The sequence below is a fragment of the Mangrovactinospora gilvigrisea genome, from assembly GCF_001879105.1.
Classification (GTDB): domain Bacteria; phylum Actinomycetota; class Actinomycetes; order Streptomycetales; family Streptomycetaceae; genus Mangrovactinospora; species Mangrovactinospora gilvigrisea.
This window is the reverse complement of the sequence record NZ_MLCF01000056.1, coordinates 1-49,149: the sequence shown is the minus strand read 5'-3', so window position 1 is coordinate 49,149 and position 49,149 is coordinate 1. Positions and strand designations below refer to the sequence as shown.

The window sequence follows — 49,149 nt, the reverse complement described above, 5'->3', positions numbered from 1 at the left end:
GAGTTGGGCGGGGTGGGGCGCGTCGCTGCAAAGGGATGGTCGTGGCGAGTGTTTTGATGGTCGTATGGCCGGGATAGAGAACGTGGACGGCGCATGGGGGACCGGGAGGCTCGCGGAGGTGGTTCCGATCGACAACCCGCGCAGGTGGCCTGCGGCACCGAGTCCGGTGCGGCCGGGGCGCCGGTACGACCCCGGCCGCTACGACGAGGACGAGCGCGAGGACATCCCGACGACCGGTCACGTCGTCCTGCCCTCGCGCCGGTTCGCGCTCGTGCGGGTGCGGACGTTCGGCGACGCGCGCGCCGTCGCCGAACACCTGGACGACCGCACGCCCGTCCTGGTGGACCTCAGCGATGTGGACACCGCGATGGCCCGCCGCGTCGTCGACTTCTGCAGCGGGATCGTCTTCGGTATCCGCGGCCATATCGACCGGGTGGACGCCAACGTCTTCCTGATGGTCCCCGCCGGCGTCCAGACCGGCTGACGCGGGACGGGGGCTACCCCGCCAGGCGGTCCACCGCGGCGCGGACGCGCTCGTCCGTCGCGGTGAAGGCGATCCGCACGTGCCGGTCGCCCTTCGGCCCGTAGAACTCGCCGGGGGCGACGAGGATGCCCTGCTCGGCGAGCCGGTTGACGGTGTCCCAGCAGGACTCGCCGCGGCTGGCCCACAGGTAGAGGCTCGCCTCGCTGTGGTCGATGGTGAAGCCCGCCTTGAGGAAGGCCGTCCGCAGCGCGGCGCGGCGCTGCGCGTAGCGGGCCCGCTGCTCGTCGACGTGCACGGTGTCGCCGAGCGCCGCCGCCATCGCGTCCTGCACCGGCCGCGGCACGATCATGCCGCCGTGCTTGCGGACCTCCAGCAGTTCGCGGACCACCCGCTCGTCGCCGGCGGCGAACGCCGCCCGGTAGCCGGCCAGGTTGGACCGCTTGGAGAGCGAGTGCAGCGCCAGCAGCCCCTCGTGGGAGCCGCCGTTGACGGACGGGTGGAGCACGGAGAGCGGCTCCGCGTCCCAGCCGAGCTCGATGTAGCACTCGTCCGAGACGACGAGCACGCCGTGCTCGCGCGCCCACTCCACCGTCCGGGCCAGCTCGTCCTTGGTCAGGACGCGCCCGGTCGGGTTGGAGGGCGAGTTCAGCCAGAGGAGCTTGAGCCCGGCGGTGTCCGCCTCCCAGGGCTCGCGGTAGGTGCGCGGCTCGCAGCCGGCCAGCCGCGCGCCCACGTCGTAGGTGGGGTAGGCGAGTTCGGGGAGGGCGACCGCGTCGCCGCGGCCCAGCCCCAGCTGGGTGGGGAGCCAGGCGACCAGCTCCTTGGAGCCGACCAGCGGCAGCACTGCGGCGGTGCCGATCTCCGCGCCAACGCGGCGGCGCAGCCACTCGGCGAGCGCCTCGCGCAGCTGCGGGGTGCCGGCGGTCAGCGGGTAGCCCGGGGAGTCGGAGGCGGCGCGCAGGGCGCCCTGCACCAGCTCCGGGACGGGGTCGACGGGCGTGCCGACGGACAGGTCGACGATGCCGCCGGGGTGGGCGGCGGCCACGGCCTTGGCGGGCTCCAGGCGGTCCCAGGGGAACTGGGGCAGCGCGGCGGAGCGCGGGGTGGCGAGGTAGGGCGGGACGGGTGCGGATGCGGATGCGTCGGAAACGCGGCGCGCCGCCCCCGGCTGCTGCGGGGACGGCGCGGCCGCGGCACCGTTGTGCGATGGCGTCACTGCGGGATCAACTCCGAAGAGCGGTGCGGAGGGAGGTCACGGCTGGTTCTGCGGAGGAAGCACGGAGATCAGCGGGTGGTCCTTCTCGATGAGGCCCAGCTTGGACGCGCCGCCCGGGGAACCCAGGTCGTCGAAGAACTCGACATTCGCCTTGTAGTAGTCCTTCCACTCGTCCGGGGTGTCGTCCTCGTAGAAGATCGCCTCGACCGGGCAGACCGGCTCGCAGGCGCCGCAGTCGACGCACTCGTCCGGGTGGATGTACAAGGAGCGCTGACCCTCGTAGATGCAGTCGACGGGGCACTCCTCGATGCACGCCTTGTCCTTGACGTCGACACAGGGCTGTGCGATGACGTACGTCACGCTGTCGTTCCTCCTCGTTTGGGGCGCTCACGCGCAGGGAGCGCGCTGTCCGTCGATGCCCGACACCTAGTATCACCGTTGTGGAGGCTCGAATGCACAGGAGGGGTCCGCATGGCGCGTGAGGGGACCGTGGGCCCCGCCGGCGGCAGCGGCTCCGCGCAGGGCGGCAACGGCGGCACAGATATTCGTATCACTGGCTCCGACGTCGGCCGAAGGGTTTCGGTTCGCCGTGTTCTCGAGGTCGGCCCGGAGGGCCGGCCGGTCTTCGGGGATGTGGTGGGCGAGCTGCTGTCCTGGACGGATGGTCGGCTGGCGGTGCGGCGGCGGGACGGCGCGGTCGTCGAGGTCGACGAGCGGGCGCTGGTCGCCGGGAAAACGGTGCCGCCGCCGCCCGCGAGGCGCGGACGGCGGCGGGGCGCCGGCGGTGACGGCTGATCAGCCGCCGATCCACACCACCGCGATGCGCTGGCTGGTGTTCTTCAGCGCCTGGTCGAGGGCGGCGGCGCCGGCCGCGCCGGTGACGCCGCTGCCCTTGGCGATCGTCACCTTCTCGCCGTTCATGGTGAAGCCCTTGCCGGACGGCTTGGGGCCGAGCGGGTCGAAGGTGTGGCCCCACAGCTGCTCCAGCAGCTGGGTGTCCCAGACCGGCGCGAGGTTGCCCTGGCCGTCGGGCTTCATCTGCAGCAGGTGGTTCTTGCTGAGGGTGTCCGGGCTGAACATGATCGTGTAGTTCCCGGCCTTCAGCGTGACCAGCCCGGACATCGCCGGCTTGGCGAAGTCGTGCATGGCCTTGCTGACGGCCGCGGAGGTGACGGTCGGGTCCTCCTTCTTCAGCGAGAGGCCCACCGGGCTGTCCTTGCCGGTCTCCATCCGGGCGACCCAGGCGCGCTTGATGGCGCTGCCCGAGGTGCCCGGGTCGACGGCGGTGCCGGACCGGGGGGTTATCGCCACGGCCTTGCCCTGCTTGAACGCGATGCCGCCCTCGCGCAGCGTGCCGCCGACCTTGGCGCCGACCTTGGCGAGCTGGGCGTTGAGCTTGTCGTCGTCCTCGACGAGGACCGGGTCATCGGCGTGGCTCACCCCGAAGAGGGAGCCGATGACCGTCACCGGGTTGTAGTCCTTGTGCGCGACGGCCGCCACGGTCTTGGTGGTGTCCAGCTGCAACCCGGCGACGGACGGGTCGAGGCGGAAGGTGCGCCCGTTGGCCGTCAGTCGGAGCGGGGCGCCGGCGCGGGCCGAGAGCGTGCTGTCCAGCTTCTGCTGGGCGTCGGCGCGGTTCAGCCCGCCGATGTCCACGCCGAGCACCGTGGTGTGCAGCGGGACGTCGGCGTGGTTCATGGCCAGGCCGACGACGTACGCGGCGGCGGCGAGGCCGACGATGCCTCCAACGGCGAGGACGGGCTTGGAGCGGCCCTTCCGCTTGGCCGCGGGCGCGGAGGGCGCCGGGGGCGCCGCCGCGGGCGCCGGGGCGCCCTGCTGCGGCGGGACGCCCGAGTGGGCGGCGTCCGGCCGCGGTTGGGGCTGCGGCTGCGGTTGCTGCTGCGGCTGGGCCTGGCCCTGCGGGGGCAGCGGTTGCTGCGGTTGCTGCTGCGGGGCCGGGCGGCCGGCGCCGGGGGTGAGGCCGCCCGCGGGGGTCTGCCGGCCCGGGGGGACCGCGCCGAGCGGCGGCATGGGCTGGCCGCCGGGGCCGCTGACCGGGCCGGCGGGGATGCGGCCGAGGCGGGTGGTGTCCTCGGTGTTGCGCCCGGCGGCGGGGTCCGCGGAGGCGGACGGGGTGTTGGGGCTCGGCTTCCGCGGGTCGACCGGGCCGGTCGGCGCCGGGGCCTGGGCGTGCGCCTGGGCCTGCGGGGCCTGCGGCCGGTTCGGGTTCTGGCTGGGGTTCTGGTTGGGGTTCTGCTGCTTGGGCTTCTTCTGCTTGGCCTTGGGCTTCGGCTCGTCCTCGGAGACCGGCGGCACCACGAACTGGCCGGTGGCGTCCGGCTCGTTGGTGGGGTGCTGGGAGCGGAGGAAGCGGGCCGTGGCGGCGGCCTCCGGCGCGACGCCGGGGTTGCCGGGAGCGCCGGGGTTGCCCGGCGCGCCGGCGAGCGGCGGGACGGAGGGGAAGGACGCCGAGCCGTCCTGGCCCGGCGCGGGAGCGCCGCCGCCCGCGCCGTTCAGCGGCGGGACGCCGGGGAAGGAGGGCGAGCCCTCCTGGGGCGGCATCGGGGCGCCGGGGCCGCCGGGGATCGGCATGCCGCCCGCGGGAGTGTTGCCGGGACCGGCGGTGTAGCCGGGCGCGCCGGCGCCGTTCAGCGGCGGGACGCCCGGGAAGGACGGCGAGCCGTCCTGACGCGGCGTCGGCGCGCCGGCCCCGCCGAAGACGTCGCCGCCCGAGGCGACCCCGGGGCCGCCGAGCCCCGGACCGCCGGGGAAGCCCGCGTTCTGCCCGTCGGGGAAGCCCGGACCCGCGCCGGGGCCCGCCGCGGGGATGCCGCCGGCCGGCGTCCGGCCGGGCCCGTCGCCGAAGCCGGGAGCACCGGCACCGGGGACGGGAATGCCGCCCGCCGGGGTCTGCCCCGGACCGTCGGCATAGCCGGACATACCGGAACCGCCCTGACGGGGATCGAGCCCCCCGCCAACACCCGCACCCGCACCCGGAGTCAGGCCGGGGCCGTCGCCGAACGCGGGAGCGCCGGCGCCGGGGACGGGAATGCCGCCCGCCGGGGTCTGCCCCGGACCGTCGGCGTAGCCGGACAGGCCGGGGCCGTCGCCGAAGCCGGGAGCGCCGGCACCCGGGACGGGAATGCCACCGGCCGGGGTCTGGCCGGGACCGTCGGCATAGCCGGACATACCGGAACCACCCTGACGGGGATCGAGCCCCCCGCCAACACCCGCACCCGCACCCGGAGTCAGACCGGGACCCGCCTCCGCGCCCGGGTACGCCGGTTCGACGTAGGACGGCCCGTCGCCCCACGACGGGGCCGGCGCGCCGCCGCGGCGCGGCAGCGCGCCCTCCGCGCCAAAGGGGCTCGCCGCCGCCGAAGGGTCGGGCGCGGGCGGCAGCGGCTCGGACGGGGCCGTCGGGAACGGGTCCGCGGCCGGCGCCGCCGTCTGCGGCGCGTCGTCCCGGGAGGCCTGCGCCTGCGCCTGCCCCTCGCGCATCGCCATGAACCCGCCGGCCAGCAGCCCGCTGCCGCGCGACGTCCCGCCGTCCGGCGCCGGCTCGGGCGTCGGCACCGGCGCCGGGCCGGTGAGGTCGGGGCGGGGGTGCGAACCGGTGTCGGCGCCGGGCCTCTTGGGCCGGAACCAGTCACTGATGCCGGTCTCGTCCACCGAGGTCGCCGGCGCGGACGGCGCCGCGGACGCCGCGGGCGCCGAAGCGCCGCCGCCCGGCGCCGGACTGGCGTGCCAGTGCGGCGTCTTCGGGGTGCGGCGCGGCAGCGGACCGCCGCCGCTGGTGCCGTCCGCGGGCGGGTTGGGGGGTGCCTCGCCGTCGCCGACGGGCTCGCGAAGGACCATCGGCGGCATCGGGCGCGCGCCGGGGATGGCCACCCGGATGCGGGTGGTCAGCGTGGTCTCGGTGCGCGTCTCGCGCTGGTCGCCGTCGTCCCGCTCTCCCTCCGGGCCTCCCTGGCCGGGGTAGTTCGGGTCCTGGTCAGTGTTTCGACTCACAGCGCTTCACCTTGTTCGCTCGACCGCCGTGCGGGCGGCGCCGGGGGCACCGGGCGGGCTCCACCATACTGTCCGGTGGCCGGTGGGTTTCGGGCGTGCCGAAGGAACGGGCGAGATGCCCGTAGCGCACAGTACACAATGAGGGGTTGGCCTGTGGCGCACGGGTCCGGTGGGTCGCCGACCGGACGGAGCGTCAGCTCGCGGCCACCCTCGCGCGCGCCGGCAGCAGCGCGGCGAAGACGCCGGCCATCCCGCCGAGGAGCAGGAACGCGTAGGCTCCCCCGCCGTTGGCGAGGACGATGTCGCCCTCGGTGCGCCCCGCGGCCAGATAGAGGACGACGGCCAGCCAGCACGCCGCCGGGACGGCCCCGCCCCAGCGGCTGCCGGCGAGGCGCCGGCCGGCGGCGAAGAGCCCGGCAGCCGCGGCGAGCGCCAGCAGCAGCCCGCCGCCCGACCACAGCGCCTGGACGAACGCCCCGGCGAGCCCGGCCGCCAGGCCGAGCACGCCGAGCAGCACCAGCAGGGCACCCCGCACCGCGTTGCTCATCTCACTCCCCCCGTCCGGAGCCGGCGGCCTCATCGACGCCGGCGCCCTCGTCGACCCCCGCGAAGAGGTCCGTCTCGCGCGCGCCGTCGGCCGCGCCGGAGGTGCCGTGCACCAGGCGGTAGTACTCGTGGCCGATGAGCGGCTGGCCGAGGTCGTTGGAGAGCGCGAAGAAGGGGCCGTCCACCGCGATCTGGGTGGCGTGCGCGGCCATCGCCGCCGACTTGCGGGCGGCGTAGGACGATCCGTCGATCTCCGCGGTGACCTCGTCGTCCGGGACGACGCCGGGGACATCGTCGGCGCTGGCGACGGCGCCGAAGGGGCCCTCCTCGCCGGCCGCGCGCAGCCTGTCGAAGCCCTCCTGGAGGACGCTGTGCGGCATGCAGTTCCAGTAGATCTTCTCGACGGCGTGCGGCTCTCCCCCGCCGCCGGGGCGCTGCGCCAGCTCGGCGCCGCGCATCGCGACGCGGTGGGCCTGGATGTGGTCGGGGTGCCCGTAGCCGCCGTTGGTGTCGTACGTCACCAGCACCTGGGGGCGGACCTCGCGGACGACCGCGGCGAGGTGCTCGGCGGCCTCGTCGAGGTCGGCCTGCCAGAACGCCCCGGGGCGCTCGTTGGAGGGGACGCCCATCATCCCCGAGTCGCGGTAGCGGCCGGGGCCGCCGAGGAAGCGGTGGTCGGTGACGCCCAGCTGCTTCATGGCGTCGGCGAGTTCGCCGATCCGGTGCTGCCCGAGGGTGTCGTCCCGGTCGGCCGCGAGGTGCGCGAGACCGGGCGGGATCACCTCGCCCTCCTCGCCGAGGGTGCAGGTGACGAGGGTGACATGGGCCCCCTCGGCGGCGTACTTGGCCATGGTGGCGCCGTTGCCGATGGACTCGTCGTCGGGGTGGGCGTGGACCAGCAGCAGCCGGCGCGCGGCGGGCGGGGCATCCGTCATAGGGGTCAGCGTAAGCCGGTCCGGCGCTAGAACTTGAAGCTGCCCAGCATGTTGGCGAGGTTGCTGGTGAAGTCGCGGATCGTCGGGGCGAGGCCGGTGGAGGCGAGGTAGAAGCCGAACAGGGCGCAGATCAGGGCATGGACGGGCTTGAGCCCGGCCTTGCGCAGCATCACGACCACCAGCACCAGCAGAAGCAGCACCAGGGAGATCGAGAGGGTCACGAGGACGCTCCTCTGCTCAGCTTGTCGGACATCCGGGCGGGCCGGCCACCCCTCGCATACCCGCATCGTAGGCACTGGTTCACCTGGGGTGACGGCGTGAAGGGGGCGCGCGGTAGCGCCGAGGGCGCACGCCCTCGCCGCTCTGGCCTGCGGTGTCGTCACGAGGGCGCGCGGAATCACGGACTCCGGGACGTTACGCCGGGCGGGGTAGGAGTCGAACGCCCGGACGATCCCGCCCGCGGACGCCCGATCCCGGCCACCCGCGCCCCGCGGCGCGGCCGCCGGTCGGCGGAGCACCGCGCCCCTTCGCGGCGCGGAAGCCGCGTAACGTGCGGCTATGACGTTTCCTCAGGCTCATGCGCGGACGCAGCGGTTCACGCTGGGGGCGCCGCGCGCCTTCACTCCGGCCCACGACGGACGGCGGGTGGTGTTCCTGCGGTCGCGCTCGGGCACGGACCGCTCCCATGTGCTGTGGGTGCACGAGCTGGACTCCGGGAACGAGTGGGCCGCCGGCGACCCCGAGGCGCTGCTCGGCGCGGCCGGGGAGGACCTCTCCCCGGAGGAGCGGGCGCGCCGCGAGCGGGCCCGGGAGGGCTCGGCCGGCGTGGTCGGCTACGCCGCCGACGCCGAGCAGCGCACCGCGGCGTTCGCGCTCTCCGGACGGCTGTTCACCACGGATCTGCAGCGCCCCGGCGGGGCGCGGGAGTTGGCGGTGCCCGGCCCGGTGATCGACCCGCGCCCCTCCCCGGACGGCGCCCGGGTGGCGTACGCCGCGGGCGGCGCGCTGCGGGTGGTGGACGCGGACGGCGGCGGCGACCGGGCGCTCGCCGAACCGGACGGCCCGGAGGTCGTCTGGGGCCTGGCGGAGTTCGTGGCCGCCGAGGAGATGGACCGGCACCGCGGCCACTGGTGGTCGCCGGACGGCACCCGGCTGCTGGTCGCGCGGGTCGACGAGGCCCCGGTGAACCGCTGGTGGATCGCCGACCCGGCGAACCCGGGCAGCCGCCCGGCGGAGGTGGCGTACCCGGCGGCGGGCACCCCCAACGCCGACGTCACGCTGTGGGTGGTGGGCCTGGACGGCTCCCGGCGCGAGGTGGAGTGGGACCGGGCGGCCTTCCCCTACCTCGCCGTGGTGCGCTGGCAGGCGGCGGCGCCGGGCGGCCGCCCGCTGCTGCTGGTGCAGTCCCGCGACCAGCGGGAGCAGCGGTACCTGGCGGTCGATCCGGAGAGCGGCGCCACCGAGGTGCTGCACGAGGAGCGGGACCCGACGTGGTTCGACCTGGTCCCCGGGGTGCCGGCGTGGACCGGCGACGGCCGGATGGTGCGCGTCTCGGACGAGGGCGACCGCCGGCACGTCACGGTGGACGGCGTGGACGTCAGCGGCCCGGGGCTGCACGTCCGGGCGGTGCTGGACGTCGGCGACCGGGACGTGCTGTTCACCGCCTCGGCCGCGGAGGGCGCCGAGTCGAAGGAGGCCATCGGCGAGGTGCATGTGCACCGGGCCGCCCTGTCGGGCGGCGGGGGCGCGGCGCGGGTCTCGGAGGGCCGCGGGGTGCACACCGCGGTGCGCGGCGGCGGCAACCTGGTGCTGCTCTCCTCGGCGCCGGACCGGGCGGGCGCGGCGGCCCGGGTCTTCCGGGAGGCGGAGCCGGAGAAGCCGGTCGCGGAGATCGCCTCGCTGGCGGAGGCGCCGGGGATCGCCGCACGGCCGTCCTACGGCTTCGCGGGCGCCCGGCGGCTGCCGGCCGCGGTGCTGCTGCCGACGGGCTACGACGAGGCGCGGGACGGGCTGCTGCCGGTGCTGATGGACCCGTACGGGGGTCCGCACGGGCAGCGGGTGACGGCGGCTCAGAATCCCTTCCTGGTGTCGCAGTGGTTCGCGGACCAGGGCTTCGCGGTGGTGGTGGCGGACGGGCGGGGCACGCCGGGGCGCAGCCCGTCCTGGGAGAAGTCGATCGCCTTCGCGATGGCGGAGCGGTCGCTGCAGGACCAGGTGGACGCGGTGCAGGCGCTCTCCGAGCGGTATCCGCTGGACCTGGCGCGGGTGGGCATCCGGGGCTGGTCGTACGGGGGCTATCTGGCGGCGCTGGCCGTGCTGCGGCGTCCGGACGTCTTCCGGGCGGCGGTGGCCGGGGCGCCGGTGACGGACTTCCGGCTCTACGACACCCACTACACGGAGCGCTACCTGGGCCTGCCCGAGGAGCGGCCGGAGGTCTACCGGGACCACGATCTGGCCGAGGACGCGGGCGGGTTGGAGCGGCCGCTGATGCTCATCCACGGGATGGCGGACGACAACGTGGTGGTGGCCCACACGCTGCGGCTCTCCTCGGCGCTGCTGGCCGCCGGACGGCCGCACACCGTCCTGCCGCTGTCCGGTGTGACACACATGACACCGCAGGCGCAAGTGGCCGAGAACCTGCTGCTTCTTCAGGTCGATTTCCTCCGGCGGTCGTTGTCTTCTTGACCTTTCGTTGGAATTCTTGACCTACTGAATAGGAAAGCTCGCCGCCCCGCGCTACAGAAAGCGTGCGGGCGGCGACGTTTTGGAACATCACCTTCCGCTTTTCGGTCACTTTGTGCATCAGCACGTTGCCCCGTCGTTGCCGATCGGTTTCTGTCCAGCACAGATCGGCAACGTTCCCAACTCGCCCCCGCCGAAAGCAACATATGGGTATAGGCCGCGCCTCAACCCTTGACCTCGCGGTAAACCAGTTGCGAGAGTCCGCACATCCACTCGTGTTAGCGACGACTTACCTCTGCGCGGGGGCATCTCCATGATCAACAAACCTCCGGCCGACCCGAATTCGGACACAGGCACCTCGGTCGGGACGATGCCGGACGAAGAGGGGGAAGCCCAGGGCCCCGTGGCCCGGGAGAGCCTGTCGCCCGGCAAGCTGGCCTGGCGGAGATTCCGGCGCGACCGCACCGGAATGCTCTCCCTCTACATCGTGCTGGCCTTCTTCCTGGCGGCCCTGCTGGCTCCCGTCGTCTCCATGCTCTACGGGAAGAACCCGTACACCCAGTACGGAGTCAACGAGAACCTGCTCAACTCCTTCGGCTACCCGCTCAAGCCCAACGGCGGCATCAGCGGCCAGTTCTGGTTCGGCCTCGAACCCCCGTACGGCAAGGACGTCTTCACCGAGCTGTTCTACGGGATGCGCACCTCGATCGGCATCGGGGTCGCGCTCACCATCCTCATCATCATCACCTCGGTGGTGCTCGGCCTGCTCGCCGGCTATCTCGGCGGCTGGGTCGACTACGTGGTGATGCGCGTGGCGGACCTGCTGATGGCCTTTCCCCAGCAGCTCTTCTTCATCGCGTTCATCCCGGTGCTCTCGGCGCTGTTCTTCAGCCCGAGGGTGCAGACGCCGACCTGGTTCCGCGTCACCATCCTGATCGTCGTGATGTGGTTCCTGAGCTGGATGGCCGTTGCACGCATCCTGCGCAGCGCCGTGCTCTCCATGCGGGAACGCGAATTCGTCGAGGCCGCCAAGCTCAGCGGCGCGTCGACCTGGCGGATCATCAGGAAGGAGATCCTGCCCAACATGACGACGCCCATCGTCGTCCAGGGCACCCTGCTCCTGCCGACGATGGTCTCCGCCGAGGCCGGCCTGTCCTTCCTGGGCGTCGGCGTCCAGCAGCCCACCCCCGACTGGGGGCGGATGTTCCAGACGGGCGCCGCGGTCTACCAGAGCGACATCACCTACATGGTCTTTCCCACCGTGACGATGATCGTCTTCGTCATCGCCTTCAACCTGCTCGGCGATTCGGTGCGCGACGCGCTCGACCCGAAGTCCGCCCGGTAGGCCGCTCGTTCCTGCCTCGACCAGTACCTCTCAGTACGACGCGGTACCACCCGGTGCCTCGAACAGGAAGGTGCTCCACCGCATGACCAGGTCTCTCTCCGGCAGAGCGCTGCGCTACAGCGCCTGCGCGATAGTCGCCTCCTCGGCGCTGGCCCTCTCCGCCTGCAGCAGCGGCGGCGGCGGAGCCAACGCGGGCCCCAAGAACAACCAGGCCCAGGCGCAGCAGTCCGAGAAGAAGTACAGCACCACCAAGGTGGGCACCGCCGCCGACTCGAACGGGCCGGCCACGCCGGTGCCGGGCGCCAAGAACGGCGGAGTCCTGCAGACCTACGAAGAGTCCGACATCGGGCACTACGACCCGGGACAGATCTACACCGCCAACGCCCAGGACATCGTCTCGCTCTTCGAGCGCGGCCTCACCGGCTACAAGATGAGCAACGACGGCACGAAGTTCACCGTCGTGGGCGACCTGGCGACCGACCCGGGCACGGCGTCGAACGGCGACAAGACCTGGACGTTCCACCTGAAGTCCGGGCTGAAGTGGCAGGACGGCACGCCGATCACGGCCACCGACATCAAGTGGTCCTTCGAGCGGCTCTTCGACAGCGGAGAGACCAACGGCCCGACCTACATGCAGCAGTGGCTCTCCAACACCACGGGCGCGGGCTTCCGCAAGTTCTACCCGGGGCCGTACAAGGGCAAGTCGCTGCCGGACTCGGTGCTGTCCGCGCCGGACAACTCCACCATCGTCTTCAACTTCAAGACGCCGCACGCCGACCTGCCCTACACGCTGGCGATGCCCGGCTACGGCGCCGTCGAGAAGGCCAAGGACACCAAGGCCAAGTACGACCAGATGCCGGTCTCGGACGGGCCGTACCAGATCAAGTCCCACTCGCTGGACAAGGAGCTCGTCCTCGAGAAGAACCCCAACTGGGACCCGAAGCTGGACCCGATCCGCCACCAGTACCTCGACGGCTACGACATCCACTACGGCCACTCCACGCAGGACACCACCCAGCGGCTGGAGGACCAGACCGGCGCCAACGCCAAGGCGGTCAGCCTCGGCAACCCCGTCGACCCCAACTCGGCGGACAAGGTGCTCACCACGCCGAGCATCGCCAAGTACACGGTGCAGGGCTACGAGCCGTTCAACGGCACCATCACGTACAACATGACCCGGCTGAAGGACTACCAGGTCCGCAAGGCGCTCTCGATCGCCATGCCGATCAAGCAGATCCTCACCGCGGCCGGCGGCGCCTCGGCCGGCGACCTGGCCGGCAACTACTTCAGCCCGACGATGGCCGGCTGGAAGCAGACCGACCCCTACGGCAAGCTGAAGAAGCCGAACGGCGACCCGGCCACGGCCAAGGCCATGCTCACCAAGCTGCACAAGACCGGGATGAAGGTCACGCTGGCCTACGAGAACACCCCGGCCATGCAGAACGCGGCCGCGGCGATCCAGACCACCCTGAAGCAGGCCGGCGTCAACGTCCAGCTGAAGGACATCCCGCGCTCGACCTACTTCACCCAGATCGACGTGGTCCCCAACCAGTACGACATGTACATGGCCGACTGGGGCGCCGACTGGCCGAACGGCGACACCGTGATCCCGCCGCTCTTCGACGGGCGCCAGATCGCCACCGGTGCCAACAACACCGCGCACCTCAACGACCCGTACGTCAACAAGCAGATCGACAAGATCAACGCGATGACGGACGTCAACCAGTCGCAGACCGCGTGGCAGAACCTCGGCGAGTACATCCTCGAGAAGGACCTGCCGGGCATCCCGACCTACAACTGGACGCAGGTCCAGCTCTACGGGAAGGACGTCGGCGGCGTCGTCTACAACAACGTCCTCGCCATGCTCGACCCCACCCGCCTCTTCCTGAAGTAGAAGCCGCGGGCCCGGCGGCCGTGCGCGCCCCCACCAGGGGCGCGGCCGCCGGGCCCGCCGTCCAGCGCGCAGCCACGGAGAGCAGCGACCCGACATGCTACGTTTCCTGATCCGCCGAGCCCTCGGCGCCCTCGTCGTCCTGATCCTCATCAGCGCCATCACCTACGGGCTGTTCTGGGCCGTGCCCCGCGACCCCGCGATGCTCTCCTGCGGTCGCGACTGCACCGCTTCCGCTTTGAAGATCATTCACCACAACCTGGGCACGGACGAGCCCATCTATCTGCAGTACTGGCACTACATGGTCGGCATCTTCGCCGGCCGGCACTTCCCTGTCGGCAACTGCCCGGCGCCGTGCCTGGGCTACTCCTTCGACGAGTCGACCCCGGTGTGGCCGATCATCACCGGCCGACTGCCCGTCACCATCTCGCTGGCCATCGGCGGTTCGGTGGTCTTCCTGATCGTCGGCGTCGGCCTGGGCATGATCGCCGCCGCCCGCCGCGGCAAGCTCATCGACAAGGTCGCCACCACGCTGTCGATGTTCATGTACTCGATGCAGATCTACTTCCTCGGGCCGATCGCGCTGGCGATCCTCGTCTACGGGCTGCACCTCTTCAACAACCCGGCCTATGTGCCCTTCACCGAGAACCCCTGGGGCTGGTTCGTCGGGCTGCTCATCCCCTGGGCGGTGCTCGCCACCATCTTCGTCGGCGCCTACACCCGTATGACGCGCTCCCTGCTCATCGAGCAGTTCCAGGAGGAGCACGTCAAGATGGCCCGCGCCAAGGGGATGTCGACGCCCTTCGTCTTCTTCCGCTACGCCTGGCGCGGCGCGCTGTCGATGATCATCACCCAGTTCGGCATGGACTTCTCCTCGCTGCTGGGCGGCGCGATCATCACCGAGTACACCTTCTCGCTGCAGGGCCTCGGTGCCTTCAGCGTCGAGGCCACCGACAAGTCGGACCTGCCGTCGATCATGGGCATCATGCTCTTCGGCGCCGCCCTGATCGTCATCTTCAACGCGGCCATCGACGCCTGCTACGCCGTCATCGACCCGCGCGTGCGCCTCAACTAGGAGTCACCCCCTGTGTCCACCATGACCATGCCCGCCGGCAGCCCGGCCGCCACCGGGGGCGAAGCCTTCCTCTCCGTCCGCGACCTGTACGTCCGGTTCTCCACCGAGGACGGCATCGTCAAGGCCGTCGACGGGCTCTCCTTCGACGTGCAGCGCGGCCGCACGCTCGGCATCGTCGGCGAGTCCGGCTCCGGGAAGTCCGTCACCAACCTGACGATCCTCGGCATGCACAACCCCGCCACCACCACCATCGGCGGCGAGATCGTGCTGGACGGCCAGGAGTTGACCGGCGCCTCCGAGCGCCAGCTGCAGCAGCTCCGCGGCAACAAGATGGCGATGATCTTCCAGGACCCGATGACCTCGCTGTCGCCGTACTACACGGTCGGCCGGCAGATCGCCGAGCCGTTCCGCAAGCACACCGGCGCCACCAAGCGGGCCGCCCACGAGCGGGCGGTCGAGATGCTCGCCAAGGTCGGGATCCCGCAGCCCGCGCAGCGCGTCCACGACTACCCGCACCAGTTCTCCGGCGGCATGCGGCAGCGCGTGGTGATCGCCATGGCGCTGGTCTGCAACCCCGACCTGATCATCGCGGACGAGCCGACCACCGCGCTGGACGTCACCGTGCAGGCGCAGATCCTCGATCTGCTGCTGGAGATGCAGCGGGAGTTCGGCTCCGCGATCGTGCTCATCACCCACGACCTGGGCGTCGTCGCCAACACCGCCGACGACCTGCTGGTGATGTACGCCGGCCGGGCCGTGGAGCGCGGCACCGTCGAGGAGGTGCTGCGGGCGCCCCAGCACCCCTACACCTGGGGGCTGCTGGGCTCGATGCCGTCGCTCACCACCGACGTCTCGCTGCCGCTGACGCCGATCCCGGGCACACCGCCGTCGCTGCTGGACCCGCCGACCGGCTGCCCCTTCCACCCGCGCTGCCGGTTCACCGAGCACGTCAGCGGGGCGCGCTGCCGCACCGAGCGGCCCGAGCTGCCCGACGGGCGCGGCGCGGCCTGCCATCTGACGCCGTCCCAGAAGGCCGAGCTGTACGCCGAGGACGTGGCGCCGGCGCTGGGCGAGGAGGCGGTGGAGGCGGCCGCGGACGCCGAGCGGGCCGCGGACGCCGAGGCGGTTGAGGACCAGGTCCCGGGCAGCACGGACAGCGAGGAGAACGAGCAGTGAGCACCACCACCGATTCGCGGTCCGGCGGCGCGCGCATCCCCGCGCAGCGCGGCGAGGCGCTCCTGGAGGTCAACGGGCTGCGCAAGTACTTCCCGGTGATGGCCGGGTTCCCGATCCGCCGCCATGTCGCCGATGTGCAGGCGGTGGACGGCATCGACCTCGAGGTGCGGGCCGGCGAGAGCCTCGGCGTCGTCGGCGAGTCGGGCTGCGGCAAGTCCACCACCGGGCGGCTGATCACCCGCCTGCTGGAGCCCACCGGCGGGGAGATCCGCTACCGCGGGCAGGACATCACGCACGCCTCGCGGCGGCAGCTGGCGCCGATCCGGTCCCGGATCCAGATGATCTTCCAGGACCCGTACGCCTCGCTGAACCCCCGTCACACCGTCGGCACGATCATCTCCTCCCCCATGGAGGTGAACGGCATCAACCCGCCCGGCGGCCGGCGCAAGCGCGTCCAGGAGCTGCTGGAGACGGTGGGCCTCAACCCCGAGCACTACAACCGCTTCCCGCACGAGTTCTCCGGCGGCCAGCGGCAGCGCATCGGGGTGGCGCGGGCGCTGGCGCTGGAGCCCGAGCTGATCGTCGCGGACGAGCCGGTCTCGGCGCTGGACGTCTCCATCCAGGCGCAGGTGGTCAACCTGCTGCAGGGCCTGCAGCGGGACCTGGGGATCGCCTTCCTCTTCATCGCGCACGACCTGGCGATCGTCCGGCACTTCTCGGAGCGGGTCGCGGTGATGTACCTCGGCAAGATCGTCGAGGTCGGCGCGCGGGCGGACATCTACGAGCGGCCGCGCCACCCGTACACCCGGGCGCTGCTGTCGGCGGTGCCGGAGGCGCGGCCCACGGGGCAGTCCGCGCGGGAGCGGATCCGGCTGGCCGGCGACGTGCCGTCGCCGCTGAACCCGCCGTCGGGGTGCCGGTTCCGCACGCGGTGCTGGAAGGCGCAGGACATCTGCGCCAAGCAGGAGCCGCCGCTGGTGCAGATCTCCGGGAACCGGGCGGGGCACCTGAGCGCGTGCCACTTCCCCGAGGAGCCCGGGATCGCGGGCGCCGACCGCGAGATCATCCTCGACAAGGCGCTGACCCAGGACTGAACGCGAAACCCCGGCACCCCACCCGGGCCGCCTTGCGGCCCGTACCCCGCGCGGCGGGGCGGGTGGGGTGCCGGGGTTTCAGGGCGGCTACTCCGCCGTCCCCACGATGTCGCGCTCCTCGGGGAACAGGCACGCGCTGGGGTGCGCCGCCGGCTCACCGGGCTCGGACTGGTACCGCTCCGGCACCTCCAGCACCGGCTCGATCTCCGCGCACACGTCCTGCGCCTTCCAGCACCGCGTGCGGAACCGGCACCCCGAAGGGGGATTCGCCGGGGACGGCACATCGCCGGCGAGCAGGATCCGCTCGCGGCCCTCGCGCCCGTCCGGGTCGGGCACCGGCACCGCCGACAGCAGCGCCTGGGTGTAGGGGTGCGTCGGGTGCTCGTAGATCTGCTCGTCCGAGCCGATCTCCACCATCCGGCCGAGGTACATCACCCCGACGCGGTTGGAGATGTGCCGCACCACCGACAGGTCGTGCGCGATGAAGATGTAGGAGAGGTCGAACTCCCGCTGCAGCCCGGCCAGCAGGTTGACCACCTGCGCCTGGACGGACACGTCCAGCGCCGAGACCGGCTCGTCCGCGATGATGATCTCGGGACGGAGCGCCAGCCCTCGGGCGATGCCGATGCGCTGCCGCTGGCCGCCGGAGAACTGGTGCGGGTACCGGTTGATGTACTCCGGGTTGAGGCCGACGACGTCCAGCAGCTCCCTGACCCGCTTCCGGCGGTCGCCCTTGGGGGCCACCTCCGGGTGGATGTCGTAGGGCTCGCCGATGATGTCGCCGACCGTCATCCGCGGGTTGAGCGAGGTGTAGGGGTCCTGGAACACCATCTGGATGTTCCGGCGGACGGCCTGCAGCGCCCGGCCGGAGAGCTTGGTGATGTCCTCGCCCTTGTAGAACACCTCGCCGGCGGTGGCCTGCTCCAGGTTCATCAGCAGCTTGGCCACGGTCGACTTGCCGCAGCCGGACTCGCCGACGATCCCCAGCGTCTCGCCGCGGTAGAGGTCGAAGGTGACCCCGTCCACCGCCTTGACGGCGCCGATCTGCTTCTTGACGACCACGCCGCGGGTGAGGGGGAAGTGCTTCTTCAGGCCGCGGATCTGCAGGATCGGCTCGCCCTGGGCGTTGCCGACCGCAGTGGCGCCCTGCTCGCCTGTCTCAGCCATGGAGGGTCTCCTTCCAGAAGTGGCAGGCGCTCCCCCGGCCGGCGATCGGCCGCCCGGAGTCGTCGGTCACCTCGTGCAGCGGGGGCAGCTCGTGCCGGCACACCTCCTGCGCCATCGGGCAGCGCGGGTTGAAGGCGCAGCCCTCCGGGATGTTCAGCAGGTTGGGCGGCAGCCCCTTGATCGCGTACAGCTCCTGGCCCTTCTGGTCCAGCCGCGGGATCGACTGGAGCAGGCCCTTGGTGTAGGGGTGGGCCGGGTTCTTGTACAGCTCGTGGACGGGGGCCGTCTCGACGATCCGCCCCGCGTACATCACCGCGATCTTGTCGGCGACGTCGGCGACCACGCCCAGGTCGTGGGTGATGAGGATGAGCCCCATGTGGAACTCCTTCTGGAGGTCCGCCAGAAGGTCCATCACCTGCGCCTGGACGGTGACGTCCAGGGCCGTCGTCGGCTCGTCCGCGATGATCAGGTCGGGCTCCAGGGCCAGCGCCATCGCGATCATGATGCGCTGCCGCATGCCGCCGGAGAACTGGTGCGGGTAGTCGTTGACCCGCTCCTTGGCCGCCGGGATGCGCACCCGGTCCATCAGGTCGACGGCCCGGGCCTTGGCCTCCTTGCGGGACATCCCGCGGTGCACGCGGAACATCTCGGAGAGCTGGTAGCCGACCGTCAGCACCGGGTTCAGCGAGGAGAGCGCGTCCTGGAAGATCATCGCGATCTTCGCGCCGCGGACCTTGCGCCGCGCCTCGTTCGACATGGTCAGCAGGTTCTGCCCGCGGTAGCGGATCTCCCCGCTGGGGATCCTCGCCGGCGGCATGTCCAGGATGCCCATGACCGCCTGGGCGGTGACGGACTTGCCGGAGCCGGACTCGCCCAGGACGGCCAGCGTCTCGCCGGAGTCGACCGAGTAGGAGACCCCGTTGACGGCCCGGACGATGCCGTCGCGGGTCTTGAACTCCACGTGGAGGTCGTCCACCTCAAGGAGCGAGGTGCCGGACGGGGTGGTGTTGCCCTGCCCGACAGCCGTGGTGTCGGTGGTGCTCAAGGGATGTCACCTCAACTTCGGGTCGAGGGCGTCGCGGACGGCGTCGCCGAGCATGATGAAGGCCAGGACCGTCGCGCTGAGGAAGCCGGCGGGGAAGAGCAGCAGATGGATGGCGTTGCGGATCTGCTCGGACGCGTCCGAGATGTCGCTGCCCCAGGAGATGCCGCTCTGGATGCCGATGCCCAGGTAGGAGAGGGTCGCCTCGGCGGAGATGTACATGCCGAGGGAGATGGTGGCGACCACGATCACCGGGGCGATGGCGTTGGGCAGCACATGCTTGAACATCAGCCGCCCGTTGCCGGCGCCCAGCGCCCGCGCGGCCTGCACGTAGTCCGCCTGCTTCACCGTGATCACCGAGCCGCGCATCACGCGGGTGATCTGGGTCCATCCGAAGGTCACCAGGACGAGGGTGACCGTCCAGGCGGTGCGCTGGGTGAACGCCTGGAGCATCACCATCGCGCCGAGCAGCAGCGGGATGCTGAAGACGATGTCGGTCAGCCGGGAGATCACCGCGTCCAGCCAGCCGCCGAAGAAGCCGGCCAGCATGCCGAGCAGGATGCCGGCGACCGTCACACCGAGGGTCGTGAAGATGCCGACGATGATCGACGCCCGGGCGCCGTGCACCACGCGGGAGTAGACGCTCCGGCCGATCTGGTCGTAGCCGAACCAGTCCGCCTGGAAGAAGTGCGCCAGCTGGGGCGTGCCCAGGTAGTGCGACGGGTTGCCCGCGGTCGGGCTGGCGCTGGTCCACATGCCCGGGACGATCGCCATCAGCAGCACGATGAGGATGATGACGGCGGAGATCCAGAAGATCGGACGGAACTTCAGCTCCCGCCAGGCCGAGGCCCAGCTGCCGCCGGACCTCTCCTTGCCGCCGGGCTGGTTGTCCGCGTGGGGCCCTCCGGAGGCGAGCGCGCCGGCCGGCCCGCCCAGGCTCTCGGTCTCGACCGCGCCGCTGTTGTCGGGGGTTCCCGCAGGGGTGTCAGGCATAGCGAATCCTCGGGTCCAGGACGGCGTAGAGGAGGTCGACGATCAGGCTCGCCACCAGGTAGACGATCACCAGGAAGGTGACGGTGCCGACGACCAGCGGGCCGTCGGCCTGGTTGATCGCCTTGTAGAGGACGTTTCCGACACCCTGGATGTTGAAGATGCCCTCGGTGACGATCGCGCCGCCCATCAGCGCACCGAGGTCGGTGCCGAGGAAGGTGATGACCGGGATCAGCGAGTTGCGCATCAGGTGCACGCCGACGATCCGGCGCCGCGGCAGGCCCTTGGCCACCGCGGTGCGCATGTAGTCGGCGCGGACGTTCTCCACCACGCTGGTGCGGGTGAGCCGCGAGACGTAGGCGAGCGAGACCAGGCCGAGGACGATGCCCGGCAGGATCAGCTGCGTGATGTTGTACGAGTCGTTGACCGTCGGCGTCACCCAGCCCAGGTTGTTGCCGAAGACCACCTGGAAGACGTAGCCGATCACGAAGGTCGGGATGGCGATCACGATCAGCGTCACGAAGAGCAGCACGCTGTCGGCGAGCTTCCCGCGGCGCAGGCCGGAGATGACGCCGAAGAGGACGCCGAAGACCATCTCGATCACGAAGGCGACCAGCGCGAGGCGGATCGTCACGGGGATGGCCGCGCCGAGGATGCTCGCGACCGGCTGCTGGCTGTAGCTCGTCCCCAGGTCGCCCTTGAAGATGCCGCTGAGGTAGTTCCAGTACTGGTGCCACAGGGGCAGATCCAGCCCGTACTGGTGACGGAGCGCGGCGAGGGTGGCCGCATCGGGAGCCTTGTCCCCGAACAGCGCGCGCACGGGATCGCCGGGCAGCGCGTACACCATCAGAAAGATGATCAGGGTGGTGCCGATGAACACCGGGATCATCTGGAGCAGGCGTCGAAGGATATAACGCCCCATTGTGCCTCCCTTGGAACGGCGACGCGGCGGCGGCCGGCCCCGCAGCCCCCTCCGAGGAGGGGGCGCGGGGCCGGCCGCGGGGCCACGGCGCCAAGCTGGGCCTGCGCCCCAGTGCCGATTAGCTCTTCTTGACCTGCGTCCACACCGGGTTGCCCTGCCAGTCGTACTTGACGTTGCTGACCTTGGACGAGTAGCCGGTGGTGGAGCGGTAGTCCCAGAGCGGGATCGCGGGCATGTCCTTGGCGAGGACGCCCTCGGCCTGCTGGTAGAACTTCGCGCCGGCCTCGGGGGAGGAGGCCTGCTCGCCCTTCTTCAGCAGCGCGTCGAACTCCGGGCTGCTGTAGGCGCCGTAGTTGGCGTCGGCCCCGGTCGCCAGCGTCTGGGTGAGGAAGTTGGCGATGTACGGGAAGTCGGCCTGCCAGCCGTTCCGGAACAGCTCGTTGGCCGGGAGCTTCTTGTTGACCTCGAGGTTCAGGGCCGTCTTGAAGTCCGGCTTCGGGTCGCCGGCGCACGCGACGCCGGTGGCCTGGGTGATGGAGTTGCAGACCGCGTCGACCCACTGCTTGTGGCCGCCGTCGGCGTTGTAGAGCACCGTGATCTTGTTACCGGGGACGCCGCCGCCGGCCTTGATCAGCTCCTTGGCCTTGGTCGGGTTGTACGTGCAGAACTCGCCGCACGTCCCGGCCTTGTAGCCCTGGGTGTCCTCGGCGGTCCACGCGGACGAGGGGGTCCGGGAGCCCTGGAGGACGGTCTTGGTGATCTGCGGGCGGTTGATGGCCATGGACAGGCCCTGGCGGACCTTGGCCGTGTTCACGCCCTTCCACTCGCTGTTGTACATCGCGAAGGCGATGGTCTGGATGCCCGACATCGGCTGGTCGATCGCGCGGGAGCCGAGGTCCTTCTTGTAGTGGCCCAGGTCGGTCGGGTCCACCTGGTCGAGCAGGTCCAGGTTGTTCGACAGCAGGTCCTGGTAGGCGGCGTCGGCCTTCGAGTAGTTCTTGAAGACGATGCCGTCGTTCTGCGGCTTGTCCGAGCCCTGGTAACCGGACCACTTCTTGACCACGATCTGGTTGTTGTGGGTCCAGGAGTCGAACTTGTACGGGCCGTTGCCGACCGGCTTCTGGCCGTACGCCTTGGGGTCCTTGAAGAAGGCCTTCGGCAGCGGCGAGAAGCCCGTGTAGGCCAGCTCGTAGTTGAAGTAGGAGATCGGCGAGTTCAGCGTGATGTCGAACTTGGTGTCGCTGATCTTCTTCAGGCCCGACATGGTCGTCGCCTTGGGGGTGCCGGACGCCGGGTGGACGTCCGAGTAGCCCTGGATGACGGAGAACCAGTTGGCGTTGGCCTGGGCGTTCTTCGCCTGGGCCGCCCAGTTCCAGGCGTCGATGAAGGAGTCGGACGTGACCTTCTCACCGTTGGTGAAGGTCCAGTTCGGCTTCAGCGTCACCGTGTAGTGCTTGGAGTCCGAGGACTGGATGGACGACGCCACCGCGTTCTCGAGCTTGCCGTCCGGGGTGAACTGCGTGAGCCCCCGGAACAGGTTCATGAGGACACGTCCGCCGTTGACCTCGTTTGCGTTCGCGGGCTGGAGCGGGTTCTGCGGTTCGCCCGACTGGTAGCTGACCAGACCGGCCGTGCCGCTCCCGCCGCTGCTGCTGCCGCCGCCGCTGCCGCAGGCGGACGCGCCCAGGGCCACGACCGCCGCGGCTGCCACCCACTTGGCGCTGGTAGCAACGCGCATGGGTTGCCTCCTCATGACTTGCCTTCGGTACAGGAAGAGCGCCCGCCTGCGGCGGGCGCCCGAAGCTCGTGAGTCGGCGCGCCAAGCGCGTCGGACCCGTTGACCCGAGCACAACAGCCTCTACTATCCGTCACGAGGTGCCGCGCTCCTAGCACTTGTCGATCACTATTTGATCACGTCTACTCCGGAAATTCCCGGAGTGCGGACGAGATCTGTCCAGACAGGGCGGTTGCAATCGGACGGAACGACCGTTGCCCGGGACGCGCTCACCGCTGACCGGACACCTTGTCGAAGGCTACCCTCCGTCACCTCGCCGGGCACGACGACACGCCCCGGCCCCCCGTACGGCCCGTTGGGCCGGGTGGGGTGCCGGGGCGTGGGCGGTGGAACCGCGGGCCGCGCCGGGCGCTACCGCTTGGCGCGGGCGGTGTTCCGGGCGCGCTCCTTCTGGTCCAGGATCACCTTGCGGATCCGGACGGTGTCCGGGGTGACCTCGACGCACTCGTCCTCGCGGCAGAACTCCAGGGCCTGCTCCAGCGAGAGCTTCCGCGGCGGGTAGACCTTCTCGGTCTCGTCCGCCGTGGAGGAGCGCATGTTGGTCAGCTTCTTCTCCTTGGTGATGTTGACGTCCATGTCGTCGGAGCGGGAGTTCTCACCGACGATCATGCCCTCGTAGACCTCGGTCGTCGGGTCCGTGAAGAGCGTGCCGCGCTCCTGGAGGTTGAGCATGGCGAACGGGGTGACCGAGCCGGCCCGGTCGGCCACCAGCGAGCCGGAGGCGCGGGTGCGCAGCTCGCCGAACCAGGGCTCGTAGCCCTCGAAGACGTGGTGGGCGATGCCGGTGCCGCGGGTGACGGTGAGGAACTCGGTGCGGAACCCGATGAGGCCGCGGGAGGGCACCACCCAGTCCATCCGGACCCAGCCGGTGCCGTGGTTGACCATGTTCTCGTTGCGGCCCTTGCGGACGGCGAGCAACTGGGTGATGTTGCCCAGGTACTCCTCCGGCGCGTCGATGGTGAGGCGCTCGACGGGCTCGTGGCGCTTGCCGTCGATCTCCTTGGTGACCACCTGGGGCTTGCCGACGGTGAGCTCGTAGCCCTCCCGGCGCATCGTCTCGACCAGGATGGCCAGCGCCAGCTCGCCGCGGCCCTGCACCTCCCAGGCGTCGGGGCGCTCGGTGGGCAGCACGCGCAGCGAGACGTTGCCGACCAGCTCCTTGTCGAGGCGGTCCTTGACCAGGCGGGCCGTCACCTTGGTGCGCTTGGTCGGGCCGCGGCCCACCAGCGGGGAGGTGTTGGTGCCGATGGTCATGGAGATCGCCGGCTCGTCGACGGTGATCAGCGGGAGCGGCCTGGGGTCCTCGGCGTCCGCGATGGTGTCGCCGATCATGATGTCCGGGATGCCGGCGATGGCGATGATGTCGCCGGGCCCGGCCTCCTCGGCGGGCTTGCGCTCCAGGCCCTCCGTCATCAGCAGCTCGGTGATCTTCACCCGCTCGACGGTGCCGTCGTGGCGGCACCAGGCGGCCTGCTGGCCCTTGGTGATGGTGCCCTCGTGGACGCGGCAGAGCGCGATCCGGCCGAGGAAGTTGGAGGCGTCCAGGTTGGTGACGTGCGCCTGGAGCGGGGCGCCCTCGGTGAAGGTGGGGGCCGGGATGGTGTCCAGCAGGGTCTGGAAGAAGGGCTCCAGGTTCTCGCTGTCGAGCGCGCCGCCCTCGACGGGGCGGTTCAGCGAGGCCTGGCCGTCGCGGGCGCAGGCGTAGACGATCGGGAACTCGATCTGCTCCTCGTCGGCGTCCAGGTCCATGAAGAGCTCGTAGGTGTCGTCGACGACCTCGGAGATCCGGGAGTCGGGGCGGTCCACCTTGTTGATGCACAGGATCACGGGGAGCCGGGCGGCGAGCGCCTTGCGCAGCACGAAGCGGGTCTGCGGGAGCGGGCCCTCGGAGGCGTCCACCAGCAGCACGACGCCGTCCACCATCGACAGCCCGCGCTCGACCTCGCCGCCGAAGTCGGCGTGGCCGGGGGTGTCGATGATGTTGATGACGACCTGGTCGCCGCCGTCCTTGGGGTGGTAGTGGACGGCGGTGTTCTTGGCGAGAATGGTGATGCCCTTCTCGCGCTCCAGGTCGTTGGAGTCCATCACGCGCTCGTCGACGTGCTGGTGGGCGCCGAAGGCGCCGGCCTGCTTGAGCATCGCGTCGACGAGCGTGGTCTTGCCGTGGTCGACATGGGCGACGATGGCGACGTTGCGGATGTTGCTGCGCGTGGGCATGAGAGGGCGGGCTCCTCGGAGAAGGGATGGGGCCGGGTCGCTTACGCCCAGGCACACGGTCTCCGAGTCTACGTGCTGTGCGAGGTGCCGATAAAACCGCGCGGTCCGCGCGGTGCCGGGTCCGCCGCCCTCCGCCGCCCCGCCCCGCTACTTGCGGAAGCCCACCGCCGTGAAGTCGGGGGTGCCCACGCCGAACGCGCCGGCGTTCACCACGTTCGCCCGCGTCGCCACCACGTCCGGCACCTGGAAGAGCGGCAGCGACCCCGCCTCCCGCCACAGCCGGGCGTCCAGCGTGTTCCGCAGGTCGGACGCCTTCCCGGTGTCCAGCTCGGCGCCGGCCTTGCGGAACAGCAGGTCGATCTCGTCCGTCCCGGTGCGGGCCCAGTTCCGCCCGATGTTCATCGAGCCGTCCTCGGACGGCTGCGGCTTGGCGTAGATCGCCCGGTCGTCGACCACCGGGAAGGCGGTCGCCGGCCAGGAGTAGACCGCCAGGTCGAAGTCGCCGGTGGCGACGTGGTCGGTGAAGAAGCCGTCCCCGGACACCGCGACCGTCCTCGACCTCAGGCCCGCCTTGGCGAGCATGGTGTGCACGTCCTTGGCGACCGTCTCGGCCTGCGCGGAGTTCTTGGGGATCACCACCCGCAGCACCGGCGCGTCCGTGCCGACCGCGTCGCCGGCCGCCTTGAGCGCCTTCTGCACCTCGCCCTTGCCGCCGTCGTCCCCGGCGGAGCCCAGCGCGCTGCTGTTGTCGGAGTAGCCCGCCTGGGTGCCCATCAGCAGGTGGTTGCCGGGGGCGAAGGCGGTCATGCCGAGCGGGGCGGCGACGTCCTTGGCGATGGCGTTGCGGTCGATGGCCCGCGCCACCGCGCGCCGCAGGTCGCCGTCCTTGAGCGGACCGGTGCCGCCGTTGAGGGTGAGCTGGGTCCACGCCCCGCCGGCGCCCTTGTGCAGGGTGATCCCGTGCGTCGCGGACGCCTGGCGCAGCAGCGTCGCCGCGCCGGGGGCGTCGGTGTCGAGGCGGGCCAGGTCGACGCTGCCCGACTTGAGCGCGGCGAGCCGCTGCTCGGCCGGGACGGCCTTGAGCACCAGCTTGTCGAGGCGGGCGCGGGTGCCCCACCACTTCGGGTCGCGCTCCAGGGTGACGGTGCCGGCCTTGTCGTCCACCGCGTCCGAGCCGGCGAGCCGGAACGGTCCGGCGGTGGCCGGCAGGTGCCGGCGCAGGCCGTCGTTGAAGGCCTCCGGGGACTTCGTCGCGGCCGCCGGGTAGAGCGGGGTGAAGAGCGCCCGCCAGTCGGCGAAGGGCCGCTTGAAGGAGACGGTGACCTGGTGGGCGCCCGGGCCGGCGGTGACGTCCGAGACGGCGTCGTAGCCGCCGGTGCCGGACGTCCAGTAGCCGGGGTCGGTGCCGCGCAGCGCCTTCCACTGCCCGGCGAAGTCCGCGGCCGACAGCGGCTTGCCGTCGCTCCAGCGGGCCTGCGGGTTGAGGGTGTAGACGACCGTCTGGGGGTTGGCCGCCTCGGCGTCGTCGGAGGCGTCGTCCGAGGAGGCGCCGCCCTTGGAGACCGCCTTGACCAGGTAGTCCTGGTCCATCGTCGGCCGACCGCCGGAGTCCGGCGGGAAGAGCGCGGGCAGCACCGCCTCGGCGACGGTGCGGGTCGCGGCGTCCGCGTCGGTCTGATGGACGTTCAGGGTCGCCGGCACGCCGCCGACGGCCCAGGTCTGGGTGCCGCCCGCGCGGACCTGCGCGGCCGGCGCGGCCGTCAGCGACTGGGCGGGCGGCGCGTCGGCGCCCCCGCCGGAGCAGGCGGCGGCGAGCGGCAGAGGGGCGGCCACCAGCAAGGCAGCCGCGAGCCGTCGTGCCGAAACGTTCCCGCGCACAGGATCCTCCCGACGGAAAAAATGATCTTCGGTGGGTGCTCTTCCGTCGGCCACCGTGCGCTTGTCCGCGGCGCGTCCGCGGGAGACACCCCGCATCCCGCCGCCGGGATCACCGGATCGGACCAGCTTCACACCGGATCAAAAGATCATCAGACGACGATCTCGTGCGATCGATAACAGATCAGCCAGATCCGTGATCAACATGTCCGAACCCCTTTCGCAGGGACCTTTCGCCGCGAGAGACTCGGCTCCGCCGAAGACCTGAGTGATCCGCACCACATTTGCCTCACATTCGACGGAGAAGGTGAGCACCTCGTGTCGCTACAGGACGACGTGTACGCCGCCCGCAGGGACCTGGAACACGTCGAGCGCGCGGTCGCGCGGCTCCGTGCGGAGCTGGACGCGTTGACGCGTCGCTTGCCCCCAGGCGTGGTGCCCTCGCAGGCGCGTCCCCCCGAGGACGTCATCCACGTACCTGACGCTCCCTACGATCCCGCGCTCTGGAGGGACGTGGACGACGAGGGGATCGGTCGGCGCGAGGTGACTTAGACGGTGCAGGTTCCGCTGGGTCACTCGCGCCCACGCGGCGGAGCCGCACAGCTGCCGCAGCCCCGCGCCCCTGAAGGGGCACGTCCAGCCGTATTCGGGAAAGAGATCCGTTGAGCGCCGACACAGAAACGAACCGGCAGAGCGACAGCAGCACCCTCCCCCCGCAGCGGCGTCCGCCGGGCGGGGTCTTCTCGCCGCGGCGCGCCGCGCTGACGGTCCGCCACCTGCGCACCGACCGCTGGTGGCTGCCCCCCGCGGCCACCGCCGCCGGGCTGCTCGCCTTCATCGTCTACGCCACCTGGCGGGCGTTCGCCGGGAGCCACTACTACAGCGAGCCCTACATCTCGCCGTTCTACTCCCCCTGCCTCGCCTCCTCGTGCCCGGCGATGCCCGGCGGCGCGCGCTGGCCGATCTTCGGGTCCTGGTGGCCGCTGAGCCCGGCCGTCATCATCCTGATCGTCCCGCTCGGCTTCCGGATGACCTGCTACTACTACCGCAAGGCCTACTACCGGGCCTTCTGGTCCTCGCCCCCGGCCTGCGCGGTCGCCGAGCCGCACGCCACGTACAGCGGCGAGACCCGCTTCCCGCTGATCCTGCAGAACGTCCACCGGTACTTCCTGTACCTGTCGACGATCGTGGCGGTCATCCTCACCTGGGACCTCGTCCTCGCCTTCCGCGACAAGCACGGCAGTTGGGGCCACGCCGGCCTCGGCACCCTGGTGCTTCTGGTCAACGCGGGCCTGCTGTGGACGTACACCCTCTCCTGCCACTCCTGCCGGCACATCGTCGGCGGCCGGCTCCGGCACTTCTCGAAGCACCCGGTGCGCTACAAGCTCTGGGGCTGGATCGGCGTGCTCAACAACCGCCACATGCTGCTCGCCTGGACGTCGCTGTTCATGGTCGGCTTCGCCGACTTCTACATCTACCTCGTCTCCAGCGGCGCGTTCGCCGACCCCCGCTTCTTCTGAACGACCCTCCCCCACATCGTCTGGAGCTCCCCACACCATGACCGAGGCGGAACGCCACACCTACGACGTGGTCGTGATCGGTGCCGGCGGGGCCGGCCTGCGCGCCGCGATCGAGGCCCGCGCGCACGGCATGCGCACCGCGATCATCTGCAAGTCCCTCTTCGGCAAGGCCCATACGGTGATGGCCGAGGGCGGCATCGCCGCCTCCATGGGCAACGTCAACAGCAACGACAACTGGCAGGTCCACTTCCGCGACACGATGCGCGGCGGCAAGTTCCTCAACCACTTCCGGATGGCCGAGCTGCACGCCCGGGAGGCGCCGGACCGCGTCTGGGAGCTGGAGACCTGGGGCGCGCTCTTCGACCGCACCAAGGACGGCCGCATCTCGCAGCGCAACTTCGGCGGCCACGAGTACCCGCGCCTCGCCCATGTCGGCGACCGCACCGGGCTGGAGCTGATCCGCACCCTCCAGCAGCAGGTGGTCGCGCTCCAGCAGCAGGACGAGCGGGAGTTCGGCGATCCCGAGGCGCGGATCAAGGTCTTCGCCGAGCACACCGTCACCCGGATCCTGAAGGACGGTTCTCGGGTGGCCGGGGTCTTCGGCTACGCCCGCGAGACGGGACGGTTCTTCACCATCGAGGCGCCGGCCGTGGTGCTGGCCACCGGCGGCATCGGCAAGTCCTTCAAGGTGACCTCCAACTCCTGGGAGTACACCGGGGACGGGCACGCGCTGGCGCTGCTCGCCGGGGCGCCGCTGATGAACATGGAGTTCGTCCAGTTCCACCCCACCGGCATGGTCTGGCCGCCGAGCGTCAAGGGCATCCTGGTCACCGAGTCGGTGCGCGGCGACGGCGGGGTGCTGCGCAACTCCGAGGGCGACCGGTTCATGTTCAAGTACATCCCGGACGTCTTCAAGTCCCAGTACGCGCAAGGGCCGGACGAGGCCGACCGCTGGTACGCCGACCCGGACAACAACCGCCGCCCGCCCGAGCTGCTGCCCCGCGACGAGGTGGCGCGCGCCATCAACAACGAGGTCAAGGAGGGGCGCGGCTCCCCGCACGGCGGCGTCTTCCTGGACGTCTCGACGCGGATGCCGGCCGAGGAGATCAAGCGGCGGCTGCCCTCGATGCACCATCAGTTCCTGGAGCTGGCGGACGTCGACATCACCGCAGAGCCGATGGAGGTCGGCCCCACCTGCCACTACGTGATGGGCGGGGTGGCCGTCGACCCGGACACCGCGCAGGCCGAGGACGTCCCCGGGCTCTATGCCGCGGGCGAGGTGGCCGGCGGGATGCACGGCTCCAACCGGCTGGGCGGCAACTCCCTCTCCGACCTGCTGGTCTTCGGCCGGCGGGCGGGGCTGCACGCGGCCGAGTACGCGGGCGGCATCGGCGCGGACCGCCCGGTGGTCGGCCAGCAGGCGGTGGACGCGGCCGCCGAGGAGGCGCTGCGCCCCTTCGGGCTGGCGGAGATGGTCGAGCCGGACGGCCCCCCGGAGGGCGGCGGCCCGCCGGAGAATCCGTACACCCTGCACACCGAGCTCCAGCAGACCATGAACGACCTGGTCGGCATCATCCGGCGGGAGCCGGAGATGCGGGAGGCGCTGCAGCGGCTGGCGCGGTTGCGGGCGCGGGCCAAGCAGGCTGTGGTGGAGGGCCACCGGCAGTTCAACCCGGGCTGGCACCTGGCGCTGGACCTGCGGAACATGCTGCTGGTCAGCGAGTGCGTGGCGCGGGCCGCGCTGACGCGGACGGAGAGCCGCGGCGGGCACACCCGCGACGACTTCCCGACGATGGACCGGGAGTGGCGGCGCAAGCTGCTGATCTGCCGGCTCGCCGCCGGCGCGGAGACGGCGGAGGTGACGCCCCGTCCGAACCCGGCGATGCGGCGCGACCTGATGGAGCTCTTCGACGCCGAGGAGCTGCAGAAGTATCTGACGGACGAGGAGCTGCAGCACTACAGCTCGGAGGACGCGGAGGGGCAGGAATGAGCTATCAGGCGCGGTTCCGGGTCTGGCGGGGCGACGAGGCGGGCGGGGAGCTGACGGACTACGAGGTCGAGGTGAACGAGGGCGAGGTGGTGCTGGACATCGTCCACCGCCTCCAGGCCACCCAGACGCCGGACCTCGCGGTGCGCTGGAACTGCAAGGCCGGCAAGTGCGGTTCGTGCAGCGCGGAGGTGAACGGGCGGCCGCGGCTGATGTGCATGACGAGGATGTCGACGTTCTCCCCCGAGGAGACGGTGACGATCACGCCGATGCGGACGTTCCCGGTCATCAAGGACCTGGTGACGGACGTCTCCTTCAACTACGAGAAGGCGCGGGAGATCCCGTCCTTCCAGCCGCCGGAGGGCGTGGCGGCGGGCGAGTACCGGATGGCGCAGGAGGATGTGCAGCGGTCGCAGGAGTTCCGCAAGTGCATCGAGTGCTTCCTGTGCCAGAACACCTGCCATGTGGTGCGGGACCACGAGGAGAACAAGGCGGCGTTCGCCGGCCCGCGGTTCCTGATGCGGCAGGCGGAGCTGGAGATGCATCCGCTGGACGCGCGGAAGCGGCGGGCGGAGGAGGCGCAGGAGGAGCACGGGCTCGGGTACTGCAACATCACCAAGTGCTGCACGGAGGTGTGCCCGGAGCACATCCACATCACCGACAACGCGCTGATCCCGCTCAAGGAGCGGGCGGTGGACCGCAAGTACGACCCGCTGGTGTGGCTCGGCTCCAAGATCCGCCGCCGCACCGGCTGAGTCCGGTCCCTCCCCGCCGCCCCTCCGCCCCGGCACCCCACCCGAGTCCGGCGCGGTGCCGACACCGCCGCCACCCCCCGGGCTCCACGCGGCGCGGCGGTGCCGCCGGGACCGCACGCGGGGGGGGCGGCAGGGCGCCGAGGACACCCGCCCCGGAGTGGAGACGCGGTGTCGGGACCGTCAAGAGCCCCCCGGCCCGCCCGCGGACCGCCACGAGGCGGCAGAACCAGCGGCGGGCCGCGTGGGCCGCGGAGCGAGGTAGAGCCGACGGGCGGCAGCAGGGTCCTGGCCGCGCACGGACCGCCGCGAGGCGGCAGCAGAGTCCTGACCGCGCACGAAGCGCCGCGAGGCGGCAGGGCCGACGGGCGGCAGCAGAGTCCTCGCCGCGCGCGAGGCGCCGCGAGGCAGCAGAACCGGCGGGCGGCCTCAGGGTCTTGGTCGCGCGCGGACCGCCGCGAGGCCCGCCGAAGGCAACCAACCCGAAGCCGACGTCACGATACCGACACCGTCGGTAGCCCCCCCCCGTCCGCGCGCGAAGCGCCGCGGAGCGGCAGAGCCGACGGGCGGCAGCAGAGGCCGCGCGCGAGGCGGCAGAGCCGGCGGCCAGCCGCATGGTCCTCGCCGCGCGCGAAGTGCTGCGAGGCGGCAGAGCCGGCGGGCGGCCTCAGGGTCTTGGTCGCGCGCGAACCGCCACGACGCCCGCCGAAGGCAACCAACCCGAAGCCGACGTCACGGTACCGACACCGTCGGTAGCCCCCCGTCCGCGCGCTAAGCGCCGCGAGGACGGCCGCGGGCAACCGACCCGGAGTGAACGTGGCGGTGCCGACACCGGCGGCCGCGCGCGAAGCGCTGCGGGGGTGTATGGGCGGCAGCGGAACTGGCGACGCTGGGCGGCAGAGCCGGCCGGGCCGCACGCGGGAGGGAGCCCGTGGGATGGCAGCCGGACCTGGCGCCGGTGGGCGGGTGGGGTGCCGGGGCGGAGGGGCGGCTAGGACGTGGGGCGGGGGGTCAGCCGACCAGGACCGTGGAGGGGAGGGCGAGTTCGAACCAGACGGTCTTGCCGCGCGGGGTGCGCCGCGAGCCCCACCGGTCGGCGAGCATGCCCACCAGCTGAAGGCCGCGCCCGCCCTCGTCCGTCGCCCGGGCCCGGCGCTGCCGCGGCTGCGCCAGCGCCGAGTCCCACACCTCGCACACGATCGACCGATCCCGCAGCAGCCGCAGGCGGATGTCCCCGTACCCGTGCCGCAGCGCGTTCGTCACCAGCTCGCTCACCAGCAGCTCCGCGACGTCGACCAGGTCGTCCAGCCCCCGCTCGGAGAGCCACACCCGGGTCAGCTCGCGTGCCTTGGAGACCGACGGCGCCTGCGGCGGAAGCGTCCAGTCGCCGACCGCGTCGTCCGCCAGCGCGTCGATGCGGGCCATCAGCAGCGCGGTGTCGTCCTCGCCGTGGTGCGGGTGGAGCGCGCCCAGCACGTGGTCGCAGACGTCCTCCAGATCCCGCGCCGGCGCCGCCAGCGAGCGGCGCAGCAGGTTGAGGCCGTCCTCCAGCGCGTGGTTGCGCGACTCCACCAGCCCGTCCGTGTAGAGGGCGAGCAGCGCCCCGTCCGGGAGCTCTATGTCGACCTCCTCGAACGGCTCGCCGCCCGCGCCCACGCCGAGCGGCAGCCCGGACGGCAGGTCGAGCATCAGCGGCGGGTCGTCGGGGCGCACCACCACCGGCGGGAGGTGGCCCGCGTTGGCGAAGGTGCAGCGCCGCGTAACCGGGTCGTAGACCGCGTAGACGCAGGTGGCGAGGTAGATCTCGGAGAGGTCCTCGGGGTTCTCCTGGGCCGGGCGGGACGGCCCGCCGCCCGCGTCGCCGCCCCGCGCCGGCCCCGGCAGCGTCGGCGGATCCGCCAGTCCCCGGGCGATCTCGTCCAGCGCGGCGAGCACCTCGGCGGGCTCCAGGTCGAGCATCGCCAGCGTCCGCACCGCGGTGCGGAGTTGGCCCATCGAGACGGCGGCGCGCAGCCCGCGCCCCATCACGTCGCCGACCACCAGCGCGGTGCGGTGGCCGGGCAGCGGGATGACGTCGAACCAGTCGCCGCCCACCTCGCTCGCGGTCGAGCCGGGCAGGTAGCGGCAGGCGATGGAGAGCCCGGAGGCTGCCGGCCGGCCAGGCGGCAGGAGGCTGCGCTGCAGCAGCAGCGCCCGCTCGTGCTCCCTCCGGTACAGCCGGGCGTTGTCGAGGCAGACCGCGGCCCGGGAGGCGAGCTCCTCGGCGAGCAGCATGTCGCGCTCGCTGAACGGCTCGCTGCCCTTGGTGCGGGAGAAGAGCACCAGCCCGAGCACCGTGCCGCGGGCGGCCATCGGCACCACCAGGGTGGACTGGATGATGCCGTCCAGGTTGTCGGCGTGCTCGCCCTCCTCGGGGAGCACGGCCGTGCGCCCGGAGGCGAGCGCGCGGGCGTAGGGGGTCTCGGCCGGGTAGACGCGGGTGCCGCCGACGTCGATCGGGCCGCGGCCGGCGCCGGCCACCGCGGAGGCGCCCGCCACCCGGCGGACCTCGCCGGGGGCCGCCGTGCCGCCCGCGCCGGGGGTGTCGTCGCCGGCCAGCAGGGCGCTGTAGAGGTCGACGGAGGCCAGGTCGCAGAAGTGCGGGACGGCGACGTCCAGCAGCTCGCGGGCGGTGGTCTCCAGGTCGAGCGTCGAACCGATGTGGGTGGCGGCGTCGTTGATGAGGGCGAGGTTGCGGCGGGCGCGGGCGGCCTCGCGCTCGGCGCGCTGCTGCCCGGTGACATCGACGGCCATCGCGGCGACGCCGGCGGGTCCGCCGCCCGCGTCGTTGAGCCGGTACAGGGACAGCGCCCAGCGGCCGCGGCCCACCACCCGGAGCTGGGTGACGGGCGTGCCGCTGTCGTTGACGCGGCGCAGCGCGGCGTGCAGCCGGTCGGCCTCCTGGCCGGGCAGCAGGTCGTGGGCGGCCAGCCCGGGGTGCTCGGCGGCGGGTATGCCGTCGAGCGCGGCGAACTGGTCGTTGACGCGGATCACCCGCAGCGCGGTGTCGAACAGCGCGAAGCCGACCGGGGACTGGCCGAAGAGCGCCTCGGCGGCCAGCGCTCCGACCTCCATCGGCCCGTGCTCGGGTGCTGCGTCAGGGGTCGCCGGGGACGCCTGGCGGTGGAGCCGGGCGCCCTCGTCCCGCTCGACCTGCTCGGCGTACAACCGCCTCTCGCTCACGCGTTCCCCTTCCGAGGTGCGGAGTGACCGGGCCCGCTGTGCTGCCCGGTGCCTCCCCGCACCTTCACGCTCGCCGTATCCGTACGGAGCCCTTGCCCTGCCGGCTCCGTACTCGCACCGCCGACGCCTGAGTATTCATCATGCGCCGGTCCTCGCGCTGCCTCACGATGCGTCCAATTTCCCCGTCGACGCCTCGGGTAACCCGACTCATCGCGATCAGCCCTCAATCGGGCCGTTGACCAACCTATATGACTCTCCGTCAGGAGAGGCGGAAACATCGGATGCGGTCACTCGGACCGGGTCGCGCGGGCAGCGCTCGCGCCCCCCGCGGCGCCGCCCGCGATGCGGTTCAGCTGCCGATAGATAGCGGAATGGTCAAGGTCGCCGTCCCCGTTGGCGACCAGCGCGGCGTAGAGCTGCTCCACGACGGCGGTGAGCGGCAGCGGCGTTCCGGAGGCGCGGCCGGCGTCCAGGGCGAAGTCGAGGTCCTTGAGCTGGAAGACGGCCCGGCCGCCGGGCGCGAAGTCGCCGGAGAGCCACTTCTCCCGCTTCACCTCCAGCGCGGTGCTGCCCGCGAGACCGCCGGAGAGCACCTCCAGCAGGGCCGATGCGTCGAGACCGCCGCGTTCGGCGAGCAGCAGGGCCTCGGAGACGGCGGTGAGGGTGGCGGCGACGACGATCTGGTTGGCGGCCTTGGCCAATTGGCCGGAACCGAGCGGTCCAAGGTGGCGGATGGTGCTGCCGAGGGACGCCAGCACGGGGCGCAGCCGCGCCAGATCGGCGTCGTCCCCGCCCGCCATGACGGACAGTTCGGCGCGCTCGGCGCCCACGTCCCCGCCGGAGACGGGGGCGTCGACGACGTGCACCCCGTCGCGGGCGAGGCGCTCCCCGAGCTCGCGCACGCCGACCGGGGAGACGGTGCCCATCACGACGAGCAGCGGCGCCGCGGCGGACGCCTGACCCGGCCCGGCGTCCCCGCTCCGCCACCCGGCGAGGAGGCCGTCCGGGCCGGCGAGGACCTCCTCGACCTGCGGCAGATCGGGGAGGACGGTGAGGACCGTGCGGGCGCGGGCCGCCGCCTCCGCCGGGGTGGCGGCGAGGTGCGCGCCGGCCGCGGCGAGATCGCGGGAGCGGTGGTCGGCGGTGCGGTTCCACACCGTGGTGGCGTGGCCGGCGCGCAGCAGGTTGGCCGCCATCGGGCGGCCCATCGCGCCGAGTCCGAGCAGCGCGACTTCAGAGGTTGCGGCCCCGTCGGGGCGGGAGTTCGGCATGCTTCCCATGATGCGTCCGGGTCCGGAGGGATCGCTCCGGAGGGGCCCGTACCGGCGGCCGGAGACCTACCGTGGAGGCATGTCCGGGGACAGCAGGAACCGTGACGAGCTGAGGACCGAGCTGGAGGCCGCCCTCGCGGCCCGGCGCGATCTGGGGCCGGAGTACGAGCACGCGCTGGTGGAGTCCTTCCTCGATCGGATGGACCATCAGCTGCGGGACGACCGGCGCAGCCGGCTGGCGTCGGAGCGCGAGGCGGCCGCGGCGACCCGCGACCGCGCACGCGAGTCGATGGGCCTGGCGCTGGGCTCCCTGGGCATAGGGGTGCCGCTGTCCGGCATCGCCACCAGCAGCTCGGGCCTGTGGGGCCTGGTGGTCACCTGGCTCGGCATCCTCGGGATCAACGCGATCCACGCGTGGTTCCGACGGGCCAGACGGCAGCACGGCTAGGCCGTTTCTGACGGATATCCGTGGAGGTAGGAGCGGCGCCCGGCGCGTGCGATCGGCGTGCCGCACGATGGCCGTCGCAGTGGTTTTGCGTCGGTCTTCGGGCGGTGCGGCGAGCGTGCGTGCCGGGCGTCGCGACGCCGCGGAGATCCGTCAGAAGCGGCCTAGCCCCGTCCCGCCCCCGGCGCGCTGGGCGCGGGCCGTGACATCTGTCATGCAGAAGTCACGATCCACGGCACTGCAGCGGGCACCCCCCGGCGCGCGAAGCTCTTCCCATGACCGCAAACGGGAAGACCACGGGGGTCTCGGTGGGAGCCGAGATCGGCCGTTTCGAGGACGTCCGCAAGGACTACGGCAGCGTCACCGCCGTCGACGGGGTGTCGTTCACCCTCCGCGCCGGGGAGACGGTCGCCTTCCTCGGCCCCAACGGGGCCGGCAAGTCCACCAGCCTCGACATGCTGCTCGGCCTGCGCGAGCCCTCCTCGGGCCGGGTCAGCCTCTTCGACGGCAGCCCCCGGGACGCCATCGCGTCCGGCCGGGTCGGCGCCATGCTGCAGAGCGGCGGGCTGATGGAGGACGTCACCGTCCGCGAGCTGATCCGCCTCTCCTGCGACCTGCACCCGCACCGCCGCCCCGTCGACGAGGTCCTCGCCGACGCCGGCCTCACCGAGATCGCCGACCGCCGCTCGGACAAGCTCTCCGGCGGCCAGGCGCAGCGGCTCCGGTTCGGGATGGCCATCGCGGGCCGCAGCGACCTGATCGTCCTCGACGAGCCCACCGTGGGCATGGACGTGAGCGCCCGTCAGGCCTTCTGGAAGAGCATGCGGACCATCGCCGACTCCGGCCGGACCGTCCTGTTCGCCACGCACTACCTCGAGGAGGCCGACAACGTCGCCGACCGCGTGCTGGTCGTCAACCGCGGCCGGCTGATCGCGGACGGCACCGCCGCCGAGATCAAGGACCGGGCCGGCGCCCGGCACGTCTCCTTCGACCTCGAGGAGCTCCCCGCCCGCAGCCTGCTGGAGCAGCTGCCCGCGCTGGTCTCCCTGGAGGTGCACGGCCGCACCGTGCGGATGCGCACCTCGGACGCGGACGCCACCGTCGCCGCCGTCTACGGCGCCGGGCTCTACCCGCGCGGCCTGGAGGTCACCAGCGTCGGCCTGGAGCAGGCCTTCCTCACCCTCACCGCCGACGACGAGAACCACACGCAGCGCAACGACGAGCAGGGGGCCCTCCGATGAGCACGCTGATCCGCCTCGAGGTCATCCGGATCTTCCGCAACAAGAAGGTCGTCTTCTTCACGCTGCTCTACCCGGCGATCCTCTACATGATCTTCGCGCAGAGCTCCGGCCGGATCGGCGGCCTCTCGGTGAAGCTCTACGTGATGGTCTCCATGGCCGCGTTCGGCGCGGTCGGGGCCACCCTGATGTCCACTGCGCAGGGCATCTCCCAGGAGCGCGCCAAGGGGTGGGTGCGCCAGCTGCGGCTCACCGCGCTCAACCAGAACGGCTACGTGATCTCCAAGATCATCGCTGCGGCGGCCACCAGCGGTCCGGCCATCGCCGTGGTGATGCTCGTCGGCGGCCTGGTGAACGGCGTGCGGATGCCGGCCTGGCAGTGGCCCGTGCTGCTGATCGCGCTCTGGCTGGGCAGCCTGGTCTTCGCCGCGCTGGGCGTCGCGCTCGGCTACCTCGGCTCGCCGAGCACCATCCAGCCCATCCTGATGATCTGCTACCTGGGCCTGTCGCTGCTCGGCGGGCTGTGGATGCCGACCACCGGCTTCCCGACCGTGCTGCGGAAGATCTCCGAGGCGATGCCGACCTACCGGTTCGGCGCCATCGGCCGGACCATCGAGGCGGGCCAGTTCCCGCACGGCGCCGACCTCGCGGTCCTCGCCGGCTACCTGGTCGTCTTCGTGGTCCTCGCCGGCCGGCTCTACCGCCGCGACCGGTCCCGGGCCTGACCGCGACTGCGAGGATGGGGACATGACCGACGACACCCCGCCGCTGATGGGGCGCCGCCCGGAGAACACCCGGGAGCGCCTCACCAAGGTGAGCTGGATGCTCATCTGGATGCTCTACCTGGTCCAGGTGATCGCCGACCTGGTCTCCCGGCCGATGTCGGGCTGGGAGCAGGCGCTCGGCTGGGTCGGCCTGGTGGTCTTCGTCGGCGCCTACATCGCCCTGGTGATGTACGGCCCGGACCAGCGCCGCCGGGCCGTCGCGTACCCGCTGATCGGCGCGATGCTGGCGAGCGCGGTCGCCACCTCGCTCGTCCTCGGCGAGCACTGGCTGCCGCTCTTCATCTACGTCTCCGTCTGCTTCGGGGCCGCGCTCCGGCCGCCCTACTCGGTCCTCGGCAACCTCGGCTGCGCGGGCCTGGTGATCGTCTGCGGGCTGCTGAACGGCTCCGACACCGGCACCATCACCGCGCTCACCATCACCGCCGCCCTCTCCGGGCTGGCCATGATCGGTCTGCGCCGGCTGATCGAGACCAACCGCGAGCTGCAGGCCGCCCGGGCGACCATCGCCAGCATGGCGGCCACCGAGGAGCGGCTGCGCCTCGCCCGCGATCTGCACGACCTGCTCGGCCACTCGCTCTCGCTGATCACGCTGAAGAGCGAGCTGGCCGGCCGGCTGCTGCCGGACCGCCCGGAGGCCGCGGCCGGGCAGGTCGCCGACATCGAGAAGGTCAGCCGGCAGGCGCTGGTGGACGTCCGGGAGGCCGTCTCCGGCTACCGCCGGGCCACGGTGGACGGCGAACTCGCCTCCGCCAAGGACGCGATGCGCAGCGCCGGGATCATCGCCACCGTCGCGCCCGAGCTGGACCGGCTCGCCGCGGACGGCCACCCCCGGCTGGCGCCGGACCGCGCCGGGGCGCTCGCCTGGGCGCTGCGAGAGGCGGCCACCAACGCGGTGCGGCACAGCGGCGCGGCCCGCTGCACGCTGGGCATCGAGGCGTGGGACGACCGGATCGCCGTGGTGGTGACGGACGACGGGGAGGGGGCGCCGTCCGACGCCGCGTCACCCGGCAACGGCCTGCGCGGCCTTGAGGAGCGGCTGCTGCTCGTCGACGGGACGCTGGAGACCGGCCCCGGCCCGCGCGGCCGCGGCTTCCGGCTGCGGGCGTCGGTGCCGCTGCTGCCGGAGCTGCCGGAGCCCGCCGAGGGACGGGCGGACGAGGCGGACGTCCCCGGGTGATCGCCGGGGCGCGGTACCGTTCGCGTGTGATTCGGGTGCTGCTGGCTGAGGACCAGGCGATGGTGCGGGAGGCGCTGGCCACCCTGCTCGGCCTGGAGGACGACATCGAGGTGGCCGTCCAGGCGCCCAACGGCGCCGGGCTGGTGGAGCTGGCCCGCGAGCACGCGGTGGACGTGGCGCTGCTGGACATCGAGATGCCGGGACGCGGCGGCATCGAGGCGGCGGGCGATCTGACGGCGTCCGGGCTGGGCGTGAAGGTCGTCATCCTGACCACCTTCGGCCGCCCCGGGTATCTGCGCCGGGCGATGGAGGCCGGCGCCTCCGCGTTCCTGGTGAAGGACGCGCCGGCCGCGCAGCTGGCGGACGCGGTGCGCAAGGTCCTGGCCGGCGAGCGCGTCATCGACCCCGCGCTGGCCGCGGAGGCGCTGGCGGGCGGCGCGAACCCGCTGACGGCGCGGGAGCGGGACGTGCTGCGCGCCGCGGCGGACGGCGCCGCGACGAATGCGGACATCGCGCAGCTGCTCCACCTGTCGCAGGGCACCGTGCGGAACTATCTGTCCCTGGCGATCCAGAAGACGGGTGCGCGCAACCGGGCGGAGGCGGCGCGGGCCGCGCGGGACAAGGGCTGGCTCTGAGCCCGCGGGTCAGCCCCGCGCGGGGTCGAGGTGATCCGCCAGCACCGCGGCCGCCTCGCGGTCCTGCGGGAGCCAGTCGACGGCGGGGAGTTGATCCGGGGTCAGCCACCGGAGCGCGTCGTGGTCGTCCCGGGCGCCCGGTTCGGGGGAACCCGGCACCAGCTCCGCGAGCAGCACGCGCAGCACGAAGCCCGGCTTGGGCAGCGGCCACTCCCCCGGCAGCGCTCCGGTGACCCGGGCCACGACGCCCAGCTCCTCCTCCAGCTCGCGGACCAGCGCCTGGGCGTCGGTCTCGCCGGGCTCCACCTTGCCGCCGGGGAACTCCCAGCCCGGCACGGGCGCGAGGCGCCGCGCGGCGAGCACCCGCCCGCCGCGCGTGACGGCCCCGCCGACCACGATCTGCGTCATGGCCGGCAGGCTACCGGGAACAGCACTGCCTTCCGGCCAGTGGGACGGACGGGGCGTCAGGCGCTCTCGCCCGCGCCGGTGACGGCGGCGGCGTCGGCGGCCTCCTGGCGGGCCCGGCGCAGGCTGGGGTTGTTCCAGGAGCTGCGCACGCCCCACCAGTAGAAGACCAGGCCCAGCACCCCGACCAGGACCATGTCCCAGCCCTCGGGGATCCAGCCGCGGCCGCCGAACTCCTTGCCGCCGGCGTAGGAGACGAAGGCCATCACCACCAGGTAGGCGACCATCCAGAGGCCGGCCTTGACGTGCCGGGCGAGCTCCGGACCGGGCTTGCGCAACTCGTACCAGGCCCACACCGGCAGCCCGACCACCATGATGATGATGACCTTGCCGGTGAGCGGCCAGCGCGCCCAGTAGAGCACCAGCGAGCCGAAGACCATGGCGATCGGCGCGATCACCGGCATCGCCCGCAGCCGCACCGGGCGGTGCAGTTCGGGCGCGATCCGGCGGAGCGACATCACCGCGATGGGGCCGGTGATGTAGGAGATGACGGTGGCCACCGAGACGATGTCGGCGAGCGCGCCCCAGCCGCGGAAGACCACCAGGAACAGATAGGCGACGATCAGGTTGAGCACCAGCGCCGGGCGCGGCACCCCGGTCTTGGGGTTGACCCGGCCGAAGATGCCCGGCAGATGGCCGTTCTCCTGGACGCCCTGCACCATCCGCGAGGTGGTCGCGGCGTAGATCATGCCGGTGCCGGACGGGGAGATGAAGGCGTCCGCGTAGAGCAGCACGGCCAGCCAGTTGAGCCCCCAGGCGAGGCCGAGGTCGGCGAGCGGGGAGTTGAAGTTGACGCCGGCCCAGCCGCCGTGCGCCAGGTTCGAGGACGGCACCGCGCCGAGGAACGCCAGTTGCAGGAAGACGTAGATCACCAGCGCGATGAGGATGGAGCCGACCACCGCCCGGGGCAGCGCCTTGCGCGGGTTGCGGGCCTCGCCGGCGAGGTTCAGCGGCGACTGGAAGCCGTTGAAGGCCCAGACGATGCCGGAGGTGGCCACCGCGGTGAAGACCGCGTTCCAGCCGCTCGGCGCGAAGCCGCCGTAGCGGTGGTAGTTGGCGGTGTCGAAGTGCGCGCCGATCAGCGCCGCGGCCGTCAGGCAGGGCACCACGATCTTGAAGACCGTGATGGCGGTGTTGGTCTTGGCGAACAGCGAGATGGCGAACCAGTTGAGCAGGAAGTAGACGAGCACCAGGACGGCCGCGCACGCCACGCCGGAGCCGGTCAGCTCCTTGCCGTTGTAGAGGCCGTGCGCCCAGGCGAAGTTCCAGCTCGCCATGTACTGGATGGAGGCGGTGGCCTCGCCGGGGATCACCGAGACGATGGCGATCCAGTTCGCCCAGGCGGCCAGGTAGCCGGCGAGCGAGCCGTGCGAGTACTGGCCGTAGCGGACCATCCCGCCGCCCTTGGGGAACATCGCGCCCAGCTCGGTGTAGGTGAGGGCGATGGTCAGCGCCACCACGGCGCCGATCACCCAGGCGAAGACCGCCGCCGGGCCGGCCAGCACGGCCGCCTTCTGGGAGCCGAAGAGCCATCCGGAGCCGATGATGGATCCCAGCCCGGTGGCGGTCAGGGCCAAGGTCCCCAGAGACCGCCGGTAGTTGCTCGAACCGGACACGCTGTCTTCCTAACCTGAATGACCTGGCAGAGGGCGCAAGCAACCTGACAGGTACGTTCAAAGTGCCGGGCCACTCTAGCCCCTGACCCGGGATGCGGAAGAACACCTGGGATTCGTCCGATAATCGGCGGGTGGCGCGAGATGCCGGAACGTCACCCCTGCGGGTGGCGCCGACCCGCCTGCACCGCCCGGCACACCCGCCCGGTTAGGCTCACTTGGAGCAGTTTCCCTCGATTGCGCCGAGGACCGTTCCGAGGAAAGTGAGCATTCCGTGACCCGTGTGACCCGCCGCACCGCGGCAGCCCTGGCCGGCGCCACCGCCCTGGCGCTCACGCTGGCCGCCTGCGGAAGCAGCGGCGGCTCCTCTTCGTCCGGCTCGTCCGGTTCGTCCTCCTCGTCGGCGGCGAAGCCGACGAAGGCCGACGCCAAGAAGCCGGGCGCGGCCACCTGGGCGGCGCTCGGCAAGCTCCCGGTGAAGGTCGACTCCGCGGGCGCGATCGTCGTCGGCAACCCGAGCGCGAAGAACACCCTCGCCATCTACGAGGACCCGCGCTGCCCGTACTGCAAGCAGTTCGAGACGACGAACATCGACACCCTGGCGGCCGCCGCGGCCAGCGGCAAGATCAAGTTCGAGTACACCCTCGCCAGCTTCCTCGACGCCAACCTGGGCGGCGACGGCTCCAAGCGGGCCGTCAACGCGCTGCGCGCCGCGGTCGACAAGGGCCAGGGCAAGTTCCCGCAGATGCACGCGCTCATCTACGAGAACCAGCCCGAGGAGACCGACAAGAACGCCTTCGAGAACAAGGACCTCATCGGCCTGGCGATGAACGTCGACGGCCTCGCCGACGCGTCGTTCGACAAGGCCGTCAACGGCAACCAGTTCTCCTCCTTCGTCACCGCCTCCGAGAAGAAGTTCCAGGAGGACCTGACGAAGAAGAAGGTCCAGCTGAGCACCCCGACCGTCTTCCTCAACGACAAGCAGGTCAGCGCCGCCAACCTGATGGACGCCGGGAAGTTCTCCGCGGTGCTCAAGGGCGTCGGCATCACCGCCTGACGCCCTCGGGGGGCGCTGGTCAGCTCATGCCTTGGCCAGCGCCTGCTCGTACTCGTGGCGCATCGCGTCGCCGCCCTGGGAGCGCCAGGTCTTCACCCCGGCCTTCCAGTCGGAGATCTTCTTCCGGCCGGCGACCACGTCCACCAGCAAGGTGCTCATCGTGGTGCTCAGCTCGGCGCCCTTGTTGGTGTAGGTGTCGGAGTACAGGCCGTTGACGGGGTTCGACCACGCCATCGCCGCCAGCTGCTTCTCCACCTGGTAGGTGTGCTTGGCGCGGGCCGGGGCGCCCGGCGCGTAGGTCGCCGACGGGCCCTGGGTGAAGGTGCCGACCGGCGAGTAGGTGGTGACGGCCTCGGACTGGCCCTGCGCGGTCGACTTCACGTCGCCGTCCTTGGTGCGCGCCCAGTCCCGGCCCTCGATGCCGAAGTGCAGGAACAGGTGCTCCTCGGTGCCGAACGGCGCGGCCAGGTAGTTCATCACGTTGAGCAGGGTGGGGATGCGCGCCTTGTCCACCTGGTTGCTGATCGCGGTGAAGCCGATGGAGCCGTAGTTGAGGTCGAAGTGGACCTTGGCGCCGGCGTGCGCGGGGAACGGGATGATGACGTCGGCCGGCCAGGAGAGGTTGGGGGTGGCGACGAGGGCGCTCGGCTGGGCCTCCACATAGGCGCCCAGCTGCTGCCCGCCCTGCACCTTGGTGGAGGCGTCGGCGACGTTGACGTCCGGCCAGAAGAGGTTCGCCTGGCGGCACTTGACGGCGAACTCGATGGCGGCCAGGTACTCGTCGGTCTCGTAGTTGGCGGTGAGCTTGCCGCCCTCGTTGCGCCAGCCGTTCGGCGCCCCGTACCACTCGCCGAACATGTGCACGGCGTTCGGGTAGAAGGGCTCCAGGACGTACTTCTTGCGCTTGGCGTCCAGCAGCTCCTTGCACTTGTTGAAGAAGTCGTCGGCGCTGGTGAACGTCGCGCCGCCGACCGGCTTCCAGAAGTCGGCGTTGACGACGTACACCTGGCCCAGGTGGCCCTGGGTGACGGTGACTCCGGCGATCTTCCCGTCGATGACGGAGGTCTTCCAGGAGTAGGTCGGGAGCCCGGCGAGGTTGGGGTACTTCTTGACGGCGCTGCCGCTGAGGTAGGGCGTCAGGTCGTGGAACTTCGCCTGGAGCAGCTGGGGGACCTTCTGCAGGCCCTGGTTCGGCGGGAACCACACCAGCTCGGGTATCTGGCCGCCGGCGATGATCGAGTTGAACTTGCCGAGGTAGCCGTCGCCGACGTCCTGGGTGACGGTCATGTCCAGGGTCGAGCCGAGGCGCTTGTTCAGCTCCGCCAGGTACTGGTTGGAGCTGCCCGACGGCATCGGGGTGGTCCAGGTCTCGGTGAGGACGCTGATCGGCTTGCCGTCGCCGGGCGCGGAGGCGACCGACTTCACCGGGTTGGCCGGGTAGCGCAGGTACACCGGGTCGACGCCGCCGAGCTGCCCGGCGATGTCGGGCGTGGCGGTCTTGCCGGGGGCGTAGACGGGGAGCTTGGTCTTCGCCGACTTGGCGGCCCCACCGGACCCGGAGGCCGCGGACCCGCCGCACGCCGAGAGGGCCGGGAGCCCGACGGCGGCCGCGGCCGCGCCGGTGGCCGCGAGGAGGGTCCGTCTGGAGGGGGAGGCGGTGCTCATGTTCGTTCAGCTCCTTGCATCGAAGGGTGGAGCAGAGGGGGGAAACGGAACACGGGTGGTGCCTTGCCGTATGCAGTTGTGGTGCTGGTGGTGCGACCCGGCGGCCGGCCGCGGTTCGGGGCCGCGGCCGGCCGCCGGGAGTCTGGAGTCTGGAGTTTTTATTCGCCCGTCAGGACTTGGCGAGCGCCTTCTCGTACTCCGAGCGCATCTGGTCGCCGCCCTGGGAGCGCCAGGTCTTCACCCCGCCCTTCCAGGCGGAGAGCGGCTTGCGGCCCGCGACGATGTCGTTGAGCAGGTCGTACATGTTCTGCGTCAGCGTCGCGCCCTTGTTGGTGTTGGTGTCCGAGTAGAGCCCGTTGACGGGGTTCTCGATCGCCATCGCGTGGAGCTGCTTCTGCACCTCGTTGACGCGCTTGGCGCGCGCCGGCGCGCCCGGGGCGTAGACGTAGGGCGGGGCCTGGGTGAAGTTCTGGATGGGCGAGAAGGAGGTGACGGCCTCGGCCTGGCCCTTGGCGGTGATGGTGAGGTCGCCGCTGCTGGTGCGCTTGTAGTCGCGGCCCTCGATGCCGTAGGTGAGGAAGAGGTTCTCCTCGGTGCCCATCGGGGCGGCGAGGTAGTCCATCACCTTGAGCAGGGTGGGGATGCGCGCCTTGTCCACCCCGTTGCTGATCGCGGTGAAGCCGATCGAGCCGTAGTTGAGGTGGAAGTTGGGCTTGCTGCCCGACTCGGCGGCGAACGGCACCATCGCGTCGGCCGGCCAGGAGAGGTTGTCCGCGGTCGAGATCGCCTTCGGCATCGACTCCACATAGGCGCCGATCTGGCCGCCGGCCACCTTGGGGTTGGCGTTGGCGAGGGTGGCGTCCGGCCAGAAGAGGTTGGCCTTGAAGCACTTCACCGCGAACTCGAGCGCCGCGAAGTACTCGTCCGACTCGAACATGTGGGTGAGCTTGCCGCCCTTGTCCGCCCAGGAGTTGGGGGCGCCCCACCACTCGCTGAACAGGTGCACCGCGTTGATGTACGCGGGCTCCAGCGGGTACTTCTTGGTCCGCTGGTCGACCAGCTCCTTGGCCTTGTTGAAGAAGTCGTCGGCGCTGGAGAAGGTGGTGCCGCCGACCTTCTTCCAGAAGTCGCTGTTGACGATGTAGGTCTGGCCGAAGTGGCTCTGGGCGACCGTGACGCCCCAGATCCGGCCGTCCACCACGGACGTCTTCCAGGCGTAGGTCGGCAGGTTGGCGAGGTTGGGGTACTTCCGGACGGCGCTGCCGCTCAGGTAGGGCGTCAGGTCGTGGAACTTCGCCTGGAGCAGCGCGGGGACCTTCTGCAGGCCCTGGTTCGGCGGGAACCACACCAGGTCGGGGATCTGCCCGCCCGCGATGATCGAGTTGAACTTGCCGAGGTAGCCGTCGCCGACGTCCTGGGTGACGGTGAGGTCCAGCTTCGAGCCGAGCCGCTTGTTGAGCTCCGTCATGTACTGGTTGGAGCTGCCGGACGGGGCCGGCTGGACCCACGTCTCGGTGAGCACGCTGATCGGCTTGCCGTCGCCCGGGGCGCCGGAGGTGGCCTTGACCGGGTTCGCCGGGTAGCGCAGGTACACCGGGTCGGGACCGCCGGAGACCCCGGCGATGTCGGGGGCCGCCGTCTTCGCCGCGACGAAGTCGGGCAGCTTGACCTTGGCGGACTTGGCGGCGCCGCCCGAGGTCGCGGCGCCGCTCCCGCAGGCGGTGAGCGAGGCGAGGCCCGCGGCGGACAGGGTTCCGGCGGCGGCGACCCCGAGGAAGCCGCGGCGGTTCAGAGTGCTCATGACTTTTTCTCGCTGTACTGGAGGAGGTTCGGTGGGAGAGGTCGGGCCGTCAGCCCTTGATGGCGCCGGTCAGGACGCCCTTGGCGAAGTACTTCTGGACGAAGGGGTACGCGATCACGATCGGGATGATCGCCAGTACCAGCACGGCCATCTGCAGCGACGTGGAGGGCGGCAGCACCGAGACGCCGAGCGCCTTGGCGTTCATCGACTGGCCCTGCAGCACGTAGGAGCGCAGCACCACCTGGAGCGGCATCTTCGAGGAGTCCTTCATGTACAGGACCGCGTTGAAGAAGCTGTTCCAGTAGGAGACCGCGTAGAAGAGGCCGACGACGGCGATGGGCGCCTTGGAGAGCGGCAGCACGATCCGGGTCAGCACCCGCAGTTCGCCGGCGCCGTCGAGTCTCGCCGCCTCGTGCAGTTCCTCCGGGATCCCCTGGAAGAACGCCCGCACCACGATGATGTTGAAGGCGTTGAGCAGCACCGGGAGGATCAGCGAGGCGTAGCTGTTGAGGAGGTTGAGCTTCTCCACCGTCAGGTACACCGGGATCATGCCGGGGCTGAAGAGGAAGGTGCCGAGCACCAGCATCAGGATCGGCTTGTGCAGGAACGATCCGGTGCGCGAGAGCCCGTAGGCGAGCATCACCGTGCAGATCAGGCTCAGCCCGGTGCCGACCGCCGTCACGCCGAGCGAGACGAACGTGGCGCGGGTGACCACGCCGCCGGCGAGCACCACCCGGTAGGCCTCGAGGGTGGGGTGGTGCGGCAGCAGGACGTAGCCGCCGCCGGCGTTGAGCTCCTTCTGCCCGGCCAGGCTGGTGCCGAGCACCAGCAGGAACGGGTAGCCGATCGCGATGACGATGGCGATCAGGATGATCGCCTTGGCGCCGCGGGTGAGCGGATGGGGCTTCTCCATCCACGGCGGCCGGTCGTACCGCTTCCAGGTGATCATCTCGGCGAAGCGGCCGCGGCTGCCGCCGCGGGGGGCCGCGGAGGTGCTGGTCGTGGTCGTCATCGGTAGATCCCCGACTCTCCGAAGCGGTGGGCGAGCTTGTTGGCGGAAAGGATCAGGGCGAAGCCGATGATGCCCTTCATCAGGCCGGCGGCCGTCGACATGCCCCAGTCGCCGTTGATCACACCGTGGTAGTACACATAGGTGTCGATGACCTCGGAGGCGTCGGCGCCGACCGCGTCGCGCTGCAGGATGATCTGCTCGAAGCCGACGGTCAGCACGTCGCCGAGGCGCATGATGAGCAGCATGATGATCACCGGGCGGATGCCGGGGAGCGTCACGTGCCAGATGCGCCGCCAGGGCCCGGCACCGTCCATCGCCGCGGACTCGTAGAGGTCCGTCGGGACGCTGGCGATGGAGGCGAGGAAGATGATCGTCCCCCAGCCGGTGTCCTTCCAGATGGACTGCGACGTGATCAGCAGCTTGAAGAGGCTGGGGTCGGCCATGATGTTGCCGGTCTGCAGCCCGTGGTTCTCCAGGAAGCCCGTCAGCGTGCCCGCGCCGCCCAGCACCTGCTGGAACATCGCCACCACGACGACCCAGGACAGGAAGTGCGGCAGGTAGACCACCGTCTGGATGGACTTCTTGACGCGCTCGCTGACCAGCGAGTTCAGCAGCAGGGCCAGCGCGATGGGCGCCGGGAAGTAGAGCACCAGCTGGATCGCGGCGATCTCGAGGGTGTTGACCACCGCCGACCAGAAGTCGGCCTGCTGCATCAGCTGGACGAAGTTGGTCATGCCGGTCCAGGGGCTCCCGCTGAACCCGAGGAAGGGGGCGTAGTCCTGGAACGCGACAATGTTGCCCGCGAGCGGTATGTAGCAGAACAGGACGAAGTAGAGGACGCCTGGCAGGCAGAGGAAGAGCAGGGTGCGGTCGCGTCGGAAGCGGACGCGGAGCGGCGGCCGGCTGGCGCGTGGGGCGGCGCTCTGAGCCACGGTCACCTCCCTTTCGGATCCGGCCGTTTGCAGAGGTCTAGACAAAAGGCGCATGGACGGTGCAGCTCGCATCCTGATGCACGATCCCGCTATTTGACAAGACCTGTTCGTTAACGGTTTGGATCAAGCACATCCGCGCATGGTCTGCTCACAAGAAAGAGAGGCCCCGACCGTAACGGGTCGGGGCCTCGGTGTAGCGCGCAGGTTCGATCATGCAGGGGCGTCGGCCCCGTGCTCCGCGGCGCGGACGGTGTGCATCAGCAGCAAAGCCGTGGTCACCGGCCCCACGCCGCCCGGAACCGGGGAGAGCGCGCCGGCGGTCGAGGCGGCCGACTCGGGGTCCACGTCGCCGGCGAGGCCGCCGTCGACGGTGGTGTTGGTGCCGACGTCCACCACCACCGCGCCGGCGGCGAGGTGCTCCCCCGTCAGCAGGTGCGCGCGGCCCACCGCGGCCACCACGATCTCGCCGCCGCGGGTGACGGCGGGGAGGTCGCGGGTGCGGGAGTGGCAGACCGTGACGGTGGCGTTCCGGTCCAGCAGGAGGTGGGCGACGGGCTTGCCGACGACCGTCGAGCGCCCGACCACCACGGCGCGGCGGCCGGCCAGGTCGATGCGGTGGTGGTCCAGGAGGGCGAGCACGGCCTCGGCGGTGGCCGGCGCGAACGCCGGGCGGCCGGCGGCGAGGAGGCCGAGGCTACGGGGGTTGGCGCCGTCGACGTCCTTGGCGGGGTCGATCTCCTCGGCGAGCTGCGCGGGGTCCGCGCCGTCGGGGAGCGGCGTCTGCAGGATGATGCCGTGCACGGCGGGGTCGGCGTTGAGGCGGCGGAGCGCGGCGCGGATCTCGTCCGGGGTGGCGGTCTCGCCGAGGCCGACGGTCTCGGCGGTGATGCCGGCCTTGGCGGCGGCGCGCGAGATGGAGCGGACGTACCAGAGGGACGGGCTGTCGCCCTCCGGATCCGCGGCGAGGACGATGGCGAGCCGCGGCTGCGTGCCCGCCGCGGCGAGCGCGGCGGCGCGCGCGGCGGCCTCCTTCCGCAGCGCCGCCGCCAGTTCGCGTCCGCTCAGCTCCAGCATGATCCGCCACCCTCCGGTCCGTCCCCCGCCAGCCC

38 protein-coding genes and 1 pseudogene are annotated in these 49,149 nt (G+C 71.6%); 17 read left to right on the top strand and 22 right to left on the bottom strand.

Going from position 1 to position 49,149, the window contains the following annotated elements; all coding sequences use genetic code 11:
• The first annotated feature begins 118 nt into the window (after positions 1-118).
• Positions 119-484, top strand: a complete 366-nt coding sequence (locus BIV57_RS11805) for a cell division protein SepF (RefSeq protein WP_245797576.1) — start codon at positions 119-121, stop codon at positions 482-484.
• Between the two features lie 13 nt (positions 485-497).
• Here the strand turns inward: BIV57_RS11805 and dapC are convergent, their stop codons facing one another.
• The gene (gene dapC / locus BIV57_RS11800; RefSeq protein ID WP_245797580.1) at positions 498-1,571 is read right to left on the bottom strand and encodes a succinyldiaminopimelate transaminase; all 1,074 of its coding nucleotides are present in this window, start codon (positions 1,569-1,571) and stop codon (positions 498-500) included.
• A 165-nt stretch (positions 1,572-1,736) separates the two neighbouring features.
• Positions 1,737-2,060: a ferredoxin gene (gene fdxA / locus BIV57_RS11795; RefSeq protein WP_071656695.1), complete on the bottom strand. Its 324-nt coding sequence runs from the start codon at positions 2,058-2,060 to the stop codon at positions 1,737-1,739.
• Positions 2,061-2,171: 111 nt separating this feature from the next.
• On the opposite strand from fdxA, the gene BIV57_RS11790 reads away from it, so the two are divergent.
• Complete coding sequence (locus tag BIV57_RS11790; protein ID WP_217651722.1) at positions 2,172-2,495, top strand: putative acetyltransferase; 324 nt, start codon at positions 2,172-2,174, stop codon at positions 2,493-2,495.
• On the opposite strand, the gene BIV57_RS11785 is transcribed toward BIV57_RS11790, so the two are convergent.
• From BIV57_RS11785 to BIV57_RS11770, 4 genes are all read right to left on the bottom strand, one after another.
• The gene (locus tag BIV57_RS11785) at positions 2,496-5,711 is read right to left on the bottom strand and encodes a hypothetical protein (protein WP_071656694.1); all 3,216 of its coding nucleotides are present in this window, start codon (positions 5,709-5,711) and stop codon (positions 2,496-2,498) included. It lies immediately after the preceding gene.
• A 193-nt stretch (positions 5,712-5,904) separates the two neighbouring features.
• Positions 5,905-6,258 (bottom strand): DUF6113 family protein, encoded by a 354-nt coding sequence (locus BIV57_RS11780; protein WP_071656693.1) that lies wholly within the window; start codon positions 6,256-6,258, stop codon positions 5,905-5,907.
• 1 nt (position 6,259) lies between these two features.
• Positions 6,260-7,192 carry an N-acetyl-1-D-myo-inositol-2-amino-2-deoxy-alpha-D-glucopyranoside deacetylase gene (gene mshB, locus BIV57_RS11775; RefSeq protein WP_071656692.1) on the bottom strand — a complete coding sequence of 311 codons (933 nt, stop codon included), beginning with the start codon at positions 7,190-7,192 and terminating at the stop codon, positions 6,260-6,262.
• Positions 7,193-7,218: 26 nt separating this feature from the next.
• On the bottom strand, positions 7,219-7,413 hold the full coding sequence (locus BIV57_RS11770) for a hypothetical protein (protein WP_071656691.1): 195 nt from the start codon (positions 7,411-7,413) through the stop codon (positions 7,219-7,221).
• A 337-nt stretch (positions 7,414-7,750) separates the two neighbouring features.
• On the opposite strand from BIV57_RS11770, the gene BIV57_RS11765 reads away from it, so the two are divergent.
• From BIV57_RS11765 to BIV57_RS11740, 6 genes and pseudogenes are all read left to right on the top strand, one after another.
• Entirely contained in the window at positions 7,751-9,877 is a 2,127-nt protein-coding gene (locus BIV57_RS11765; RefSeq protein WP_071656690.1) for a S9 family peptidase, read from the top strand.
• A 367-nt stretch (positions 9,878-10,244) separates the two neighbouring features.
• Complete coding sequence (locus BIV57_RS11760; protein WP_071656701.1) at positions 10,245-11,219, top strand: ABC transporter permease; 975 nt, start codon at positions 10,245-10,247, stop codon at positions 11,217-11,219.
• 82 nt (positions 11,220-11,301) lie between these two features.
• Positions 11,302-13,113 carry an ABC transporter substrate-binding protein gene (locus BIV57_RS11755; protein WP_071656689.1) on the top strand — a complete coding sequence of 604 codons (1,812 nt, stop codon included), beginning with the start codon at positions 11,302-11,304 and terminating at the stop codon, positions 13,111-13,113.
• 94 nt (positions 13,114-13,207) lie between these two features.
• Positions 13,208-14,185, top strand: coding sequence for an ABC transporter permease (locus tag BIV57_RS11750; RefSeq protein ID WP_071656688.1), 978 nt, complete (start codon positions 13,208-13,210; stop codon positions 14,183-14,185).
• A gap of 21 nt (positions 14,186-14,206) precedes the next feature.
• Positions 14,207-15,253: pseudogene (locus BIV57_RS11745) on the top strand (ABC transporter ATP-binding protein); the annotation flags it as partial.
• A gap of 104 nt (positions 15,254-15,357) precedes the next feature.
• A complete protein-coding gene (locus BIV57_RS11740) occupies positions 15,358-16,455 on the top strand; it encodes an ABC transporter ATP-binding protein (protein WP_071656687.1) in 1,098 nt (365 codons plus the stop codon).
• Positions 16,456-16,542: 87 nt separating this feature from the next.
• Here BIV57_RS11740 and BIV57_RS11735 read toward each other — a convergent pair whose 3' ends face one another.
• The 7 genes from BIV57_RS11735 to BIV57_RS11705 form a co-directional block, all read right to left on the bottom strand.
• Positions 16,543-17,622 (bottom strand): ABC transporter ATP-binding protein, encoded by a 1,080-nt coding sequence (locus BIV57_RS11735; protein ID WP_071656686.1) that lies wholly within the window; start codon positions 17,620-17,622, stop codon positions 16,543-16,545.
• The gene (locus BIV57_RS11730; protein WP_071656685.1) at positions 17,615-18,667 is read right to left on the bottom strand and encodes an ABC transporter ATP-binding protein; all 1,053 of its coding nucleotides are present in this window, start codon (positions 18,665-18,667) and stop codon (positions 17,615-17,617) included. Before BIV57_RS11730 ends, BIV57_RS11735 begins: the two co-directional genes overlap by 8 nt.
• Positions 18,668-18,673: 6 nt before the next feature.
• Positions 18,674-19,657, bottom strand: a complete 984-nt coding sequence (locus BIV57_RS11725; protein WP_071656684.1) for an ABC transporter permease — start codon at positions 19,655-19,657, stop codon at positions 18,674-18,676.
• Positions 19,650-20,576, bottom strand: a complete 927-nt coding sequence (locus tag BIV57_RS11720; protein WP_071656683.1) for an ABC transporter permease — start codon at positions 20,574-20,576, stop codon at positions 19,650-19,652. Before BIV57_RS11720 ends, BIV57_RS11725 begins: the two co-directional genes overlap by 8 nt.
• Before the next feature lie 118 nt (positions 20,577-20,694).
• Positions 20,695-22,314 carry a peptide ABC transporter substrate-binding protein gene (locus BIV57_RS11715; RefSeq protein WP_071656682.1) on the bottom strand — a complete coding sequence of 540 codons (1,620 nt, stop codon included), beginning with the start codon at positions 22,312-22,314 and terminating at the stop codon, positions 20,695-20,697.
• 408 nt (positions 22,315-22,722) lie between these two features.
• Positions 22,723-24,588 (bottom strand): translational GTPase TypA, encoded by a 1,866-nt coding sequence (gene typA, locus BIV57_RS11710; protein WP_071656681.1) that lies wholly within the window; start codon positions 24,586-24,588, stop codon positions 22,723-22,725.
• A 147-nt stretch (positions 24,589-24,735) separates the two neighbouring features.
• Positions 24,736-26,421, bottom strand: a complete 1,686-nt coding sequence (locus BIV57_RS11705; RefSeq protein ID WP_245797574.1) for an ABC transporter family substrate-binding protein — start codon at positions 26,419-26,421, stop codon at positions 24,736-24,738.
• Positions 26,422-27,224: 803 nt separating this feature from the next.
• Between BIV57_RS11705 and BIV57_RS11695 the strand changes: the two genes are divergently transcribed.
• Genes BIV57_RS11695 through BIV57_RS11685 form a run of 3 tightly spaced genes read left to right on the top strand, consistent with a single transcriptional unit; the run spans position 27,225 to position 30,725 of the window.
• Positions 27,225-27,983 (top strand): hypothetical protein, encoded by a 759-nt coding sequence (locus BIV57_RS11695; RefSeq protein WP_071656700.1) that lies wholly within the window; start codon positions 27,225-27,227, stop codon positions 27,981-27,983.
• 37 nt (positions 27,984-28,020) lie between these two features.
• A complete protein-coding gene (locus tag BIV57_RS11690; RefSeq protein WP_071656678.1) occupies positions 28,021-29,973 on the top strand; it encodes a fumarate reductase/succinate dehydrogenase flavoprotein subunit in 1,953 nt (650 codons plus the stop codon).
• Complete coding sequence (locus BIV57_RS11685) at positions 29,970-30,725, top strand: succinate dehydrogenase/fumarate reductase iron-sulfur subunit (RefSeq protein ID WP_071656677.1); 756 nt, start codon at positions 29,970-29,972, stop codon at positions 30,723-30,725. The genes BIV57_RS11690 and BIV57_RS11685 overlap by 4 nt, the downstream gene beginning before the upstream one ends.
• 1,008 nt (positions 30,726-31,733) lie before the next feature.
• Here the strand turns inward: BIV57_RS11685 and BIV57_RS11680 are convergent.
• On the bottom strand, positions 31,734-33,944 hold the full coding sequence (locus BIV57_RS11680; RefSeq protein ID WP_245797573.1) for a SpoIIE family protein phosphatase: 2,211 nt from the start codon (positions 33,942-33,944) through the stop codon (positions 31,734-31,736).
• Positions 33,945-34,231: 287 nt separating this feature from the next.
• Positions 34,232-35,215 (bottom strand): NAD(P)-dependent oxidoreductase, encoded by a 984-nt coding sequence (locus BIV57_RS11675; protein WP_071656675.1) that lies wholly within the window; start codon positions 35,213-35,215, stop codon positions 34,232-34,234.
• A 79-nt stretch (positions 35,216-35,294) separates the two neighbouring features.
• Between BIV57_RS11675 and BIV57_RS11670 the strand changes: the two genes are divergently transcribed.
• From BIV57_RS11670 to BIV57_RS11650, 5 genes are all read left to right on the top strand, one after another.
• Positions 35,295-35,663, top strand: coding sequence for a hypothetical protein (locus tag BIV57_RS11670; protein WP_071656674.1), 369 nt, complete (start codon positions 35,295-35,297; stop codon positions 35,661-35,663).
• Positions 35,664-35,935: 272 nt separating this feature from the next.
• Positions 35,936-36,901, top strand: a complete 966-nt coding sequence (locus BIV57_RS11665; RefSeq protein WP_071656673.1) for an ABC transporter ATP-binding protein — start codon at positions 35,936-35,938, stop codon at positions 36,899-36,901.
• Complete coding sequence (locus BIV57_RS11660) at positions 36,898-37,623, top strand: ABC transporter permease (protein ID WP_071656672.1); 726 nt, start codon at positions 36,898-36,900, stop codon at positions 37,621-37,623. The genes BIV57_RS11665 and BIV57_RS11660 overlap by 4 nt, the downstream gene beginning before the upstream one ends.
• A 22-nt stretch (positions 37,624-37,645) precedes the next feature.
• The gene (locus BIV57_RS11655) at positions 37,646-38,860 is read left to right on the top strand and encodes a sensor histidine kinase (RefSeq protein ID WP_071656671.1); all 1,215 of its coding nucleotides are present in this window, start codon (positions 37,646-37,648) and stop codon (positions 38,858-38,860) included.
• Between the two features lie 26 nt (positions 38,861-38,886).
• The gene (locus BIV57_RS11650; protein WP_071656699.1) at positions 38,887-39,495 is read left to right on the top strand and encodes a response regulator transcription factor; all 609 of its coding nucleotides are present in this window, start codon (positions 38,887-38,889) and stop codon (positions 39,493-39,495) included.
• A gap of 9 nt (positions 39,496-39,504) precedes the next feature.
• Here the strand turns inward: BIV57_RS11650 and BIV57_RS11645 are convergent, their stop codons facing one another.
• Both BIV57_RS11645 and BIV57_RS11640 read right to left on the bottom strand, forming a co-directional pair.
• Positions 39,505-39,903: a (deoxy)nucleoside triphosphate pyrophosphohydrolase gene (locus BIV57_RS11645; protein WP_071656670.1), complete on the bottom strand. Its 399-nt coding sequence runs from the start codon at positions 39,901-39,903 to the stop codon at positions 39,505-39,507.
• 56 nt (positions 39,904-39,959) lie between these two features.
• Positions 39,960-41,576, bottom strand: a complete 1,617-nt coding sequence (locus BIV57_RS11640; RefSeq protein ID WP_071656669.1) for an APC family permease — start codon at positions 41,574-41,576, stop codon at positions 39,960-39,962.
• Between the two features lie 271 nt (positions 41,577-41,847).
• Here BIV57_RS11640 and BIV57_RS11635 point away from each other — a divergent pair, with 271 nt between their 5' ends.
• Positions 41,848-42,630: a DsbA family protein gene (locus BIV57_RS11635; protein WP_071656668.1), complete on the top strand. Its 783-nt coding sequence runs from the start codon at positions 41,848-41,850 to the stop codon at positions 42,628-42,630.
• Positions 42,631-42,654: 24 nt separating this feature from the next.
• On the opposite strand, the gene BIV57_RS11630 is transcribed toward BIV57_RS11635, so the two are convergent.
• The 5 genes from BIV57_RS11630 to BIV57_RS11610 all read right to left on the bottom strand — a co-directional run bounded on the left by BIV57_RS11630 (position 42,655) and on the right by BIV57_RS11610 (position 49,114).
• A complete protein-coding gene (locus BIV57_RS11630) occupies positions 42,655-44,295 on the bottom strand; it encodes a type 2 periplasmic-binding domain-containing protein (protein WP_071656667.1) in 1,641 nt (546 codons plus the stop codon).
• A 169-nt stretch (positions 44,296-44,464) separates the two neighbouring features.
• Positions 44,465-46,096 carry a type 2 periplasmic-binding domain-containing protein gene (locus tag BIV57_RS11625; RefSeq protein WP_071656666.1) on the bottom strand — a complete coding sequence of 544 codons (1,632 nt, stop codon included), beginning with the start codon at positions 46,094-46,096 and terminating at the stop codon, positions 44,465-44,467.
• Between the two features lie 49 nt (positions 46,097-46,145).
• The gene (locus BIV57_RS11620; RefSeq protein ID WP_079170242.1) at positions 46,146-47,108 is read right to left on the bottom strand and encodes a carbohydrate ABC transporter permease; all 963 of its coding nucleotides are present in this window, start codon (positions 47,106-47,108) and stop codon (positions 46,146-46,148) included.
• Positions 47,105-48,094 carry an ABC transporter permease gene (locus BIV57_RS11615; protein WP_107409547.1) on the bottom strand — a complete coding sequence of 330 codons (990 nt, stop codon included), beginning with the start codon at positions 48,092-48,094 and terminating at the stop codon, positions 47,105-47,107. Before BIV57_RS11615 ends, BIV57_RS11620 begins: the two co-directional genes overlap by 4 nt.
• Positions 48,095-48,250: 156 nt before the next feature.
• Positions 48,251-49,114 (bottom strand): bifunctional 5,10-methylenetetrahydrofolate dehydrogenase/5,10-methenyltetrahydrofolate cyclohydrolase, encoded by an 864-nt coding sequence (locus BIV57_RS11610; RefSeq protein ID WP_071656664.1) that lies wholly within the window; start codon positions 49,112-49,114, stop codon positions 48,251-48,253.
• Between the last annotated feature and the right edge of the window lie 35 nt (positions 49,115-49,149).

Coding starts and splice junctions, on each gene's coding strand:
- BIV57_RS11780 (WP_071656693.1), bottom strand. CDS start 6,258: ATGAGCAACGCGGTGCGGGGTGCCCTGCTGGTGCTGCTCGGCGTGCTC.
- BIV57_RS11690 (WP_071656678.1), top strand. CDS start 28,021: ATGACCGAGGCGGAACGCCACACCTACGACGTGGTCGTGATCGGTGCC.
- BIV57_RS11655 (WP_071656671.1), top strand. CDS start 37,646: ATGACCGACGACACCCCGCCGCTGATGGGGCGCCGCCCGGAGAACACC.
- mshB (WP_071656692.1), bottom strand. CDS start 7,192: ATGACGGATGCCCCGCCCGCCGCGCGCCGGCTGCTGCTGGTCCACGCC.
- BIV57_RS11620 (WP_079170242.1), bottom strand. CDS start 47,108: ATGACGACCACGACCAGCACCTCCGCGGCCCCCCGCGGCGGCAGCCGC.
- BIV57_RS11790 (WP_217651722.1), top strand. CDS start 2,172: ATGGCGCGTGAGGGGACCGTGGGCCCCGCCGGCGGCAGCGGCTCCGCG.
- BIV57_RS11720 (WP_071656683.1), bottom strand. CDS start 20,576: ATGGGGCGTTATATCCTTCGACGCCTGCTCCAGATGATCCCGGTGTTC.
- BIV57_RS11645 (WP_071656670.1), bottom strand. CDS start 39,903: ATGACGCAGATCGTGGTCGGCGGGGCCGTCACGCGCGGCGGGCGGGTG.
- BIV57_RS11675 (WP_071656675.1), bottom strand. CDS start 35,215: ATGCCGAACTCCCGCCCCGACGGGGCCGCAACCTCTGAAGTCGCGCTG.
- BIV57_RS11765 (WP_071656690.1), top strand. CDS start 7,751: ATGACGTTTCCTCAGGCTCATGCGCGGACGCAGCGGTTCACGCTGGGG.
- BIV57_RS11665 (WP_071656673.1), top strand. CDS start 35,936: ATGACCGCAAACGGGAAGACCACGGGGGTCTCGGTGGGAGCCGAGATC.
- BIV57_RS11660 (WP_071656672.1), top strand. CDS start 36,898: ATGAGCACGCTGATCCGCCTCGAGGTCATCCGGATCTTCCGCAACAAG.
- BIV57_RS11735 (WP_071656686.1), bottom strand. CDS start 17,622: ATGGCTGAGACAGGCGAGCAGGGCGCCACTGCGGTCGGCAACGCCCAG.
- BIV57_RS11630 (WP_071656667.1), bottom strand. CDS start 44,295: ATGAGCACCGCCTCCCCCTCCAGACGGACCCTCCTCGCGGCCACCGGC.
- BIV57_RS11670 (WP_071656674.1), top strand. CDS start 35,295: ATGTCCGGGGACAGCAGGAACCGTGACGAGCTGAGGACCGAGCTGGAG.
- BIV57_RS11760 (WP_071656701.1), top strand. CDS start 10,245: ATGCCGGACGAAGAGGGGGAAGCCCAGGGCCCCGTGGCCCGGGAGAGC.
- BIV57_RS11685 (WP_071656677.1), top strand. CDS start 29,970: ATGAGCTATCAGGCGCGGTTCCGGGTCTGGCGGGGCGACGAGGCGGGC.
- BIV57_RS11610 (WP_071656664.1), bottom strand. CDS start 49,114: ATGCTGGAGCTGAGCGGACGCGAACTGGCGGCGGCGCTGCGGAAGGAG.
- BIV57_RS11715 (WP_071656682.1), bottom strand. CDS start 22,314: ATGCGCGTTGCTACCAGCGCCAAGTGGGTGGCAGCCGCGGCGGTCGTG.
- BIV57_RS11725 (WP_071656684.1), bottom strand. CDS start 19,657: ATGCCTGACACCCCTGCGGGAACCCCCGACAACAGCGGCGCGGTCGAG.
- BIV57_RS11755 (WP_071656689.1), top strand. CDS start 11,302: ATGACCAGGTCTCTCTCCGGCAGAGCGCTGCGCTACAGCGCCTGCGCG.
- typA (WP_071656681.1), bottom strand. CDS start 24,588: ATGCCCACGCGCAGCAACATCCGCAACGTCGCCATCGTCGCCCATGTC.
- BIV57_RS11625 (WP_071656666.1), bottom strand. CDS start 46,096: ATGAGCACTCTGAACCGCCGCGGCTTCCTCGGGGTCGCCGCCGCCGGA.
- BIV57_RS11615 (WP_107409547.1), bottom strand. CDS start 48,094: ATGCGCCTTTTGTCTAGACCTCTGCAAACGGCCGGATCCGAAAGGGAG.
- BIV57_RS11750 (WP_071656688.1), top strand. CDS start 13,208: ATGCTACGTTTCCTGATCCGCCGAGCCCTCGGCGCCCTCGTCGTCCTG.